This is a genomic window from Grimontia sp. AD028 (assembly GCF_000973155.1).
Lineage (GTDB): Bacteria > Pseudomonadota > Gammaproteobacteria > Enterobacterales > Vibrionaceae > Enterovibrio > Enterovibrio indicus.
Map to the genome: position 1 here is coordinate 1 of NZ_LASY01000113.1, position 49,618 is coordinate 49,618.

A 49,618-nucleotide genomic window follows, 5' to 3' on the forward strand; every position below is an offset into this window, starting at 1 on the left:
TCTGGTTCTGGTTCTGGTTCTGTAGATGATGAAACCACAACCGATTCAAGCGGTGCCTCAGATTTCTTCTCTTCCGGTGCATCTTTCGAAAGCCACTCTATTAGTTTGGCGTGCAATAATTCAAAGTTGATGGGTTTGGCAAGATGCTCGTTCATCCCCGCTTCACGACACGCTGCCACGTCGTGGGCATCCGTGTTTGCCGTCATAGCAAGTATCGGCAAGGTTTTCATGCCTAGCTCCTGACGAATGGTCTTGGTTGCGGACACCCCATCAACCACCGGCATCTGCATATCCATCAAGATCAAATCAACGTGATGTTCTTTAACCATCTCAATGGCTTCTGCACCGTTGTCTGCCACCAGCACACTGATTGGCAAGGTTTCCATCGCTCCCAGTGCCACTTCCTGATTGATCAGGTTATCTTCAACCAACAACACGACCTTATCCCTGATGGCCATTTCATGTTCAGGAACATCTTCCAGCTCCAGCTCTGGCAGGTCTTGGCGACCATTTTTGATCGGTTTGATGGTGCGTACTTCTTCCGTCAACGAACGCATAAATTTCGATGGAAGCACAGGCATGGTGACCCAGTTGAACGCGAAGTTCGGTCTAGCATCAGGAATATCCAAACAGTGTTTCTTTCCGCAAAGCAGAAGGACGGATTGAGCTCGTGACAGGCTATTGAATATGGTTGAAATACTGGATTTCATCTCTGGTGTAATCAGATCCCAGTCCACGACAACATGCTCATAAACCCCGCGCTCGATGTTCTGCTTGCTGTGCTCAATGTCGTCGACATCCCGGCATTGACTGACATTGGCACCAGCAAAAACCAGTGGCTCTTTCATGTTGTTGCGGAGGGTAGAATTTGGCGACACGATGAGTACGCTTTTGGCCGTAAGCGAACGCGCCCAGGCTCCACCGAGTTTTGAGGTTTCACGCAGCCCGGACTGACAAGGCAGCGTGAAGGAAAATACACTGCCTTCCCCCAAGCGGCTATCAGCCTGCAACTCGCCTCCCATCAGCGACACCAATTCACGGGCCAGTGTTAATCCCAGTCCACGACCACCATGCTCCCGCGATGAGGAATTGTCTGACTGCGAAAAAGGCTGGAAAAGGTTATCCAAATCCTTTCTGCGGATCCCAACCCCGGTGTCACGAATCGTAAAGCGTATTTTAACGTCAGAGTCCCGACAGGATTCGAGCGTGACAGAGAGTGTGACTTCTCCGCTGTCGGTAAACTTCACCGCATTATCACCCAACGCCATGAGCACCTGAGTGAGGCGCACAGAGTCCGCATCTATAATCTTTGGAATCGCCATATCGAGGTTGACGCAAAACAGCACATCTTTTTCCTGAGCCCGTTCGCCCAGGGTGTCTGCCACCGGTGTCAGGATAGTTTCGAGGTTACACTCAACCCATTCAATGTGAAGGTTACCTGCTTTGACATTGGTGAAATCCAACACTTCATTGACCGCATCAAGCAATGAGTTAGCCGCACTGATGACGCGCTTGATATACCGTTGCTGTTTCCCTTCAAGGCCACTGTCCATCGCCAACTGAGACATCCCCAATATGGCGTTTAAGGGTGTTCTTAGCTCATGGGACATGTTGGAAAGAAAATCTCGCTTCGCCTGATGTGCCACGCTGGCGGAGCGTTTTGCGATAGAGAGGTCTTTTTCGGTCTGGCGGATCTTCTGGCGCTGATCTTTGACTTGGGCCTGCAGGCCTTTGATGGTGACAGCCCCACGGACCACAATCACTAACAGTATAAGAATGATACCGGTAAGCAGCGGCAGCAGGCTGACCCCCTCCCCCGTCGGCGGAAGCGAAGTGGCAGATAGATAGCCATGATCTTTTTCCGCTCGCACGGATATCGGCAGCAAGGTGAGTACCACCATAACGAAAGCGCGGGCTCGTGCTGTGCTCAACACGCTGCCCGCCCTTGCAATAAGTTCTGAGATAAGCTTTCCAGTGAACGCTGATACGCCCAAAAAACTGTCGTTGTTCATAGGTTTTGATCTGCTCGCCGTTGGCACATTACAAACATTTTTACCGTACGTCTGTGCGCACGCTGTAACTGCATGTCTCAATTAAAATAATGTGACTCACAATTGGAACATTATTAAGAGTAGACCTAGGATTGAAGAAGTGGAAAGTGATTCAGGATCCCGTAAATGGTGTCACCGGAAAACAACGCAAAGAAACGCGCAACCATATTGGTCGTCGATGATACGCCTGAAAATCTTGTGTTCGTGAGCGAGATGCTCAAGAACGATTATGAAGTCAAGGCAGCAACCAACGGCCAAACAGCTCTCGCTATCGTTGAAAAATTTTCCATTGATCTGATTCTTTTGGATGTTGTCATGCCTGGCATGGACGGCTACGAAGTCTGCCGTCAGATCAAAGCCAAAAAAGGCGGTGGCGATATTCCAGTTATCTTCCTGACTTCTAAGTCAAAAGCGGAAGATCAGGAATTTGGTTTTTCTGTGGGTGCAGCTGACTACATCAAAAAGCCTCTCAGTCCGCCTATCACGATGGCGCGCATCCGCATCCATCTAGAGAACAAAGCGTCTAAAGACTTCCTGCATGATCAAAATGAGTTTTTGGAAGCGGAAGTTCAGCGTCGGGTTAAAGAACTCAGTGTTATTCAGGATGTCACTATCAATGCACTCGCAAGCCTGGCGGAAACACGCGATCAGGAAACCGGTAATCACATCGTCCGTACCCAGTACTATGTAAAAATCCTTGCAGACCAACTCTACCTGCGTGGTAAATATCCTGACATAGTGACGCCCGAGTACGTCACCATGGTGTTCAAAACCGCACCGCTTCACGACATCGGCAAAGTCGGTATTCCAGATGCTATCTTGCTAAAACCCGGCAAGCTGACGGCAGAAGAATTCGACATCATGAAAACGCACGCCAAACTTGGCTACGACGCGATAGTGAAAGCGGAGGAAGAAGTAGACGCGCATTATCCATTCCTGAGCGCAGCGAAAGAAATCGCCTACGGTCACCATGAAAAGTGGGATGGCTCTGGCTATCCGCAAGGCTTAGCTGGCGAAGACATTCCGCTCAGTGCGCGGTTAATGGCGGTTGCTGATGTGTTTGATGCGTTGGTCAGTAAGCGTATTTACAAATCTGCAATGACCAACGACGAGGCGTTTGACATTATTCGGGAAGGCAGAGGATCGCATTTCGACCCTCTGTTAGTCGATATCATGTTTGAAATGCAGGCAGACTTTATAAAGATCGCAGAGACTTACAAAGACTGAACGCCGAGGATTAATCAGCCCACAGCCAACCAAACACCTACACCCATCATCAATGAGCCCGCGATGCGGTTCATCATTCGCACATTACCGCTTTTTTGCAGGAAGTGGCGCAGCGTGCGGCCGCCCGAAGCATAAAGTAGTAAACAGCCAAACTCTGTCAGCAGGATGATGCCAATCAGCACGGAAAGCTGAGGTGGCAACGCCAAAGAAGGGTTAATGAACGGTGGCAACAGGGAAATCATAAACGCCCAGCCTTTCGGGTTGGCAATGGCAGTCACGAAGCCTTGCATTGCCAGCGTCAGTCGAGACGTATCTGAATTTGAAGTGAAGTCCTGCGGAATCGCCATTTTCCCTTTAGATAGCCACATCTGGACACCAAGGTAAAACAGGTATGCGCCACCCAGATACTTCAGAATCGCAAACAGCTCTGGGTAATTGAGCATGATCGCCGCTACGCCAGCAACGGATGCCAGCGAAACCAAGCCCACACCAATCAACTCTCCCCACATCATGTGAAGACTACGACGTACACCAATACTCATGCCTAGCGTCATTGCTAGGGTCATGCACATACCCGGCGTGACCGATACAAAAAAGAATGTTGGAATAAACACCGCCAACATGGCGATATCAACTGCAGATGCCACTTCATCTCCGGACATAACAAGCATAAAGAAGCGTAGTAGAAACTGGAGACGTTACAGCGTCAAGAAGGAGTTATCCAATTAAGCCAAAAATCAACATGGCTGAAGGGGCTAGAAGAGATAGACAGCTCCTGAGTTGGTGGCACTATTATCCGTGGGATCACCGTTGATGTCTAAGGCAGAAGAAGATTCAAGGTCGGCACTGATCGCGATACGCGAGCCATCTTCACTCAAGGCGATAGAAGCCCCGAAATTATCTTCATCATCTGAGGTGGTTCCTTTGAGGTAATGGCTGAAAGTCCACACTGAATTATCATAACGATAGACAGCAACTGAGCCAGTATTTGTGTTCGAGTTATCGGTTTGTTCCCCATCTATACCAATAGCGTTTGAGTCATCCCCTGCCGATGCAATAACAAGCGTTCCTCCATCACCGCTTAACGCCACCGACTCTCCAAAACGGTCAAAACTGTCTGCGTTTTCCATTTTAATGAATGCTTCTTGCGTCCAACTTCCGGCACTATATCTAAACACGTAAGCTGCGCCGGAGTTACTTGCTGCATTATTGGACTGGTCGCCATTGACCCCAGAACCATCAGAATCTTCGTAAAACGAAGTCGCAACCAGCACGGTTCCGTCCTGATTAAGATCGACTAAATTACCAAACCTGTCACCATTTCCGGTGTTAGAGGCTTTAATGTAAGATTCCTGCTGCCACCCTAATGCCAAATCGTAACGAAAAACATAAACGGCTCCCGCGTTAACTGCATCGTTATTTGACTGGTCTCCATCTATGCCAGTGGTGTCTGAGTCTTCTGACCATGCGCCCGATGCAATGGTGTTTCCATCACCACTTATCGCTAAACCAAAACAAAAAGTGTCATTTTCCTCAGTATTAGATGCCTTGATGTAAGCGTCTTGAGCCCAATGACTGCCATCAAACCGAAAAACATAAACTGCTCCCGAATTTGAAGCCAAATTGTTGGAGCCATCACCATCGATGCCCATCGCATTTGAGTCTTCATTTCTTGCACATACTGCAAACGTATTACCATCCCCACTCAGTTGGCCAGAATTCCCAAACGCATCCCTCGAACCCGAGTTGGATGGCTTGATGTAAGCTTGCTGGCTCCAAGCACCAGCTGAATACCGAAAGACGTAAGCTGCACCATTGCCATCTCCACTATTGTCAGAAGCATCGCTATTGACGCTATTCGTTGAAGAGTCTTCGCCTGGGGCGGTGACTGACAGAGTGTTTCCATCTGCGCTAAGCGAGACGCTCTTACCAAAGTAGTCCCCACTATCTAGTATCGAGGGTTTGATATATGCTTGCTTCGACCAGACACCACCTTGTCGTCGATAGACATACACTGCACCAGAACTGGCTGATGAATTATCTGCTTCATCTCCATTCACTCCGGTTGCATTTGAGCTTTCATTGGCCGCACCGACCGCTAGCGTGTTGCCATCTTCACTCAGTGCAATTGATGACCCATACTCGTCCAGACTCTCTGCATTTGATGCTTTGATGTATCCAATAAGCTGATTTGCTACTGTGTTTACAATAGAAATTTCGTTTGAATCTTTCTGTAATCCACCTCGGGAGGCTCTTATAAAATAATCACTTTGAACAGCGCTCAGAGCTCCACCAATATCGACTTTCAGTCTCTGTGCATTGGTGACAGACGCGAGTTCCAAACATCCTTGACTCTCAGAGGGATCTTTCTGGCATATGGAGTAGGAAATGGGGGACTCATTATTTTCTCCTGCAGCCTCCCACTCAAATTCCACCCTACCAATATAAGCAGTTGGGGAAGAAGAATTGGCAGGAGAAACCGAGATAATGTTAAAGGCACTTAAAGTCGATGAGCTTGCTTCATCCTTGGGCTTACTTCTCTCTTGCCAGAGCACTAAGTCGGGACAACCCGTCAGCATAAATACTGTCAGCAACACCCCCACACGCAAAAGCATGAAAAGAGAGGAAGCCAGAGTACAGCGAGGGCGAATCAAAATGGTCTGAAGCATTCCCAAAAACTAAAGAGACGATATTCAAGCGTATTACTCTAAATGTAGACCCACCATGAAAACACATGGCTCACATTTGAATCAAAAAGTCTCGAGCTGAGATAGCAGTATGGAATACCCCATAGCAAAATATGGTCTTACTGATACACAGTAAAAAGCCTCCTATGAAGGAGGCTTTCAGTTTTACGCAAACACCAAATCTTAGCCGTAAACCAACTCTGGCAACCAAGTCGCCAATGACGGCCAGTAAGCCAGCATCATCAGCACCAGAATCTGGATAGCAATAAACGGCATCACACCACGATAAATATCCATGGTTGAGATGGAGTTAGGCGCTACCCCACGTAGGTAGAACAGCGAGAAACCAAACGGCGGCGTCAGGAATGACGTTTGCAGGTTCAGCGCGATCATGATACCCAGCCAAACGGGGTCCACACCCATGGTCAGCAGGATTGGCGCAACAATCGGGATCACCACGAAAGTGATTTCGATGAAATCAAGGAAGAAGCCCAACAGGAACAGCACCAGCATGACCAGCAGCATCGCACCAAACACACCACCTGGAAGACCAGTGAGGAAGTCGCGAACAATGTCGTCACCACCAAAGCCACGGAACACCAGCGCAAATAGAGACGCACCAATCAGGATCATAAAGACCATGGCCGTGACTTCTGTGGTAGTGCGCATCACTTCCTTGAGGATAGCGATGTTAAACATGCGCTTACTGGCCGCAAGAATGATGGCCCCCACGGAACCCACAGACGCCGCTTCTGTTGGTGTAGCTACACCTGTCAGGATCGAGCCCAATACGAGCACAATCAGAAGCACTGGCGGGATCAATACGGTCAGTACCTGAACGAAGAGTTCTTTGCTGACCTTACGATCTTCTTCTGGAATAGGTGGCACTCGATGCGGTTGTAAAATCGCAATACCAATCAGGTACACAATGTACAGCCCCACCAGTACAAACCCCGGGATCAGCGCGCCAAGGAACAAATCACCCACAGTCACGCTTTCTGGCGAGAAGATACCCTGATCAAGCTGCGCTTGTTGGTAAGCCGATGAAATCACATCGCCGAGCAGAACCAGCACAATCGATGGCGGGATAATCTGCCCCAATGTTCCAGAGGCACAAATCGTTCCCGTTGCGATACGGGGGCAATAGCCACGTTTCATCATCGAAGGTAATGACAGTAAGCCCATGGTTACCACGGTGGCACCCACGATACCGGTACTCGCCGCCAGCAGCATACCTACGATGGTGACGGATATACCCAAGCCACCAGCTAATCCGCCAAACACCTGCCCCATGGTATCGAGCAAGTCTTCTGCGATTTTAGATTTCTCCAGCATCACACCCATAAAGACGAACAGGGGAATGGCCACTAACAGTTCATTAGAAAGGGTGCCGGAAATACGGTTGGGAATGGCTTCAAGAAACGCAGGATCAAAGGTTCCTGTGATTGCACCGATAAAGGCAAATAACAACGCCGAACCACCCAGCGTAAATGCGACAGGGTAGCCCACCAGCAGTACGCCGAAGGTAAACAGGAAAAGAAACAGTGCGAGGAACTCGGTCATAGTGCGTGCTCCTCATCATGTTCTTCCAACTGCTTCGCCAAGTCCTGATGACCTGTCAGCGTTAGTAGTGCTTTCAGCGCTTCCGCAAAGCCTTGGAGCAGCACAAGCGCTGGCATAATAAGAATGCTGGTTTTAAAGATATAGCGGGCATCTACGCCGCCGGCTTCCTGAGAACCTTCCATGATCGACCATGATGCAGCCACATAATCCCAAGCGATATAGAAAATAAACACACAGGTAGGAAGCAATAAAAGTAAAAAGCCAAACAAGTCCACCCATGCTTTTTTCTTGTCAGACATTGGGCGGTAGAAAATATCCACGCGAACGTGAGCGCCTTTGAGCAACGCATAAGCGGCACCCAGCATAATCACGTAGTTATGAAAATAGAGAACGGACTCCTGCATAAACACTGAGCCCGTGTTAAACACATAACGCATCACCACCACCACGAAGGTGATAAGCACAATTGCCAACACGAACCAGGAAACGAAGCGACCCGTCCAATCACTGAATCGATTGATCCCTTTAATCAGGGAAATCAGAAAAGGAGAAGCGGTTTCCATACTACAACTCTTACTTAAGCCCTTAGGGCTTTTGTTTTTATGAGGATATTGAAAAAGGCAGCACCGGATGATGCTGCCTGTTCAACATTATTGCGGGTTACGGGCGTTCAGCATGGCTTGCTCAGAAATGGCATGCCAGTCAATTGCCTGATCGCGGAATGATTTGTAAGAGTCGTAAACCTTCTTACTGATTTCATCCACTTCTGCCTGCTCAGCAACCACTTCATCAGCCACTGCCTGCAGTTGAGTCAGCACTTCTTGTGGGTATGGACGAAGTTCAACTTTGTGCTCGTTCACCAGGCTTTCCAGCGCTGCGTTGTTGCGTGCAGTGAATTCAGCCAGCATGTCGGCATTCGCTACACGGGTTGCCGCCAGAACAATAGATTGCAGATCTTTTGGCAGCTTCTCAAATGCTTGCTTGTTGATCAGCGCTTCCAGCGTTGTACCTGGCTCGTGCCACCCTGGGTAGTAGTAGTACTTCGCCGCTTTGTGCAGACCAAATGCCAAATCGTTGTATGGACCTACCCACTCAGTCGCGTCAATCGCGCCAGATTGCAGAGATGGGAAGATTTCGCCGCCCGGCAGCAGGACAGGCGTACCGCCTACACGCTTCAACACTTCACCACCCAGACCAGGGATACGCATTTTCAGGCCTTCAAGGTCACTGATTTGGTTGATTTCTTTGTTGAACCAGCCACCCATTTGTACGCCAGTGTTACCCGCTGGCATAGGGATGATGCCGAATGGTTCGTAAGCTTCCGCCCACAGTTCCAGACCACCACCGTTGTAGATCCAGCCGTTCATTTCCTGCGCGGTCAGACCAAATGGTACTGCTGCGAAAAATTGACCTGCCGGCGCTTTACCTTTCCAGTAGTAGCCAGCGCCATGGCCCATTTCGGCAGTACCACGTGATACTGCATCAAACACATCCAGTGCACCCACCAGTTCGCCGGCACCGTACACTTTCACTTCCAGGCGACCGTCACTCATTTCAGTGATCAGCTCAGCCAGGTTGTTTGCGCCCGTTCCCAAACCAGGGAAGTTCTTCGGCCAGGTGGTGACCATTTTCCAGGTTACTTTTTCTTGCGCAGCGGGTGCAGCATCAGCTGCCGCTTCCTGCTTTTGCTCACCACAACCTGCCATGAACACACTGAGTGCTACTGCGGCGGTGGCGAGGAACGAACGACGTTTCAACATGATTTCAGTCTCCTTGCTCGAAATGGCGGTAACAACAGGCAACGCGGAAAGTTGCAAAAGATAGGTGCAGGCTGCCTGTTCAATCCGTGGCTATCTCACTAACTATGCAGTTAACGAGATGTTGCAATAACTTTACTCATTATGCGCCTAGGCAAGTAGCTTCATCACAAGGTAGTTTGAAGTCGGTCAAACAATGATCAGGTTTTATTTAACCTTCTGATAGATAACTCCCTATGTAGCCTCCTAATTGCGTGCTACCACGCACTGTTTTTAGGGATTTCACCTTGTTTAAAATGTACAAAAAAGCCCCTATTCTCAGGGGCTCAATTTTGTTAACTAAAAGCTTGTTTCAAACTCTGCACACGTCGGAAGATAAGCCAATCGATGCATAAAATTGCAACCACTGACAAGCCAGCGAGCGGAAACAACAGACAGATGGCAATCAGGGTTGTCGCTCCGACCACCCAAAAACCACCACCAGCCACGACAGGTGGCGCTCCCAGTTTGCGTGAACCGTTCGGACGGCGCTTCCACCACATAACACCACCGGTGATCGATATGGCGATAAAGGCAAGACAGAAGAATACATTCAGCGCTTTATTGATGATGCTGATATCCCCCTGATGCAATGCAATCCCTGCCGCCATTGCTTTTGCCATCCAGTTGTAATCTGCAAAGGTAATATCTGCCAGCACTTCACCACTGTATTGGTCTATGTGCATGGTTCTGTCTTGCGTTGGGTCGGTGATATCCCCACTCATGGTGTTCGCCGACAAGGTATATACCCCTGTATCCGACTTCGGAAACTTCAGCTTATAGTGGGTAAAACCCACTTCCTTAGCCAAGGTCACAACCTGATCGATGCTCACATCCGCAGAGTACTTACGTTCCACGTTGGGCTCAGGTGCGCCATGACCACCGTGATCAGAGCTCGGTACTGGCGTTTGCTCGAGGTTCCAGGGCATTTCCTCTTCAGAGCCATGATTAAGCATCTTATGGGTGATCACCGATTCAGGCGCGTTTTTAGAGCGTTCAGCTGGGAAGCTGCCCCAAGGCTGAACAATTTTTCCGCCCCAGATACCCGCCCAGGCAAGACCAGACAATACAAACAGCAGTAATACCACGGATAAAGCACCACCAAGATTGGCATGCAAGTCCCGCATGAAAATGCGCGAACCGCTGTCGGTTCGGATCTTAAGAAAACCAGCTCGGCTTGCCGCGTCTTTCGGCCACCAGAGGTAAATCCCTGACACCAAAAGCAGAATCATAAAACTGGCGGCAGTTTCAATCAGTCGATCACCTAAGTCACCAATAAGTAGTGTGCCGTGAATATCGTTCGCCAGCTCATACCAACTGTCGCTGCGGTCGATTGTCCCTGTCACTTCCGCTGTATACGGGTTCACTAAGGCAAAACGGGTTTCACCGCTTGGTAATTGAATGGAAAAACGGCTGACAGTATCTGCGGTTCGCGCTGGAATAAATTGCGTCACCGTGGCTTCTGGAAACGCCTGATTTACCGCATTGAGCTGTTCAGAAGGTTGCATTGGTTGTCCGCTGGCCTGAACCGTGAACATGTCTCCGTAGCGTGCAGATTCAATCTCATCATCAAACAGCATGACAAGACCGGTAATACTCAGCATCAACATAAAGGGAATAACGAAAAGTCCGGCATAGAAGTGCCATCGCCAAGCAGTGAAATATCGCGCTTTTTGGGCAGGCGCAGCCGCTGTGTTGGTTTCACTAACCATGGTTAGTTTTCCTTTCTCATAAGCAAACACACCGCAAAACACGCAGTGCATTTTGATAGATGACTTTACTCAGTGGGCTAAGCGCCCTAATTATTTTTGTTTTAGAACACTCCGGCCCTCAGCAACTACAGCTGTATGTGGGCTTGGAGATTATGAGAGTGAGAAAGGTGGGGCGCGGGCTATGGGAGATTCAAACTTTACCCTTTGAGCCAATAAAGAGTAGTGCTGATTCCCCACGAATTTTACGTGAGTATGAGTGTCTGTGGCGGTGAGTGTAAGGTGATGGCTAAAAGAGAAATGGCTGAACGGACAAGGCTTTCCGTGATGCTTTCCTTCACCGCTGGTTTCTTCCCCTTCAACCTGAACCAGCTTAAAGCCATTAACAGTACAGAGTGTTTCCCAGACGCCAGCATTGCTGCCATGGGCATTTATCACAGGCATCAGTGAGACCAGCACCCAACTTAAGGCGCTTGCCAACAACATCATTCGTTTAAATGACGCCCTCACATACCCATCCTGCTTGTGAATATAAGCCACAAAATATATATCACTAAGTGTATTGATGCAGTGAGTCAGTATGAAAAGAAAGCAATTGATGTGAGGTGAGTTAAAAAACAGGTTACAAGCCCGCAAAGATTGGGTATTCCTACCAGCTCAAGCCATTCCCAAATCCCTTATCAATCACTTATCCCCACAATATACGTTTAGACGTCTAGCCGTAAAAATATCTATTGACTTATTTTGAGACAATAAATAGCATCAAACACCAGATAGCTCCAAAAACCCCATAACAATCGCTATCTTTTTTACCTTTTATTAACACGATTTTTGTCCAGGAAGGCCTATGATCGAAATAAAACAGGTTAACAAGGAGTTCAAACAGGGTGATCAGACGATCCATGCCCTGCTCGATATTGACCTCCATATTCCACAGGGCAGAATTTTTGGTGTTATTGGTGCATCAGGTGCGGGTAAAAGTACGCTGATCCGCATCGTCAACCTGCTGGAACGCCCAACCTCCGGGAAAGTCGTTGTCGATGGCGTTGAACTCACCGCTCTGTCTCAATCGGAACTGACCCGTGAGCGCCAGAAAATCGGTATGATTTTCCAGCACTTCAACCTGCTTTCCTCCCGCACTGTGTTTAACAATGTGGCACTTCCTCTGGAACTAGCAGGCAAAGATAAACAACATATTCAACGCAAAGTGACTGAGCTGCTGGATTTGGTCGGTCTGAGCGATAAACACCAGAGCTATCCCTCGAATCTCAGCGGCGGTCAAAAGCAGCGTGTGGCCATTGCGCGCGCGTTAGCAAGCGACCCAAAAGTACTACTGTGTGACGAAGCCACCAGCGCATTGGATCCGGCGACGACCCACTCCATCCTGAATCTATTGCAGACCATCAACCAGAAGCTGGGTTTGACCATTCTTCTCATCACCCACGAAATGGACGTGGTGAAGCGCATCTGTCACGAAGTGGCAATCATTGGTGGCGGTGAGTTGGTAGAGAAAGGTCCTGTGGGTGATATCTTCGCTCATCCGAAAACAGAACTGGCACGCACCTTTATCCGTGCCACGTTGGATCTTTCCATCCCGCAGGATTACGAAGAGCGGCTACAACCTCAGAGTGATGGTCATTTACCGCCACTGGTTCGCCTTGAGTTCACTGGCGCCAGTGTCGATGCCCCGCTTATCAGCCAGGTATCACGAAAGTTCAATATCGACATCAGCATCCTGAGTTCTGACATGGACTACGCTGGCGGCGTGAAATTTGGCCTGATGCTGGCTGAGTTCTTTGGCGACGAAGAGAACGTCAACCACGCGCTGACTTACCTGAAAGATCACAACATCAACATCGAGGTGCTGGGCTATGTCGCTTAATATTGCTGCTGTTTCAGGTTGGTTTGCTGAAAACGAACGCCTTGTTGGCCTGTTGATTGATGCTTTGGGCCAGACCCTCACCATGGTCTTTGTCTCCGGTGCGATTGGTTTCCTGTTTGGTATTCCTTTGGGAGTGCTGCTGCACCTCACCAAGCCTCGCGGCCTGTTGGAAAACGCGGCATTGAATAAATCCATTGGCATCATCGTCAATATTGGCCGCTCAATCCCTTTCATTATTTTGCTGGTCGCCATCATCCCCTTTACACGCTTCATCATGGGAACGTCTATCGGTACAGGTGCAGCGATTGTTCCCCTCACTGTCGGTGCGATTCCGTTTATCGCCCGTCTGGTTGAGGGTGCATTGCTGGAAGTGCCGTCAGGTTTGGTCGAGGCAGCTCAGGCAATGGGTGCAACACCACTACAAATTATCCGCAAAGTCCTTCTGCCAGAAGCGCTGCCGGGCATATTGAACGGCGCAACCATTACCTTCGTAACGCTGGTGAGCTACTCCGCCATGGCAGGTGCCGTAGGTGGTGGCGGTCTGGGCGATGTGGGTATCCGATACGGCTACCAACGATTTGACGGCACCGTCATGCTGATCACCGTGGTGATGCTGGTGATATTGGTACAAATGATTCAGTCAGCTGGCGACTACTTCGTGAAGCGGGTTGACCACAGATAAAAAACGGATGGGACACCATCCGGATAAATGGAAATTCTGAATTTTAAGGAGATACGTGATGACTTTTACACTCAAGAAAATTGCTGCAGCTGTTGGCCTTGCTTCTACTCTGGTTCTGACCGGCTGTGGTCAGGAAGAGACGGTTGATCTGACGAAAGTAAAAATTGGCGTTATTGCCGGTGCTGAAGAGCAAGTGGCTGAAGTCGCAGCAAAAGTTGCGAAAGAGAAATACGGCCTGGATGTTGAACTGGTGACTTTCTCTGACTACGTCACGCCAAACGCCGCGCTGGATGAAGGCTCAATCGATGCAAACGCATTCCAGCACAAGCCATACCTTGACCAGCAGATTTCTGACCGCGGTTACAAGTTCGAAATCGCGGGTAACACGCTGGTTTACCCAATTGCTGGTTACTCAACCAAAGTGACTTCTGTTGAGCAGCTGGAAGACGGCGCACAGATCGCTGTACCTAACGACCCAACCAACCTTGGCCGTTCACTGCTGCTGCTTGAGCAACAAGGTCTGATTGAAGTGAAAGACGAAGCGGGCCTGAAAGCGACAGTTCTGGATATCACGGCGAACCCTAAAAACCTGAAAATCGTAGAACTGGAAGCCGCTCAACTACCACGCTCTCTGGAAGATGTTTCACTGGCAATCATCAACACCACCTTCGCTAGCGAAATCAACCTGTCACCAGAGAAAGACGGCATCTTCGTTGAAGACAAAGAGTCTCCATACGTCAACCTGATTGTTGCCCGTGCTAACAATGTGACTGCGCAAAACGTGCAACAGTTCGTGCAGTCTTACCAGACTGACGAAGTGTACAACGCAGCCTCTGAAATCTTTGATGGCGGCGCGGTAAAAGGCTGGTAATTTGCCCACCTCTGATCATTAAGTGATGTTAAGAAGCCTGTGAAATTTCACAGGCTTTTTTCTATCTATTGAGGCCTGTTGACGCTAACAACCTGATACACTGCATTTCCACAACGGATGACTTTGAGCGAACATGGACTTTCTCTCTACCATTGGCCTTTTCATTGGCTCCCTGATTGCCAATACCCTCGCCTCTTTGGCTGGCGGCGGTGCGGGGCTTTTACAACTTCCCCTGTTGTTATTTCTCGGTCTCGGCTTTTCTGTTGCACTGGCAACCCACAAAGTGGCCTCTGTGGCGCTTGGACTTGGTGCGGCGCTCAAGCATTGGCGTAGTGGCAACCTCGACCCTAAACTCACTCTTTACGTGACATTGGCTGGCGCTGCCGGGGTGATCGGTGGTGCCAATCTCATTCTTTTTGTTCCGGGTCCTTTAGCCGAAGGGTTGCTGGGTGGGTTCATCATCTTGCTGGGTGTTTACTCACGGATGCGCAAAACACTCGGGCAGGAAGCAGAGCCCAAACACCGCGATACGATGGGCATGGTTCTAGGTTGCTTAGGACTCAGCGCAATCGGCTTGCTGAACGGTTCCCTCACCGCGGGCACAGGTCTGTTCGTCACACTGTTTTTGGTTCGCTGGTTTGGCTTCGATTACAAGCAGGCTGTCGCACTGACTTTGGTGAGCGTAGGGATATTCTGGAACGGATTGGGTGCAGCAACACTGGCAATTGCCGGCGCGGAGATTTACTGGCCGTGGATCCCTGCACTCCTGGTGGGTTCTATTTTAGGTGGTTACCTCGGTGCTTACCTCGCCGACAAATACAGCAACAAGATGATAAAAATTGCGTTTGAGCTGCTGACCTTTGCAGTAGGTATCAAGCTTTTGTGGGGCGTGTTATGAACAAAGTCAATATCGAGATTTATTACTGCCGCCAGTGCAACTGGATGTTGCGCGCGACCTGGATGTCTCAGGAGTTGCTTTCCACCTTTAGCGAGGAAGTGGAGAGTTTAACCCTGCACCCCGACACAGGTGGCAGGTTTGAAATTCACTGCAATGGCGAATTGATTTGGGAGCGCAAGCGAGACGGCGGTTTTCCTGAAGCCAAAGTGCTGAAACAACGCGTTCGCGATGTGTTCGATCCAGACCGAGATCTGGGGCACGTCGACCGTTAACCTGCGCTTCAAACGAGTATGCCAGCTGACATTTTAGTCAGCCAGCATACCGTACATCACAATGCTGTTGTAGCTGACCACGCCCAGCACTTTACCACCGTCAATCACTGGCGCACGGCTGATACCAAATCGTTCAAACAGACGGGCACAGTATTTAACGTTCATGTCCGGTGCCACATGAAGAGCCGGTTTGGTCATGATTTCGTAGACGTTTACCCGCTCCGGCGAGCGATTTTGTGACAGCACTTTCTTGGCGATGTCGTTCATCAATACCAGACCAAATTCATCGTCTTCATCGCGCTTTTTCACGATGAGTGCTTTCACTTCCTTATCACGGGCAATACGGATCGCTTCGGCAACCGTCGTCAGTCCATCAATTAGCGCATAGTCGTCCTTCATAACATCGCAGACTCTTTTGGTCACTTTCATAACTCATCCTCAATCTTGCTGCTCAATTCCTGCACTTGATGCGCTACCCCAACGGCATCTTCTACGTCTAGCTGCACCGCAATACCTGTTCCTGATGACGCATCAAACTCCCCCACCTCATTGATCGTTTCAAGAATGGAGCGAGCTAAATGTTCTTCTACCAAAAACAATAAGACATCCCGCTGAACATCGAGGGTTAATCCGAAGAAGGTTTTCTTTTTCGTTAATCCTTCCCCTCGCGCATTGTTAATCACTGTCGCACCTGTGGCTCCTGCCGTTCTGGCGGCGTCCAAAACCGCATCGGTTTTAGAGTCCTCAATGAAGGCTACAATCAGTTTGAATCGCATTATGATTCCCTCGTATTTTCTTCGGTGGTGCCGCGTTTCGCCGCCCACTCTGTTAACTGCGCGTATCCCATGACAGTGATCATCGGGAACAAACTGGCAAAGGCAATCAAGCCAAAGCCATCAATTAAAGGGCTTCTGCCCGGAACCGTCGAAGCCAGTCCCAGGCCAAGGGCGGTAACCAAAGGCACGGTCACCGTCGACGTCGTCACACCGCCGGAGTCATAAGCCAGCGGCACGATAAATTTCGGGGCATAGAAGGTTTGAATCACCACCACCACGTATCCGGCAATGATGTAGTAATGAATCGGATCGCCAGCCACGATGCGATAGCAGCCAAGGGAAATGCCTATCGCTACCCCAATTGCCACTGAGAAACGTAAACCATTCACACTGATTGCCCCACCAGAAACCTGCTCCGCTTTGATAGCAACCGCAATGAGTGAAGGTTCGGCCACTGTGGTACTGAAACCAATGGCTGCGGCGAAGATGTAAACCCAATAGTAGTGCTGCCAGGAGAAGTTCTCGGGAATGCTCTCTCCTTCGCCAAACAGAAATGCGGGTGCCGTCAGCTGAACGGCCATCGATTCACCTAATGGGAAGAGCGCCATCTCCAACCCCATTAAGAACAATGACAAACCAAGAATGACGTAGATAAAGCCAAAGAGGATTTTCTTCAGATTCACAACCGGTTTTCGCAGCACGGCAAACTGAAAACCGAAAATGATGCAGACAATCGGAATCACATCCCGAATGGTCGAGAGTAAGGTGTCGATAAAGGTCGGAATGAGGGTAGACAATACATTCATGTTGCCACCATCCCGTACACCATGACGAAAATCATTGGCGAGAGCGACGCAAAAGCTATCAAGCCAAAGCCGTCCACCATGGGGTTGCGTCCTTTAATCACAGTGGCAAGTCCAACGCCTAGCGCAGTCACCAAAGGCACAGTGATGGTCGATGTGGTCACGCCACCTGAGTCATAGGCAATACCGATGATGTAGCGCGGCGCGAATGCCGTCATGATCACCACCAGAATGTAGCCGCCGATGATGATGCGGTGAATGGGCCAGCCTTTTAGAATACGCAGCACGCCAAGCACAATGGCAAAGCCTACAGAGAGTGCGACCGTGATACGAAGCCCATTGGCATAGGAAGATTGCGCTTCTTCGGTCATCGCAATCATACCGCCTTCAGCGGCAACTTCTGCTGCTTCAGCAGCTACCGCCGTCAAAGCGGGTTCAGCGATGGTGGTTCCAAACCCCAACAAGAAAGCAAACACCACCAGCCAGAAAACACTGCCTTTTCGCGCCAGTGAGTGAGCCATAGATTCGCCGATGGGAAACAACCCCATTTCCAGACCGAAAACAAAGAAAGTCAGCCCCATCACGACCAACACCAGTCCAATTAAGATGGACAGTGAATCCGGCAAAGGCTGCTGTAAAACAATGATTTGAAAAAAGCCGATCACAAGAATGATAGGAAGTAGATCCTTCAAGCTCCCTAGCATTGAGGTCAGCAATGCGGTAAGTCCCTTCACACTCTCTCCAGAGAAAACGCCCAGACGAAAAGCCCGGCACGATAAATGCGCCAATTGATGAAATTGCGGTGAGGAGTTAGTTAATTTAACCCTGAGTCAGTGTATAGAAATTTGCCAATCCACAATGTCTATAGGGTGATAAAGCTAACAAGGTTTTCGTGAATTTCTTCATTAACTTCACCATCGGGCTGATCAAATAACCGATTGAATGCATACTGTTTAGTAACACCCCAACTAGGATGATCCTCATGCAGATTCTCGTGACAGGCGGAACCGGACTTATCGGACGCGCGTTGATCCCCAAGCTCGAACATCACGAAATCACCGTACTGACCCGTTCGCCAGAGAAAGCACGTCATGTTTTGCCATCGAAGGTGCACTTGATAAAAAACATCGACGAGATTGAAGACTTCAGTCAGTTTGATGCGATCATCAATCTTGCAGGTGAACCTATCGTTGATAAGCGATGGAGCGAGCAGCAGAAAGGGATTATCTGCGCCAGCCGTTGGGGGATTACAGAACAACTGGTGCAGCGCATTTTAGAAGCCGATGCGCCGCCTCATACCTTTATCAGTGGCTCTGCGGTTGGCTACTACAGCGATCAAGGTGACAAGATCATTGACGAATCACTCACGGTTGATGCTACCGATTTCGCGCATTCTGTCTGCTCGAACTGGGAAAAAATCGCCATGCGCGCCGACTCGGATAAGACCCGGGTATGTATCCTACGTACTGGTATTGTGCTTAGTAAAAGCGGCGGTGCATTGAAGAAAATGCTGCTGCCGTATCAATTCGGCATGGGTGGGCCAATCGGTGACGGCAAGCAATACTTCCCGTGGATACACATTGATGACATGGTGGGTGGCATCATTCATTTATTGGAACATGCTGATACCCGTGGCGCCTTCAACCTGACCGCACCTGAGCCTGTCACCAACAAGGTGTTCAGCCAAACTCTTGCTGCAACGCTCAAGCGCCCGCATTTTATGTTTACGCCCAAGCTTGCGATATCACTGATGCTGGGTGAAGCAGGTCAGCTTCTTTTTGACAGCCAGCGCGCAGTGCCCAGAGCTCTGGAAAACAGTGGCTACAGTTTCCAGTACCCGTCTGTGGGTCCTGCACTGGAAAACATTTTGCGCTGATAACTCCCGCTTGAGGAAAAGAAAGGCACGCTGAAATGCGTGCCTTTTTTCATTTGTCTGACTGCTATTTTTTGAGCGGCTCTAACAAGCCCCGAAGCATCCAGGCTACTGTCAGGAAGACCAGTCCAACAGCCAATGTCGGCAAGCTCAACCAGACCTCAGGATGCAAGCGTACCGGTAGCTCAACGCCCCACTTCAACAAACCTGCCATTGCAAGTTCTGCCCCACCAACAGCCATACAGCCGGATACCAGCGCCATAATGCCGTATTCCGCCCAAAGCGTGGTGTTGATGCGCTTTTTGCTCGCCCCCAGCGTTCGGTACAACATGATTTCACGCTGGCGCTCTGCAAGGGTAATCCTGAGAAGGGTTAGGAGAAGCAATAAACCACTGGCCACCGCCAACCCAGCCAATACTGACAGTGACAGGCTCACTTGCTTGAGAATCACCTGAATCCTTCCACTCATGGTGCGCAAGTCCAGCAGTGTGACCGTTTGGTAGTCACGCCCAAGCTGATTGAGGATGTCGCTCTGACTATCTTCAAGTCGGAAACTGACCAACCAGTTTGCAGGTAAGTTCTCCACTAATGCAGGGTCGAAAATGAAGTAGAAGTTGGGCTTCATGTTGCGCCATTCCACATCACGAATCGAGTTCACTTCCGCCGTAAATTCCTGACTGTTGACGTTAAACGTCAGCTCATCACCAAGGCGAAGCCCCAACCTTTCTGCAATGCCGGATTCAACTGAAACCCCTCCTTCGCTTGGCCATGAGCCTTCCAGCACTTCGTTATGGGTTGGCAAGGTGTCGCGCCAGGTGAAGTTGAGCTCGCGACGAAGCGCTTCATCCCGCTCTTCCCTGTCTGGCGTCAAGTCAGCATAACGCTGGCCATTCAGACCAACCAAACGACCTCGGATAATCGGATAGGCTTCCGAACGTTCCAGATTGTTCGCATCCAGCCTGCCGACGTAATCATCCAACTCGCTTTTCGCGATGTTCAGCGCGAACACATTCGGAGCGTTCTGTGGCAGGGTTTGCTGCCAATCGGCAAGTAAGTCGGTACGAAGCAACCAGATAATCGAAAGCAGCATGAATGACGTTGCTAACGCGCCAAGCTGCGCGCCACTTGATGCCGGATTTCGTGTTATTCGGCTGAGCGCCAGTTTGAATGCAGGCTGTTTAACGCGTTTCTGCGCGACTTTCAGTACCATTACGCCAATCGCCGCCAGAAGGCTGAGCATCACCACCAAGGCCGCCAATACCAGCCAAAGCAAACGGTTATCGTATGACCATGCCACCAGCGCAAGAATTGGCACTGCTGCCAGTAACCAACTCCAAGGATTCTTCCGCGCGCGCACGGCACTTTGTTCCTGCAACACACTCATAGCAGGCGCTTCAATCAACCGAATCAGAGGAATACCCAGTGCCGGAAGTGCCACCAGCAAAGCCACCATAGGACCGAGCACCCAAGGCAGATACCCATAACTCGGCAAAGGCGACGGAAGCACATCTGCCAGCGGTAAACGCAGCAAATATTCAAGCGCAGCACCGAAACCCAAGCCAAGCACAGTTGCCATCAGCATCAGCATGAGGAGCTGTCTACCAAGCCAACGTCTCACCCAACTGCGCTGTGCACCAAGGCTTTTCACCATGGCAAGCGTCTGGGTACGGCTATCCACATAATGCTGACAAGTCAGGAGTAAGGTGGCCGCAGCCATAATGATGACCAACACCACAGTCAAAGAGAGGTAACCGCGACTCCTATCCAGCATGTCGCCCGTGCGATCCCCGGTATTTTCATCGATCCAACGTTGTCCGTCGATCGGCGTATAAGCGGTCTTTACTGCTTCAAGGTCACTGCTGTCACCACGGAAGAAATAGCGATAACTCACCCTGCTTCCCGGACGCACGACACCTGCTGCAGAGACATCACTCAAGTGCATCATCGCCGCCGGCATTTGGCTGAACGGATTAAAGGACAGCTCAGGCTCAGAAATGATTTTACCGCTGACTGTGAGGGTTAAATCACCCACATCAACTTTATCGCCCAAACCCACATCAAGTAGCGTGAACAGACGTTCTTCCAGCCAAAGTTCACCGGGTTTGACGCTGTCTTGCATCGCATCCGCACTTTCCAACTCCAAAGCGCCACGAAGCGGATAGTTACTTTCTACCGCTTTCACGCTGATGAGCTGCATTTCATTGTCGCTGAATGCCATGGTGCCAAAACGCGTTTGGTCAGAGCGCTCAACATCAATACTGTCAAAGTTTTGCAGTGTTTGCGGTGCCAGAGGCTGATTACTTCTCAGCACCAAGTCAGCGGCCAGCATGGAACGGCCTTGCTGAGTCAGAACAGATTCAATACGCCCTGCCAATGCAGACAATGCAAACACACAGGCGATAATCAGTGCCAGTGCCGCAACGACAGGCCAAAGCTGTCCGTGGAAGAGTTCGCGCCAAGCCCAGCGCCAGACAAGAGTTTTTCTCATGCAGCCCCCGCCAGTTCGCCTGCGTTAAGGTGCAAGGTACGGTGGCATTTCTCTGCCAGTGCCGGGTCATGCGTCACAAGGATCAAGGTGGTGCCGTGGTCACGGTTGAGCGAGAAAAGCAGGTCGATGACCGTTGCTGCGGTATGCTGGTCGAGATTACCAGTTGGTTCATCGGCGAACAGAACATTCGGGCGTGTCATAAAAGCGCGGGCAATCGCCACACGTTGTTGCTCACCGCCAGAAAGCTGGGAAGGTAAGTGGGTTTCGCGCCCTTTTAGCCCGACCGACGCCAGAAGCTCAAGCGCCCGTTCTTCGTCTTCATCATCACCACGAATGGTACAAGGAAGAAGCACATTCTCCAATGCGGTCAGGGAAGGTACCAGCAGGAAACTTTGGAAAACGAAACCGATAGACTCGGCCCGAAGGGCTGCTCTGGCATCATCATCGAGCTGGCTTAAAGGCTTGCCCAAAAGCTCAATTTCGCCGGCCGACGGTGTATCTAAACCAGCAAGCAATGTCATAAGCGTGGATTTTCCTGCGCCGGAAACCCCAACTAAAGCAATACTTTCGCCCTGCTCGACCTGAAGGGAAACATCCTGCAGAATGGTCAGAGACTGTGCATTCGTCGTCACTGTTTTAGAGACGTTACTGGCCCTGATCACTGGAGTTGTCATGATTCGCATCCTTTCTTTTTGTCTTTTGATTATCAGTCATAGCGCCGCGGCGCAGACGCTTCTTGTACTCGGCGATAGCCTTAGCGCTGGCTACCAGATGGCGATTGAGAAAAGCTGGCCCAGCCTGATTGAGCCTAAGCTGACGGAAACCAGCAAGATCACTTCCGTCGTTAATGCCAGCATTTCCGGCGATACTTCTGGCAACAGTCTCGACAGACTGCCAGCCTTGCTTGAACAGCATTCACCTGACTACGTGCTGATTGAACTGGGTGCTAACGATGGACTGCGAGGATTCCCACCCAAGCAGATACGCAATAACCTGTCCGAATTGATCAGTTTAAGCCAGGAAAATGGCGCGCAGGTGATGTTAATGCAGATCCAGATCCCACCTAACTATGGTCAAAGATACAGCAAGGCTTTTGCTGATATCTATCCGGAATTAAGTAAAGAAATGCAAATTCCACTCATTCCGTTCTTCATGGAGAAGGTGGTTTTAACCGAAGGCTGGATGATGTCAGATGGTCTGCACCCTAAAGACATCGCGCAGCCTTGGATTGCAGAGTTTATGGCAGAACAGATGCTTCCACACATCAAAGAGCAAGGATAAAACAAGAATGAAAAACGCAGTATTGATGACCGGATGTTCGACCGGCATCGGCTATGTCTGTGCCCACGCCCTGGCAAAGCAAGGGTTTGATGTGATTGCATCATGCCGCAAATTAGAAGATGTTGAGCGCCTAAAAGAAGAAGGGCTTACCTGCATTCACCTTGACCTTGCAGACAACGACAGCATTCTCAATGCCGTGGAAGAAGTCAGGGCCATGACTGACGGAAAGGTGATGGGGCTTTTTAACAATGGCGCGTATGGCCAACCTGGCGCGCTGGAAGATTTGCCCACCGACGCATTGAGAAAGCAGTTTGAAACCAACTTCTTTGGCTGGCACACGCTGACCCAAGCTGTGATCCCTATGATGATGGCGAACGGCAAAGGCCGCATTGTTCAAAACAGCTCTGTGCTGGGTTTTGTCGCACTGAAATTCCGCGGCGCATATAACGCCAGTAAATTTGCCGTTGAAGGTTGGACAGATACCCTACGTTTGGAACTCGCAGGCACACCGGTAAAAATCAGCCTGATTGAACCTGGCCCGATTGAAACCCGTTTCCGCGCCAATGCACTGGAAGCGTTTTACAGGTTCATTGATATCGAAAACAGCCGATTCAGAAGCGATTATCTCGCCCAGCAAGATCGTATGGAAAGCGAAAACTCCACCAATAAGTACACTCTGCCTTCGGAGTCGATCATTGCGCCATTGATCCACGCGCTAACCGCGGAAGATCCTAAAGTCCGTTACCGTGTGACCAAGCCAACCCATTACATGGCCTGGTGTAAGCGTCTACTTCCTTCAAAAACGCTCGACAAAATTCTTGCAAAGAGCGGTTAACACCCCAAGTCATACAGATACCACTCACAAAAAGCTGTACACCGGGCAATTTCCGCCCGGTTACTCCCAGAAACGTGACATCAAAACTTTATTTTTGCATTCATCTTTCTGTCATAAATGCACGTTAATCTCTCTCCTGTACCGTGAAACACCTGCCCCCAACTTCCACTTCGATGTGATGCGTGTCGGATCAGGCCGTGAACGGGGATACAAAAAAAGAACAAATACCCCAAAAGGAGCCGGACTATGTCCTTAAGTCAATTGAACTGGCTCTGTTTGAGTGTAACGCTGGCAATATTGCTTGTGTTTTAAGTCAGCGTTTCACATCGACGAGCGCAAAAGAATGAAGGCCACTGGAATTCCAGTGGCCTTTTTCGTTGCCATGTCAGACAACATCCAATCAGTGATTTGATCCAGCAATAATCAATATTTATCGGCGCTTTACCGGATAATGCCTTGAATTTTCATGTTGTCCCCCCCACCTTTACAGCAAAGAACTTCTAACGCTCAGGCGACACTATGCAACCAAATTATATTGTTGAACTTAACGAGCAGAACTTTCAGCAAATCCTGGAAGGCTCCGTTGAAACTCCTGTCCTGATCCACTTCTGGGCACAAATGAGTCCAGAGAGCACCGAGATTGTTCCAGCACTGGAAAAACTGGCACACGAATATGCAGGCGCATTTACGCTGGCATTGCTCAACTGCGAGCAGCAACAAATGCTGGCTTCACAGTTTGGCGTACGTGCTTTGCCAACTATCGCCCTTTTCAGCAACGGCCAGCCTGTTGACGGCATTGCCGGGCCACAGACTGAGGATACCGTGCGTGAAATGCTGGTTCGTCACCTGCCGAGCCAAGACGAAATGACCTTCAAACAGGCACTGGCGTTGATTGCAGAAGGCAATCACGCCGAGGCACTGCCGCTTTTGAAATCTGTGGAAGCCGCGCTGGGTGAAACTGGCGCTCATAAGCTGGCACTGGCAGAGTGTTATGTGGAAGCACAGCAATTCGACGAAGCAGAGGAGCTTCTCGGGAAAGTATTGATGCAAGATCAAGATGCACAATACAAAGCGCTGATGGCCAAAGTGGAACTACATAAGCAAGCAGCAGACACACCAGAGATTCGTGAGCTGCAAGCGGCATTTGAAGCAGATCCGGACAACAAAGATCTGGCCTTTGAACTGGCTATCCAATTTAGTCAGGTTAATCGTCAGGAAGAAGCGCTTGAGCTTTTGCTGGGCATTCTTCGCAAGGACATGAACTTTGGCGACGCTAAGAAGACCATGATGGACATTCTGGCAGCGCTGGGTCAAGGCAACGAAATTGCCAGCCGTTACCGCCGACAGTTATATTCGCTACTCTACTGATTTCCCATTTTAAAAAGCGCTCCGGCGCTTTTTTATTTCCCATCAGCCGAGGACAAAGCTTCGATGATTGGACAACAGGCGCTGTCGTTACCCGGGCAGGTACTCGCCAGTGATTTCAACGACTTTTTCATGGCCTGAAGTTCTTTTATTTTGTCGTCTATCTCTGCGATTTTCTCCAATGCCTTTTGCTTTACATCTGCGCTTCGACGGTTAGGATTTCGCGACATATCCAACAAGGTCTGGCACTCTTCCAAACTAAAGCCCACCAAGCGCGAACGACGGATCATTTGCAACTCATTAATGTGCTTTTGACCATAAGCCCGATAGCCATTCTCCAGACGTGCAGGTTCACTAATGATCCCCTTTTGTTCGTAGAAACGAATCGTCTTTGGTGTCAGCCCTGTCGCCTTGGCAATTTCATTGATTTTCATGCCGCACTCCCCGTCTAAAACTCACGCTTGACCTTACAGTTGATGGAAGGTTTATTCTACGGAATTATGAACAGTCCATACCTGAGACTGCAAGTAAATTTATAGGTATCGAAATGACAGATACAGAACTGAACGCTCATGAGGAAGGCAAAGAAGCCGTCACACTTATCACGCTCCCCTTGTCAGGACTTAACTGCATGGGTTGTGCGCGTAAAGTGAAAAATGCCGTCGAGCCTATCGAAGGTGTGTCTGTAGTGGAAGCCGACAAGACCTCCCTAACGATTAATGCAGATGCGCCTTTAAGTGACGTCATCAATGCGGTTGAATCGCTGGGTTATCAGGCGGGAGAGATCACGGTACTTCCTTTGGCAGGGCTCAGCTGCGGGCGCTGTGTTGCCAAACTGAAAGCCGCTTTTGAAGCTTCACCAAAGGTTTTTCTTGCGGATGTGAGTAAGACCGAAGCTACCATCAACAGCGCACTGACACGGGAAGAATTAACAGCCATCGTCGATGCTACGGGTTATCAGGTTGCAGAAACCCAGAGCGAAATAACACACGTGGCTGAAATCACAGCAGCGCCAGAAGTTGCGCTCGATGATGCTCCGTCCGAACCGACGTTGAGTTCAAATTCAGCTTCCCTGCAATTTATTCTTTCCGGCATGACCTGCGCGAGCTGTGTGTCATCCGTAGAAGGCGCGATAAAAGGCGTAACCGGTGTAATGGCGGTCAACGTAAACTTGGCTGAGCGCACTGCGTTAGTGTCCGGAGAAGCCGACGCCGACGTCATCATCAAAGCGGTAGAAGCCGCAGGCTATGGCGCAGAAGTGAGTGAAAGCGAAGAGACTCGCCGTGAGCGTCAGGCAGCCATGCATGCCGCACAACTTGCAGAACACAAACGCAACACCTGGCTGTCTCTGGGCTTAGGTGCACCACTGATGGTATGGGGACTGCTCGGCGGTTCAATGACCATTGAAAGCACCACCAGCCAAATCGGCTGGGGCATCATTGGCCTTTTAACCTTTGCACTTTTATGTACCGCGGGTAAACATTTCTTCGTAAATGCCATAAAAGCGGCACGCCATCATCGCGCGACCATGGATACCTTAGTCGCTTTGGGTACGGGTTCTGCTTGGCTTTACTCTGTTGCCGTGGTATTTGCGCCAGACCTTTTCCCTGTACAAGCACGTCATGTGTACTTCGAAGCCACAGCCATGATTCTGGGGTTGGTGACACTTGGTCATGCTATTGAAGCCAAAGCACGTGCATCGACATCTAAAGCGCTTGATCGCTTACTCGACCTGCAACCACCAACTGCGCTGCTTGTCGAAAACGGGCTGGAGCGAGAGGTCCCTCTGGCCGTCGTGCAAGCAGGCATGATGCTCAGGGTGAAACCCGGCTCAAAAATTCCGGTTGATGGTGTGGTTCAAGACGGCGAGAGCTTTGTCGATGAATCCATGCTGACTGGCGAGCCGCTTGCCGTTCGCAAAACCGCAGGGGAAAGGCTGCATGCCGGTACCGTGAACCAAAACGGTAGTCTGCTGTTTAAAGCCACCGGTATCGGTAGCGACACCATGCTGTCACGCATTATTCAGTTGGTTCGTCAGGCACAAAGCAGCAAACCGGCGCTGGCACGTATGGCGGATTCTATCTCGGCGATATTTGTTCCAACGGTTATGATCATTGCCATTCTGACAGCGCTTGGGTGGTACAACTTTGGTCCAGATCCGAAGCTCAGCTTTATGCTGGTCACCGCGACAACTGTGCTGATTATCGCCTGTCCTTGTGCGCTTGGTTTGGCAACGCCAATGTCTGTCACAACTGGCGTTGGTCGTGCGGCTGAACTTGGGGTGCTCATTCGTGATGCAGAGGCACTGCAACATGCAGCCTCTGTGGACACTGTGGTATTGGATAAAACCGGCACATTGACCGAAGGCAAGCCGCAAGTGACATCGATAATCAGCCTTGCACTGCCAGAGGAGGAGTTACTACGTATCGCTGCAAGCCTTGAGCAAGGCTCTGAGCACCCACTGGCAAAAGCAGTGCTGGATGCAGCAAAAGGTAAAAACATCGCCCTTGCATCAGTATCGAACTTTGAAGGTATTCCAGGAAAAGGTCTGAGTGCCAACATTGATGGCGACATTTATTTTCTGGGTAACGCCCGCTTGATGGCTGAAAAAGGCATTGCGGTGGAAGACGGCCAAGCTGCCGCCAAGCAACAAGCCGAACGCGGGGAAACCGCTGTGTATCTGGCAACAAGCACTGAGCTTCTTGGTCTTATTGGCATCAGCGACCCATTGCGTTCAGATTCTGCCAGCGCCGTAAAACGTCTGAAAGCTTTGGGCTATCAGGTGGTGATGCTCACCGGTGATCATCCTGATACGGCCAATGCCATTGCCAAACTGGCCGGGATTGAGAATGTGATTGCGGGGGTTTTGCCAGACGGTAAAGCGGATGTCGTCACTCGCCTTCAGAGCGAAGGCAAGAAAGTCGCCATGATTGGTGATGGCATCAATGATGCGCCAGCACTGGCCAAAGCTGAAGTTGGGATTGCCATTGGTAGTGGCAGCGATGTAGCTATTGAAAGTGCACAGATGACATTGATGCGTCACTCAATAGATGCAGCCACTGATGGGCTAACACTTTCCAAAGCAACCCTTCGTAATATGAAGGAAAATCTCTTTGGTGCATTTGTTTACAATTCTCTGGGTATTCCGATTGCTGCGGGTGTGTTATATCCCCTCACCGGCGCACTGCTAAGCCCAGTTGTTGCCGGCGCGGCCATGGCTTTATCGTCGATTACCGTCGTGAGTAATGCCAACCGACTGCGCTGGTTTAAGCCCCCCAAAGGAGGAAACCATGCTGGTTAATTTCATTGGATTGGGACTGATCGGAGCCATCATCTGGTGGTTCTGGCTGGCGGAAAAGAAAAATTAAACGCCGTCTAAATTAACGCTGTTTGCGACTACGCAACAGGCATTCGCCCCGGGTTAGTTTCATCGCCCGGGGATAACATCGAGGAGAAAATGATGAAATCTAAACTTGCTGCACTGTCGTTTGCGCTGCTATCCACCAGCGTGTTTGCTGCTTCTGGTGTGACTTACAAATCTCCATATTGCGGTTGCTGTAAAGAGTGGGTTAAGCACATGGAAGACAACGGCTTTGAGATGAAGTCTGAAGATCATGTGAACATGAACCCAATTAAGATGAAGCTTGGTATCAAGCCTGAGCTCGCTTCGTGCCACACCACTGTTATCGACGGTTACCTGTTTGAAGGGCACATCCCAGCTAGCGACGTAAAAGCCTTCCTAGAGCAAAAACCAAAACTGGCCGGTCTTGCTGTACCTGGCATGCCAGTTGGTTCACCGGGCATGGAATATGGCGACCAAAAAGACCCATATGATGTCGTTGGCTTCTCGAAAAGCGGTATGACTGTCGTCTTTAATAGCCACAACAAAGACTGACAATTGCTGGTGAAGCCTCCATACTGGACTTTCAACAGTATGGAGGCTTCATGTACCGCATTACTACCCTGTTTTTCTCGCTGCTTTTTAGCACGTTATCTATCGCCGACCCTCAAGTCTGGCAGGCGCAAAAAGGCGACCTTTCCTTTACCATCATGGGCTCTGTGCACGCTGGCAAGCCAGAGTTCTATCCTCTTCCCGATGTCATGGTAAGTAGATTCGAATCTGCCGATGGTCTTATCGTAGAAGCCGATATCATTAACGATAAATCTATTTCCATTCCCAAAGGAAAACCTTCTGCCTCGTATCTGACAGACGCCCAGAAAGAGACGCTTGAGCAAATCGCAGCAGAGACGGGTACACCATCAAACGTGCTGCTTAATCTTCCTCCCTGGCAAGCAGCCATGGCACTCCAGCTATACCAAATCAACAAGTTGGAACTCCAACAACTGCTGGGCATTGACCTTTATTTCCTCTCTCGCAGCCAGAAGCATTCTGTACCAGTGATCCCACTGGAAACCGTACAACAGCAAGTCGACCTACTGGCCAATGCAGATAAGGATGGTTTGGAGCTACTGACAGACACTCTGGATTACTGGGAACTCTCCAAAGAGTTTATGCCCTGTCTGATTGATGCCTGGCAGTATGGTGACGGTGCGAAAATGGAAGAAATGGTAACGGTCATGAGCGGCGCAGGAGAGTTCGAACGTCAACTGATTGATGAACGCAACCACAACTGGCTGGAAGCTCTCACTGACAGATCGCGTTTTAAAAAAGGAAGTTACGTGATGGTTGTCGGTGCATTGCACCTTTATGGCAAAGAAGGTGTGCTGACGCTGCTGGAAAAAGCCGGTTTCGACGTAAAACTCTTAACGAAGGGTGAAAAGGTTGATTGCGAAATCCCGGCGATTCCATGAGCGGCTAGATCAGCCGCTCACCAGTACCTGAGTCACAATCATTGAGACCAGAAACAACAGAATAAACCAGATGACAATAGACTTTCTCATACCCTTTTCCTTACTGCGGTAAAGCCAGAATCTCGGGGGGTAGTTTACCGCAAACTGGAGATGGTACAGAGTGCGGATAGGTGTTTGTTACAATTGCCACGTCAACAAAGGGAAAATAGCCTTAGTTGCTACAACATTTCCTGGATGATTCAAAATGGTCAAAACGAAAAAGCCCCGCATTGCTGCGAGGCTTCGAAGAGTGGTCGGTGAAGAGGGATTCGAACCCCCGACCCTCTGGTCCCAAACCAGATGCGCTACCAAACTGCGCTATTCACCGAATATATGTTTTGTATCTTGAGATTCCCTTATTAGAGGGTGACCCTCTGGTCCGCTATTCTCAAGAGCCGGATGCGCTACCAAACTGCGCTATTCACCGACAATATTGCTCAAGCTTATCGCTCAAGTCTTGAAGAGTGGTCGGTGAAGAGGGATTCGAACCCCCGACCCTCTGGTCCCAAACCAGATGCGCTACCAAACTGCGCTATTCACCGAACATGTGTTTTTGCGTCTTGAGATTCCGTTATAAGAGGGTGACCCTCTGGTCCGCTATTCTCAAGAGCCGGATGCGCCATCAAACTGCGCTATTCACCGACGATATTACTCAAGCGTATTGCTCAAGATTTGAAAGAGTGGTCGGTGAAGAGGGATTCGAACCCCCGACCCTCTGGTCCCAAACCAGATGCGCTACCAAACTGCGCTATTCACCGAACATATGTTTTGTATCTTGAGATTACGTTATTAGAGGGTGACCCTCTGGTCAGCTATTCTCAAGAGCCGGATGCGCAATCAAACTGCGCTATTCACCGACAATGCTGATTCGCTATGCGTCTCAGAGGTTGGTTATATTACTCATCCACGCTTAAGACACAAGTGTTTTATCAGGATTTTTGCGTGGTACGAACCGTTCGCTCAAACGATCACCAATCCAGAATAAATTGCGACAACACACACACTTGAATTGTCACGTGCCACTAACACGAGCTTCACTTGATCTGGATCATCGTTGATTCTTTCACCAATTGGCAACCTAGTCTTAACGTTCACAGACATAGGAAATACAAAAATGGAATTCTGGTTAGACCTACTTTTCGGCAACGCAATTGGCCTCTCCTCAATGATCGTCATTTTTGTTGCCTTAGGCATGATTAGCTTCATGGCAGGGTTCTTTGTCTACAAGGCGATGAAAGAGCCAGGAACACAATAATTCCCTTAAACCAGTTAAATGTAGACTTGGTTGCTTACGCCGAAGGCAGCAACGCACTTCGGCTTCTTTTTATTCATAACGCGAAGCAGCACTCGTTGCTTCGCGTTTTTTATTGCTCAATGTTGGTCGACAAACACCAAACTAGCGATTTCATTCATCATAATAATCAGAGCATTAAATGCCACTAACACTTCCTACGAGACCTCCGAATTGTTTGCCGTTATACTCAAACCATGCTCCAACAACCCGTAACGACTATGAACGGCAACAACGAGTTCGACTTATTTCGGGAGATGATGGCAGATGTCGCGCCTATCAAGCACGATACGGTCGATAACTCCCAACAATCACATAAACCGACTGAAGCTCAGCTGGCACGTCAGCTTGCAGCTCAAAGCCTCTCTGAGGGTGATCCTGAGTATCTTTCCATTGATTACGCCAAGATGCTCAAGCCTGACGATATCGTGGCTTTCAAGCGCGCTGGTGTTCAGGATGGCGTATTTCGAAAACTCCGTCTGGGTAAATATGACATTCATGCCCGACTGGACCTGCACAAATACACCCTGAAAGATGCCAGAGATGAAATCCTGCGCTTTCTGAAACAATGCCAACGCATGGACATTCGCTCGGTGATCATTGTGCACGGAAAAGGCGAACGCTCAAACCCTCCCGCCATGATGAAAAGCTATGTCTGCCAGTGGCTGGAACAGATCACTGACGTGCAATGCTTCCACTCCGCCCAGCGTCATCAAGGTGGTACCGGCGCAGTCTATGTGATGATTAAAAAGAGTCAGGAAAAGAAACTGGAGACGCGGGAGCGACACCTTAACCGTCGGAGTTAATATTCTATCTCATCAACGAAAACAGGAGCCGATGGCTCCTGTTTTTTATCTCACCGATACCTATAGGGTGACAACAACCCGAACCGCAAGGCCTATCAACACGATGCCGCACAGGCGATCAATCAGCACGGCTTTTTGCTTCAGTTTTTCCAGCATACGTGGAGAGGAAAGCACCAATGTCACTATGGTGTACCAAAGGCCATCAATCACAAAAGGGGTCAGCACAATCACTGCACGGCTGAACGTATCTGTGCCAATCGCTACAAACTGACTGAACAATGCGAGAAAGAAAAGTGCTAGCTTGGGGTTAAGAACTGAAATCATGGCACCATCGCGCGCTGCTTCCCACAAAGTGGTTTTCTCGCCTTTTTCCAGCTTGGCTGCCACACCACCTTTAGCACGCAGGGATTTAATACCAAGCCAAGCGAGATACGCGGCACCCGCATAGGCGATAGCAGTAAAAAGCGTTGGAGACTCTTTGAGGATAACAGCCAGACCAAGGAGGGTTAACAGGGCGTAGAAGCCAACACCTAATGCATGTGACCACGCAGCAACAATGCCATGTAAACGACCACCAGCCAGGCTGTGTCGCATCATCACCACGAGACTAGGCCCAGGGGAAACTGCCCCCAAAATACACACCAGTGCCAGACCCAGCCATACGGAAATTGTCACTTAGCGCCTCCTTTCACGCCCATCAGGCTATTTAAACGAATGATCTGTTCATTCGTCAGTTCAATCATACAGTTGAGGTATCCCTGCCCACTGCCAGAGCCGGAGGCATAACTTGCCTCTACCATTTTGCACTGGTTTTCGCGCCAGTACTGGAACCCTTCCATTGCGCTCGTGATCATAGGTAGCGCATCAGATGCCGATGATACTTCATCCAGCTTCGTAAAATGTGCTCTGAGCGCAGTTTCGGTTTTATTCAATGCGTCCTGTGCCACCTTCCAGTGATTATCCAGACAGGCCGTGACTTCAACGTGCGTTTCAGAAGCTTTGTAGCATGCCATCAATGCAGAGTGCTCTTTCCCTGCAAAGGCCGTCAGAGGTAAACCCAACAAAATGAATACCCACCAACTCTTGTGCATGAACTACCCCTCCTTGCCGATCGCGGCAAATTTTCCTTGTGTCAGTGAGAGTAAATCTGAGGGAGAAAGTTCAATTTCAAGGCCACGTTTGCCCGCGCTGACGTAAATGGTTTCAAAGGCTTGAGCCGTATCATCCAAAAGGGTCGGTAAACGCCTTTTTTGACCTAGCGGACTGATGCCGCCGACCACATAGCCAGTGGTCTTTTCGGCAATGGCCGGATTCGCCATTTCTGCTTTTTTCGCACCCGCAGCTTTCGCCGCTGCTTTTAAGTCCAACTGGCCGGAAACCGGCACAATGGCTACAGCCAGCTTTTTCGGGTCACCGTTCATTGCAAACAGCAGGGTTTTAAAGACCCGCGCTGGGTCCTGCCCCATCACACTTGCTGCTTCCAACCCGAAGTTGGTGTTGTTCGGATCATGATCGTAACTGTGAACATGAAAATGAATGCCCGATTTTTCCGCCAGTGTAATTGCCGGTGTCATATCCTTTCTCTCTGTGTTTGCTTAGACTGAAAACCTTGCTGAATTCAGGGCTGCTATCCCGCTGATAATGACATAAAAAAAGGCACTGTCACCAGTGCCTTTTTGTCTCTGACGCGAGGTTTCTCGCCCGGAGAGGATGTGTTTACTTGTAAGTAATTTCGCCGTTTGGCGCGTACTTGTTCACATCGATTGGAGAGTTCTTCTCCAGGTAGTCTTTCAGCACTTCTGCATCCACAAAACCGGTGTTCACATTACCTGGGTGGCCAGTCAGTTTCGGATAGCCATCACCGCCAGCTGCGTTGTAGCTAGGCACGGTAAAGCGGTAAGTTTTGTTTGCGTCCAGCGGTTCACCGCCGATCACAACGTCACTCACACCATCAGGTGACACCGTCATTGAGATACCGTAGAACTGCGCGTAAGCACCTGAGTCAACTGGCTTGGTTGCCACTTCGTTCAGGTAATCCAGCACTTCTGCACCGCTCATGTCGGTGTAAGTCACCATGTTCGCAAATGGCTGAACGGTCAGCACATCTTTGTAGGTCACATCACCTTCTTCGATTGACGCACGCACACCACCGGAGTTCATTACCGAGAAGTCTGCTTTCGCACGGTCTTTGTGTGCTGCAGCAATCAGACGGCCAAGATTAGTTTGCTGGAAGCGAACCACGTTACGTTCACCCTGCAGATGACCATTGGTTTCTGCAATTTTCACGTTCAGCTGTTCCTGACCTTTCTCCTGATAAGGTTTCAGGAAGTCATACAACGCTTTATCTTTTGGAATTTCATTCTGGATGAAGACACGTTTCTTCTCACCGTTCACCTTGATTTTCTTCTTCAGGTTCACAGGGATCAGGTCGTAAGACACCAGGTTCAGTTCGCCGTTACGGAATTCAAAGTCCGCTTTACCCACGTACTTGCCCCACTCATGCGCCTGAACAATCCAGGTACCGTTTTGGTTGTCTGGCTTACACTCGTCGCCCGGCTTGAACGACTTGTTGTACATGTTCGGGCCTTCCATACAGACAGGCTCTTGCGAGTGACCACCCACAATCATGTCCAGCGAACCTTCGTTAAGGTAGCGAGCCAGAGCCACATCGCCTGGTGCATTGATGCCACGCTTGCCATCTTCATAGTGGCCCATGTGCGTCGCTGCAATGATGATGTCAGGGTTTTCAGTTTCTTCCAGCTCAGCAATCAGTTTTTTCGCTTCTTCTTTTGGATCGCGGAAGTCCAGCTCACCGATAAACTCAGGGTTACCAATTTTCGCAGTGTCTTCTGTTGTCAGACCGATTACTGCGATACGCAGACCGTTGCGCTCAAAGATTTGGTAAGCCTGATACTTACGCTCGCCAGTGGCTTTGTCGTAGATGTTTGCCGACAGCATTGGGAAGTCAGCCCATTCCATTTGCTGGTCAAGCACTTCAAGTGGATTGTCGAATTCGTGGTTACCCAGTGCCATCGCGTCATAACCGATCATGGTCATGCCTTTGAAGTCTGGTTCTGCATCTTGCAGATCAGACTCTGGAACACCAGTGTTGATGTCACCGCCAGATAGTAGCAGCACAGCTGCACCGTTCGCTTCTGCTTCATCACGCAGGTTATCGATCAGCGTTTTACGTGCCGCCATACCGTATTCGCCGTGGCGGTTATGCCAGAAGCGACCATGGTTGTCGTTAGTGTGGAGAATGGTCACTTTGTAAGTGGTATCTGGTTGCCAACCCGGTACAACTTCCGTTGTTTCGCTCGTGGTTGAACAGCCTGCCAACGTGGCAAGCAGAGCAGCACTGATCGCTGCTTTTAGAGAGAGGCGTTCCTTCATGGTGATACCTATTTTCTATTCGACAGCGCGAAAGTCACGGCTTTGGCTATGTCGAGGGTTTAACCTAAACTACTTTCAATTTCACGAAGTAGTCTAAATAGTTAAACTGGGTATCACATATAACTTTCAAGAAAATGCCGCGGAGATCACTTAAAAACACCTCAACTGCGGCTAAATACACCGCAATTGAAGCGCTTACATCACCTATCTAGACAAGTGTTGTCCTTTACTTCGAGCAATGGCAAAAGCTGCTGATACAGCAAGCAAGAAGCAGTAATACGATTGGCCCACCACGCTGAGAGGTGAGAGTCCGAAGATCGACCCAAGTAATAACGCCTGCGCACCGTAAGGCAAAATGCCCTGAATCACACAAGAGAAGATATCCAGTAAGCTGGCACTGCGTTTTGGTGCCACATCATGCTGGGTAGCCAGCTCTTTTGCTACGCCACCAGCCACGATAATGGCAACAGTGTTGTTGGCAGTACAGAGGTTAGTCATGCTGACCAGCGCAGCAATACCCGCTTCACTTGCACGAGGAGAGCCTTTCTCAGTCTCTTTGTCCGCACGGGACAGGATCAGTTTGCTCAGTTTATCTGTTACGAACGCCAAGCCGCCCTGCTGACGCATCAGCTCGGCCAAACCACCAATCAGCAGCGACAACAGGAAGATCTCCTGCATGTTGCCAAAGCCTTTGTAGATGTCCTGACTGAATGCCATTACGCTGTAATCTGCCGTCTGTGCCATACCGACAATACCCGCAAACAGGATGCCGATGGTCAGTACAACAAACACATTCATGCCATAAACAGCCAACACAAGAATAGTCAGGTAAGGCAACACTGCCAGCCAGTCGATTTCACCGGCAACCGGTGCTTGGGTCACTTCATTGGCAAAGAAGAAAATCACCAGCGCCACCAGAGCTGCAGGTACCGCAATTTTCACGTTCTCACGGAACTTGTCTTTCATGTGACAGCCCTGAGAGCGTGTCGCCGCTATGGTGGTGTCTGAGATAATAGAAAGGTTGTCACCAAACATCGCACCGCTCAGCACTACACCTGCCATCAGAGCCGCATCGATACCTGTCGTGTCAGCAATGCCCAAAGCCACAGGGGCAACCGCAGCGATGGTACCCATTGAGGTCCCCATTGCTGTTGCGATAAATGCAGAAATCAAAAACAGGCCCGGCAGAATAAAGCTGGAAGGAAGAATGGCCAGACCTAAGTTGACGGTAGCATCCACACCGCCAGTTGCTTTTGCTACCGCAGAGAAAGCCCCCGCCAGTAAGTAAATCAGACACATCGCGGTAATGTCGCGATGGGAAACACCTTCAATAAACTGACCAATTGCACCGTTGAGCTTTTCTTTGCTCATTAGCACGGCCAACATGATGGCAGGTAACACCGCTATCGGTGCCGGAAGTTGGTAAAAGGCGAAATCGACATTCTGGGTCGAGAAATAAATGCCCGTGCCTATAAACAGGCACAGGAAAAGCCCAAAGGGCAAAAGTGCTAACGCCGAGGGCGCGATATTGGTTTGCTTCTGTGTCATGTTGTGTTGCATATTTTTTGTGAAGTGAAACGCAGGGTAATCCCAAAGCGATAGGGCGTCAACATATAGACGTCTAAACGTCCAAGCTAATTTGTAACAGGCGAAAATACTCTTCTGTGAGCTACCCATCCAGTGCCGCTTTTCCTGTTTATTTTTCCCTCCAAAATCATCGCTGAAGCAAACTCACATTTTCTTAGCTTAAGACAGTAAAAAACTGCGCATTTCCCCTAAAGCAACCTCTCGTCAGGCCGATACGGAATGTTGTGCGAAAAATAAAAAATCTCAGCACAACCCACCTCTATTTTATAAAGAGTTCGATGCAAGGAATGTAACATGACGCTGACTCTCAAGCAGAAGCTGATAGGCACCTGCCTTGTCGCCGTAGTGGCGATGGCAACAATCCTGTCTTTCTTAGCTGCTAACCAATTATCTACCCAGACTCAACAAGGCTTAGAAAACCGCGTAGAAAGTATGTCTCAAGTCGCCCGTGTCGGCTTTGCCAACTGGCTGGAAGCTCATGATGTGGCAATGGAAGGCTATGTGGAAACCCTACCTCACGACGACGAAATCAATGCACTGGCCATGCTTCAGGTTTCTGGTGACTTTGCGATGACTTTCTTCGCAGAAACCAATGGTTCTTTGGCGCTCGCTAACGGTGCCAGCGTTGATATCGATCCACGTCAGCGTCCTTGGTACATCGAAGCAGTGCGTGAGAACAAAACAATCTGTACCGCCCCGTATCGTGACGCCCTGACTGGCGAAACCATGGTGACGCTGGCAACTCCTGTCTATCAAAACGGGAAACTCAAAGGCGTGCTAGGTGGCGATATTAGCCTTCAAAAGATTGTCGGCGACCTGTCTCAGTTCAATTTTGGAAAAAATGCCTTTGGTATGCTGTTCGCAGCAGATGGCACCCTGATTGCTCATAACAATGCCTCACTGAACGGTAAACCGCTGACTCAGTATAACCCTGCACTAAACCAATCAGCGGTGCGCGAAGCTATGGCTGAGGGAAGCCTGCTGAACAGCTCTCTCAATGGCACGGAAAAGGCTTACTTCTTTACTGAGCTGCCGGAAGCCAACTGGATTATCGGTATTGAGGTGGATATGAGCACTGAGCTCTCCTCTCATAACTCGGCAGTCACAACCCTGGTCCTGACAAGCTTTGCTGTCACACTCTTCGTGCTGGCACTGTCAGCATGGTTGGTGAACGTGCTTTTCCGCGATCTCATCCGCGTATCTAAAGCCATGGAAGAGATTGCCAGCGGCGATGCAGACCTCACCCAGCGCCTGACACCACACAGCAACGATGAAGTCGGCCAACTGGCGCACAACTTCAACACCTTCGTTGCCAACATGCACACCATGGTGACGCACCTGAAGAGTGTCGGTGAATCGCTCTCTGAGCAGGCAACCCACGCCGCCGAGCAAGCAAGTATCCGCAGCACCCGCATCCGCGGTCAGCAGGATGAGATCAATATGGTGGCAACGGCGATTAACCAAATGGCCGCGGCAACCCAAGAGATCGCAGGCAGCGCAGAAAACACCGCTGAGCTTTCCAAGCAAGCTGTAGGCTGCTCAGAGGAAGGCGCCACTCAGGTGAACCAAAGCCAGCAATCCATCGGTAACCTGTCTACGGAAGTGGAATCTGCCACCAGCGTGATAGCGGAGCTGGACTCCCACACTCAGAGCATCAACTCTATTCTTTCCACCATTCAGGATATTGCCGAGCAAACCAACCTGCTGGCGCTGAATGCGGCGATTGAAGCAGCACGTGCCGGTGAACAAGGCCGAGGCTTTGCCGTGGTTGCCGACGAAGTCCGCGTATTGAGCCAACGTACACACAACTCGACCCGCGAAATCCAGGCGACGATTGAAACGCTGCAAAACACCACCCAGTCAGCAGTGAAAATCATGGAAGACAGCCGTCATTTGGCGACCACCAGCGTGGAAGACGCAAACTTTGCGACCAACAGCCTCTCGCAAATCACGACTTCAGTATCGACAATCAGCGACATGGCGACCCAGATTGCCTCTGCCGCTGAAGAGCAGTCTTTGGTGACGGCAGAAATCACCCGCAACACGGAAGCTGTGCGCAATGCATCGGATGAGTTGGCTCACGAAGCCAATCATGCAACAGAGCAAGCGACGGCGCTATCGAGCCTCTCTCGACAGCTCAATGATGAACTGGCCAGATTCAGGTTATAACGTTCGGACACTCAATCGCAGACACGAAAAAGCCGGCGCATGCGCCGGCTTACTTTTGTCTTTCGAACAATCAATCATTAACGGATGTCCAAATCCTCGAGGCTTTTCACCAGATCGTCCAGTGCTTTCATTTGCTTAAGGAATGGCTCCAGCTTGTCCAAAGGCAGCGCTGAAGGGCCATCACAACGTGCGTTGTCTGGATCCGGGTGCGCTTCAATGAACAGGCCCGCAATCTTGGTACCCAGACCAGCGCGCGCCAAATCAACGGTTTGCTCACGACGACCGCCGGATGCAGCGCCCAGTGGATCACGGCATTGCAGCGAGTGAGTCACGTCAAAGATGATTGGGCTGCCATTGCTCGCCTTCTTCATCACGTCGAAGCCCAGCATGTCGACGACCAGATTATCATAACCCATGCATGAGCCGCGCTCACACAGGATGATGTTTTCGTTGCCACACTCAGCGAACTTATCAACGATGTTGCCCACCTGACCTGGACTCATGAACTGAGGCTTCTTCACGTTGATCACTGCGCCGGTTTTCGCCATTGCTTCAACCAAGTCAGTTTGGCGAGCAAGGAACGCTGGAAGCTGGATAACGTCAACCACTTCAGACACTGGCTGCGCCTGCGCTTCCGTATGAACGTCAGTGATGATTTTCACGCCGAAAGTGTCTTTCAGTTCCTGGAAAATCTTCATGCCTTCTTCCAGACCTGGGCCACGGTAAGAATGCACAGAAGAGCGGTTTGCTTTGTCAAAAGACGCCTTAAACACGTATGGAATGCCCAGCTTCTGGGTCACTTCTACATAGTGCTCACAGATCTGCATCGCCAGATCGCGAGATTCCAACACATTCATCCCGGCAAAAAGAACAAATGGCTTGTCGTTAGCAACTTGAATATCGCCAATCTGAACCGTTTTTTGTGTTGTCATGGTGACTTCCTGATTAGTGGAAAATAGGAGCTTCTGCAGTCAACACTTTGACCTGCAGTTTCAGGAGCTCAGCCGCCGGATCATCCGGGCACTGAGCGATAAAGTATTCATAGTCTTCCGCGGCAACCCAGTCACATTTCAATTGCTGGAAAATATAGCCACGGTCGCGGATTTCATAAGGATCATCCGGACTGAATGTCAGCGCAAGTTCGCTGCAGCGAAGTGCCATGGCGTAGTTTTCTTCACGAAGCAGTGCACTTTTGATCACCGCCAGCCAGCGGCCAATCAATGTAGGGTTGTCTGAAACCTCAAGGTGTTCTTCTTCAAGCTGAGCCGTTGGGCCTTCTTTGCCCACCAGCCAGCCTCGTAATACGCGTTCAGACAAAAACTCGCCATCAAACGGGTTGACGTATTGCGACTCGCGGTGGAACCAATCTACTTTCAGAACAAGTTGAGTCGGAAAGCCGACTGGCTCAACCGGTAAATCTAGGCGATCTGCGAAAAACAGGAAGATAGCGCCCAGACTCACAGGAATGCCTTTACGACGCTCCAGCACTTTATCTACAAAAGCATTTTCAGACGAAAAGTACTGTTCGAAATCGCCTTTGAAGCCCCATTCTTTGTAGAACAGACGCAGCAGACCTTCCAATCGCAATTCGTCGTTAGCTTCTCCAGCCAATAAATGTTCAGCGTCCTTTGCCAGCCGTTCGAGCTCTGCCCGAACCCAATGCATGGATGTCGCCGGATCAATAGCAGCATTCAGTGCAAGCGCACCTTCTACCAAGGTCAGCTCATCTAATTCCTGGTCAGTAAAACCGATCATTTTTACCCCAACAGCTGTGGTGTTTTGGTGATAGCCAAATTAGCGGCGGCAAATACCCAACCTAAAGCACCAAAGAAAGCAAAGAGTCGGAACATAGTTCCCTGACTGTATTTCATGGCAACAAAGCCAAGAGCGATGTATGCCAGAACACAGGTTAGTTTTTCAGTCATCCACATCCCTTGAGGTGTGAACGGATAGAAACCGGTGACAAAAATCAGTGCCACACCAGTTCCTAGCAAAATGGTATCAATCACGTGAGGGACGACCTTCACCCATTTCTTCTCAAGCATTTTGCTGTCCATCATGCGCCATGCAAAACGGATGATAAACAGGATCACGCTCAGGGCGATAAACATCAGGTGAGTATGCTTCAATGCAACGTACATAATTCCGTAGGTCTCTCTTTTTGATTTATTGTTTTGGGTTTTAGCGAATAAAACGCCCTAAGGTAACACGATCCAGCCCAGCATAATCGTGCTGCGTCTCAACATCGCTGAATCCTGCATCAGAAAAAATCGTGCGAACCGCCTCGCCCTGATCGTAACCATGCTCGATAAGCAGCCAGCCATTATCTGTCAAATACTCAGGACTATGCTGACAGATGATACGGATATCCGCTAAACCGTGGTCATCCGCAATCAATGCAGACTTTGGCTCAAAGCGAACGTCACCTTGCGAAAGGTGCGGATCTTCCGGATCAATATACGGAGGGTTGCTGACAATCATGGTAAAACGATGTTCAGGTACATTGCCAAACCAGCTGCTTTGCATAAATTGGGCATTGTTGATGCCGTTTTCAAGCTTGTTGCGTTCAGCCAGTGCAACCGCCTCATCACGAAGGTCGACGCCAGTCACAGCCATATCGTTGCGCTCGCTGGCAATCGCCAACGCAATCGCGCCCGTACCTGTGCCCAAATCCAACACAGAGCCCTCACCTTGTGGCAAACGCTCCAATGCCAGCTCTACCAACCTTTCGGTATCCGGTCTTGGGATCAGGGTGCTGGGTTCCACGTTCAGGCGTAGCGACCAGAAATCACGGTACCCGATAATGTAAGCAACGGGCTCGCCGACTTTGCGACGCTCAAGCAGTGCGTTAAACGCGGCTTCCTCTTCGTCGCTCAGCGCTTTGTCTGACCAGGTGTAGATATAGCTGCTTGGCTTATCGAGCACGTGACAAAGCAGCACAGAGGCATCAATGCGCGGAGAGGGGCTTTGATGCTCTGCTAACAAAAGCGCTGCATCACGCAGCGCATTTTCAATGCTGATTGGCATTAGTGTTGCTCAGCCAGCGCCGCCAGTTGGTCTGCCTGGAACTCTTGGATGATTGGCTGGATCAGTGAATCCAGATCGCCTTCCATCACTTCGTCCAAACGGTAAACCGTCAGGTTGATACGGTGGTCAGACACTCGGCCTTGCGGGTAGTTGTAGGTACGGATACGGTCTGAACGGTCACCGGAACCCAGCAGATTACGGCGGGTACTTGCCTGTTCCGCTGCACGTTTTTCTTCTTCTGCTTTGATCAAACGTGCCGCCAGAACAGCCATCGCTTTAGCTTTGTTCTTGTGCTGTGAACGCTCGTCCTGACATTCCACTACGGTGCCCGTTGGCAAGTGGGTAATACGGATTGCCGAGTCAGTGGTGTTAACGTGCTGACCACCCGCTCCTGATGAACGGAAGGTATCAATTTTCAGATCAGCCGGATTAATTTCCGGGATTTCTGCTTCTGGAATTTCCGGCAGGATAGCAACAGTACACGCTGAGGTGTGAACACGGCCTTGAGATTCAGTAGCAGGGACACGCTGAACGCGGTGACCGCCTGACTCAAACTTCATCACACCGTAAGCGCCTTCACCGCTGACTTTGGCAATCATTTCTTTGTAACCGCCATGCTCACCGTGGTTGGCGTTAACCACTTCAACACGCCAGCCTTTCTTCTCAGCAAAGCGGCTGTAGCTACGGAACAAGTCACCGGCAAAAATTGCTGCTTCATCACCGCCCGCACCCGCGCGGATCTCAAGGAAGCAGTTACGCTCATCGTTAGGATCTTTTGGCAGCAACAGTACCTGAAGCTCATCGCTCAGGCGTTCAATTTCCGCCTTTGCTGCTTTCACTTCTTCCTGCGCCATTTCGCGCATTTCAGGATCGTCTTCGTTCGCCATTTCCTGCGCTGCTTCCAGATCTTCTTCCGCTTGTTTGTAGGAAGTGAAGCATTTGGTCACTTCTTCAAGCTGGCTGTATTCTTTCGACAGTGAACGGAAACGGTCCTGATCGGAGATAACACCCGGATCGCCAAGCAGATGTTGCACTTCTTCATAACGCTCACTGAGTGCTTCCAGTTTCGCGATAATCGATGATTTCATAGTGGGTCTTTAAACTATTTTAGGGGATCCAGACCTAAGCTCTGACGTAGCGTTTCCAGTGTACGCTCGTCGCCATTTCTGGCAGCTTCCTGCATGGCCTGAGTAGGGGCATGGATCAGTTTATTGGTTAATTTATTGCTCAGCTCGGCGACCACTTTCTGTGGGTCGGCGCCACTGGCGAGGGCTTGTAAGCTCTTGCTAAGCAATTCATCTTTCAGTGCTTCCGAATGAGCACGGTATTGTTTGATGCTGTCCACCGCTCCGCGGGAACGCATCCATGTCATAAAGCCTTCGCTTTCTTCATCAACAATCGCTTCAGCCTGAATCGCGGCCGCTTTTCGCTGCTCACGGTTGCGCTCAACAATCGAATGTAAATCGTCGACGGTGTACAGGTAAGCATCGTTCAGCTCACCCACTTCTTCTTCAATATCACGCGGCACGGCAATATCAATCAACAGCATTGGCTGATGACGACGCGCTTTGATCGCTTTTTCCACCATGCCTTTACCGATGATTGGCAATGGCGCAGCCGTTGAGCTGATCACGATATCCGCTTTGTGCATGTGCTCTGGAATCTCTTCCAGAGAAATAATTTCCGCACCAAACGCCTCAGCGAACGGTTTAGCGCGCTCACGAGTGCGGTTAGCAACAATAATGTTCTTACAGTCGTGTTCGAAAAGATGCTTGGCAACCAACTCGATGGTTTCACCTGCTCCCACCAGCAATGCGGTAGAGGTTTCGAGCGACTCGAAAATCTGACGCGCTAGCGAACAGGCTGCAAAAGCCACTGATACGGCATTGCCACCGATATCTGTTTCGGTGCGAACGCGTTTAGCCACGGTAAAGGTTTTGTGGAACAAACGCTCCAGCGAACCATTAATTGAGTTTTGCTCAACAGATTCTGCGTAAGCCTGTTTAACCTGCCCCAAAATCTGAGGTTCACCCAATACCAGCGAATCAAGGCCACTCGCTACTCGCATTAAATGCTGCGCCGCTGCTTGGTCATGGTGGGTATAAAGGCAAGGAAGCAGTGCTTCGCTGTCGAGTTGATGGAAGTCCTGAAGCCAGTCCACGACGACACCCGGGCTTGGCTGCTCGACTTCACAATAGATTTCAGTGCGGTTGCAGGTAGACACAATCACCCCACTCTGCACTACCTGCTTTTCTTTCAGCTGGTGCAATGCATCGCGAAGTTGTTGCGGAGAAAAAGCGACTTTCTCACGCAGGTCGACCGCAGCGGTCTTGTGATTGATTCCGAGAACTAACAAGCTCATTAAGCAGGTTTACCGACAGCACCAGATGAAATCCGAGCCGTGGATTTTACTTTATGGGCCCGTCGAATAAAAGATAACATTAGCTCCCTCTCCTCGCTATCAAGCAGAAGTGTGACTTTTCCGCTTTCGTAACAACATATTCGTCCATTTTTTCAACAAGTAACAAATTGCATTATGTGGCTTTGTCCAAGCGGTGTGATATCTACATCGTATTGGAGAGATTTTTACCTCTGCCACAGATATAATCAGACCACTTCTTTCTCGACAGAGAAAACCGAAAACGGAGTTTGCCTATGTTCAGACGTCATCGCGTCTTGGTTGTATTTTTCCTCGCCCTATTGGGATTGACCGGATGTTCCACCCAACCTATTCCACAAACCGAGTGGCAAACTCACCAAAAAGCATTGGCAGACATTACTGACTTCACGGCTAAAGGCAAAGTCGCGCTGATTAGCCCGGAACAACGCGTTTCCGCCAATTTTGTCTGGGAGCAGAAAGATGACGAGCTTTCACTCCGTCTGACCAACTTCCTCGGTACTACGCTATTTAAGCTGGATGCCACCCCCGACATTGCGGTTTTGGTCGATGGCGACGGTGAACGTTATGTCGGTAGAAACGCCGCAAGTCTTTTAAAGCAACTGACTGGCATTGCCCTGCCCGTTGACGAGATGATGCAGTGGGTCAAAGGGCTGCCTGCAGAACAAAACGAATATACGCTTGGCGCAGATAACCGCCTGGCATTCCTGAGTGAAAACAAAGCCGATACCAATCAGGCTGGCTGGCAGTTGGAATACACTGGCTACGATGCTGATACCAACAACCTACTGCCATCAAAAATCAAAATGAATCAGCACCAGCAAAAAGTGAATCTGGTGATTTCTGAATGGGTTTTACCTCAATGACACAAACCACTTCAGTTTGGCCAGCACCGGCCAAACTTAACCTTTTCCTGTACATCACGGGTCAGCGCGATAATGGCTATCACGATCTGCAAACCCTTTTTCAGTTTCTAGATTACGGCGACACACTTTCCATTACCCCCAATAACAGTGGTGAAGTCACCCTATCACCAGAAATTGAAGGCGTCCCAGCCGAAGAAAATCTGATCTACCGCGCAGCGATGGCAATCAAAGAAAAAACCGGATGTACCTTGGGCGCGCACATTCACATCGAAAAAGAGTTGCCAATGGGCGGCGGTTTAGGTGGCGGCTCTTCCAACGCTGCCACCACATTAGTTGCACTCAATCACCTCTGGGAAGCCCAGCTTTCTGTTGATGAATTAGCCGATATGGGGCTGGCACTGGGTGCGGATGTCCCTGTATTTGTGCGCGGTACCACAGCGTTTGCAGAAGGGGTTGGAGAATTGCTCCAACCTGCCGAAGCAAAAGAGAAGTGGTACCTGGTAGCCAAGCCTGAGGTGAGCATTGCCACCGCAAAAATTTTTGGTCACCCCTCACTGACTCGCAATACACCAAAGCGCACACTAAATGCGCTGTTGGCGGCAAATTACGAAAACGATTGCGAAAAGATAGTCAGAGAGTTGTTTCCAGAGGTTGATAAGGCTATTTCGTGGCTGCTAGAATACGCGCCGTCGAGACTGACCGGGACCGGCGCCTGCGTTTTCGCAGAATTCGAAAACGAAGAGGACGCGCGAGCCACCTTAAACAAATTGCCCGACTGGCTCACTGGCTTTGTCGCACGTGGTGTGAATACCTCACCACTGCTATCGACACTGAAAGTACAATGAGACAGACAACACTCAATGGATGCAACCCCGAGGTTTTCCACCGTGCCTGATATGAAGCTGTTTGCTGGTAATGCAACGCCTGTACTCGCCCAACGCATTGCGAATCGCCTATATATGTCACTAGGTGACGCTACTGTTAGTCGTTTTTCTGACGGTGAAGTGTGTGTACAAATCAATGAAAACGTACGGGGTAGCGACGTATTCGTTATCCAGTCGACTTGTGCGCCTACCAATGACAACCTGATGGAATTGGTTGTGATGATCGACGCACTGCGTCGCGCATCAGCTGGCCGAATCACTGCAGTTATCCCTTACTTCGGCTACGCTCGCCAAGACCGCCGTGTGCGTTCTGCGCGTGTGCCTATCACTGCAAAAGTTATCGCAGACTTCCTGTCTAACGTAGGTGTTGACCGCGTTCTGACTGTTGACCTGCACGCAGAGCAAATCCAAGGCTTCTTCGACGTACCAGTAGACAACATCTTCGGTACGCCGGTACTTCTGGAAGACATGCTGGCGAAGAAACTGGAAGATCCAGTCGTTGTTTCTCCAGACATCGGTGGCGTTGTACGTGCACGTGCAACTGCAAAACTACTGGATGACACTGACATCGCGATCATCGACAAACGCCGCCCGCGCGCGAACGTTTCTCAGGTTATGCACCTAATCGGTGACGTTGAAGGCCGTGACTGCATCATCGTTGACGACATGATCGACACCGGTGGCACTCTGTGTAAAGCAGCAGAAGCACTGAAAAACCGTGGCGCGAAGCGTGTATTCGCTTACGCAACTCACGCAGTGTTCTCTGGCAACGCGCCTCAGAACATCAAAGAATCTGTGATTGACGAAGTGATCGTCACTGACTCAATCCCGCTGAGCGCAGAAATGCAAGCGACTGGTAAAGTTTCACAGCTGACTCTGTCAGGCATGTTGGCTGAAGCAATCCGCCGCATCAGCAATGAAGAATCTATCTCTGCAATGTTCGATTCTTAATCGCTCCCTTTTGCAGATGAAACGCCTCGCTTTCGCGGGGCGTTTTTGTTTTGCACAGATAATGGTAGGATAAGCCGCTTTTGGCACAGGGCGGTTTACCGTTGTGCATAAAACTGTCTACACAGAATAATGAGAATCTCACCGTGAGCGATAAAATTCGTCTTTTAGTGGGTCTGGCAAATCCAGGGCCGGAATATGCAAAAACCCGTCATAATGCGGGTGCCTGGGTGGTTGAAGAATTAGCGCGCATTCATAACGTGTCGCTGAAAGAAGACAAAAAATACTTCGGTTTGACTGCCAGAATCAGTGTGGGTGGCGAAGACCTCCGTCTACTCGTCCCAACCACATTTATGAATCTGTCAGGCAAGTCGGTCGCTGCGCTGGCGAAATTCTTCCAAATCAAACCGGAAGAAATCATGGTGGCTCATGACGAGCTGGATTTGCCACCAGGTGTTGCCAAATTTAAAAAAGGTGGCGGTCACGGTGGCCATAATGGTCTTCGCGACATCATCAGCAAAATGGGCAACAACAAAGAATTCTATCGTCTTCGTGTCGGGATCGGACATCCAGGGCACAAAGACAAAGTGGCGGGTTTTGTGCTGACAAAAGCACCTGCCAACGAACAAAGCCAAATCGAGCAAGCCGTTGACGAAGCCGTTCGCTGCATCGACATTTTGCTGAAAGAAGATCTGGCCAAGGCGCAAAATCGCCTGCATACATTTAAGGCTCAGTAGGCGTCAGCTGACTGAGCTTTCACTGTTTATACAACGAAAGGTTACCATCTCATGGGTTTTAAATGCGGTATCGTTGGTCTGCCAAATGTCGGTAAATCAACTCTGTTCAACGCTCTGACCAAAGCAGGTATTGAAGCGGCTAACTTCCCGTTCTGTACCATCGAACCAAACACTGGCGTGGTACCAGTGCCAGATCTGCGCTTGGACGCACTGGCTAAAATCGTAAACCCACAACGTATCCTGCCAACCACGATGGAATTCGTAGACATCGCAGGTCTGGTTGCAGGTGCTTCTAAAGGTGAAGGTCTGGGTAACAAATTCCTGGCTAACATCCGTGAAACTGACGCGATTGGCCACGTTGTTCGTTGTTTTGAAAATGACAACATCATCCACGTTGCGGGTAAAGTGAACCCAGCTGACGATATCGATGTTATCAACACCGAACTGGCACTGTCTGACATGGAAGCGTGTGAACGCGCTATCCAGCGCCAAGCGAAGAAAGCAAAAGGCGGTGACCGCGATGCGAAATTCGAAATCGCGGTACTGGAAAAGCTACTTCCAGTGCTGGAAGAAGGCAAAATGCTGCGTTCTGTTGAACTGACCAAAGAAGAACACGCAGCGGTTGACTACCTGAACTTCCTGACCATGAAGCCAACCATGTACATCGCAAACGTGAATGATGATGGTTTCGAAAACAATCCATACCTGGACATCGTTCGTGAGATCGCTGAAGCAGAAGGCGCAACCGTTGTTGCAGTTTGTGCGGAAATCGAAGGCGAACTGTCTGAGCTGGACGCTGACGAAGCGGCAGTGTTCCTGGAAGAAATGGGTCTTGAAGAACCTGGTCTGAACCGCGTGATCCGCGCAGGTTACGATCTGTTGACGCTACAAACTTACTTCACCGCTGGCGTGAAAGAAGTTCGCGCTTGGACTATCCCTGTCGGTGCAACTGCGCCACAAGCTGCAGGTAAGATCCACACTGACTTCGAAAAAGGCTTTATCCGTGCAGAAATCATCGGTTACGACGATTACATCGAAAACAACGGTGAAGCAGGCGCGAAAGTAGCGGGTAAATGGCGTTTGGAAGGTAAAGATTACATCGTTAAAGACGGCGACGTTATCCACTTCCGCTTTAACGTGTGATAACAAATACGATCTCCTATTGAAAAAGCTGGCTTCTGCCAGCTTTTTTATTTCCCGAAGTTAAGGACTTGCAACGCTTTCAAGCTTGAGTTGTTAGAATTTCAACCTTCCTGCTCACTTTCACACCGAACTCACCAAATGGGTAAAAAAAGCCAAGAAAAAAGGTTGACGTTGTCAGCCCTTCTTCGCATAATGCGCCCCGCACTCAGGGGGAGACCCCAGAAAGTAAAGATGGCTACGTAGCTCAGTTGGTTAGAGCACATCACTCATAATGATGGGGTCACAGGTTCGAATCCCGTCGTAGCCACCATCTTCTTTCCAGTGCAAATATGCGATGGTGGCGGAATTGGTAGACGCGCTAGCTTCAGGTGTTAGTGTCCTTACGGACGTGAGAGTTCAAGTCTCTCCCTTCGCACCAAATCTTTGCTAAGGCAAAGTAACTGTTGGGGTATCGCCAAG

Annotated in this window: 47 protein-coding genes and 5 tRNA genes; 23 read left to right on the top strand and 29 right to left on the bottom strand. The window is 50.0% G+C overall.

Annotated elements, in window-relative coordinates:
• Positions 1-2,012 (bottom strand): ATP-binding protein (locus tag RN22_RS20380; RefSeq protein ID WP_052737577.1); only part of this gene is annotated, 2,012 nt, incomplete at its 3' end.
• Positions 2,013-2,177: 165 nt separating this feature from the next.
• Between RN22_RS20380 and RN22_RS20385 the strand changes: the two genes are divergently transcribed.
• The gene (locus tag RN22_RS20385) at positions 2,178-3,278 is read left to right on the top strand and encodes a two-component system response regulator (protein WP_002541319.1); all 1,101 of its coding nucleotides are present in this window, start codon (positions 2,178-2,180) and stop codon (positions 3,276-3,278) included.
• 14 nt (positions 3,279-3,292) lie between these two features.
• Here RN22_RS20385 and RN22_RS20390 read toward each other — a convergent pair whose 3' ends face one another.
• From RN22_RS20390 to RN22_RS24885, 7 genes are all read right to left on the bottom strand, one after another.
• Positions 3,293-3,940, bottom strand: coding sequence for a LysE family translocator (locus tag RN22_RS20390; RefSeq protein ID WP_197076328.1), 648 nt, complete (start codon positions 3,938-3,940; stop codon positions 3,293-3,295).
• A gap of 93 nt (positions 3,941-4,033) precedes the next feature.
• A complete protein-coding gene (locus RN22_RS20395; RefSeq protein ID WP_231590942.1) occupies positions 4,034-5,875 on the bottom strand; it encodes an FG-GAP repeat protein in 1,842 nt (613 codons plus the stop codon).
• A 273-nt stretch (positions 5,876-6,148) separates the two neighbouring features.
• Positions 6,149-7,528 carry a TRAP transporter large permease subunit gene (locus RN22_RS20400; RefSeq protein WP_046307224.1) on the bottom strand — a complete coding sequence of 460 codons (1,380 nt, stop codon included), beginning with the start codon at positions 7,526-7,528 and terminating at the stop codon, positions 6,149-6,151.
• Complete coding sequence (locus tag RN22_RS20405) at positions 7,525-8,091, bottom strand: TRAP transporter small permease subunit (RefSeq protein WP_002541315.1); 567 nt, start codon at positions 8,089-8,091, stop codon at positions 7,525-7,527. The genes RN22_RS20400 and RN22_RS20405 overlap by 4 nt, the downstream gene beginning before the upstream one ends.
• An 87-nt stretch (positions 8,092-8,178) precedes the next feature.
• Entirely contained in the window at positions 8,179-9,288 is a 1,110-nt protein-coding gene (locus RN22_RS20410) for a TRAP transporter substrate-binding protein (protein WP_046307226.1), read from the bottom strand.
• A 332-nt stretch (positions 9,289-9,620) separates the two neighbouring features.
• On the bottom strand, positions 9,621-11,036 hold the full coding sequence (locus RN22_RS20415; RefSeq protein WP_046307228.1) for a PepSY domain-containing protein: 1,416 nt from the start codon (positions 11,034-11,036) through the stop codon (positions 9,621-9,623).
• A gap of 150 nt (positions 11,037-11,186) precedes the next feature.
• Positions 11,187-11,522, bottom strand: coding sequence for a hypothetical protein (locus tag RN22_RS24885; protein ID WP_082111448.1), 336 nt, complete (start codon positions 11,520-11,522; stop codon positions 11,187-11,189).
• Positions 11,523-11,880: 358 nt separating this feature from the next.
• On the opposite strand from RN22_RS24885, the gene metN reads away from it, so the two are divergent.
• From metN to RN22_RS20445, 5 genes are all read left to right on the top strand, one after another.
• Positions 11,881-12,915, top strand: coding sequence for a methionine ABC transporter ATP-binding protein MetN (gene metN, locus RN22_RS20425; RefSeq protein WP_002541311.1), 1,035 nt, complete (start codon positions 11,881-11,883; stop codon positions 12,913-12,915).
• Positions 12,905-13,597, top strand: coding sequence for a methionine ABC transporter permease (locus RN22_RS20430; RefSeq protein WP_046307232.1), 693 nt, complete (start codon positions 12,905-12,907; stop codon positions 13,595-13,597). Before metN ends, RN22_RS20430 begins: the two co-directional genes overlap by 11 nt.
• A 58-nt stretch (positions 13,598-13,655) precedes the next feature.
• Positions 13,656-14,468, top strand: coding sequence for a MetQ/NlpA family lipoprotein (locus RN22_RS20435; RefSeq protein ID WP_002541309.1), 813 nt, complete (start codon positions 13,656-13,658; stop codon positions 14,466-14,468).
• Positions 14,469-14,601: 133 nt separating this feature from the next.
• Entirely contained in the window at positions 14,602-15,366 is a 765-nt protein-coding gene (locus tag RN22_RS20440) for a sulfite exporter TauE/SafE family protein (RefSeq protein ID WP_002541308.1), read from the top strand.
• Positions 15,363-15,638, top strand: coding sequence for a SelT/SelW/SelH family protein (locus RN22_RS20445; RefSeq protein ID WP_002541307.1), 276 nt, complete (start codon positions 15,363-15,365; stop codon positions 15,636-15,638). Before RN22_RS20440 ends, RN22_RS20445 begins: the two co-directional genes overlap by 4 nt.
• A gap of 33 nt (positions 15,639-15,671) precedes the next feature.
• Here the strand turns inward: RN22_RS20445 and RN22_RS20450 are convergent, their stop codons facing one another.
• The 4 genes from RN22_RS20450 to RN22_RS20465 are packed head-to-tail and all read right to left on the bottom strand — an operon-like array spanning position 15,672 to position 17,951.
• Positions 15,672-16,067 (bottom strand): CBS domain-containing protein, encoded by a 396-nt coding sequence (locus RN22_RS20450; protein ID WP_046307235.1) that lies wholly within the window; start codon positions 16,065-16,067, stop codon positions 15,672-15,674.
• Entirely contained in the window at positions 16,064-16,414 is a 351-nt protein-coding gene (locus RN22_RS20455; protein WP_002541305.1) for a P-II family nitrogen regulator, read from the bottom strand. Before RN22_RS20455 ends, RN22_RS20450 begins: the two co-directional genes overlap by 4 nt.
• Positions 16,414-17,220, bottom strand: coding sequence for a DUF1538 domain-containing protein (locus RN22_RS20460; protein ID WP_002541304.1), 807 nt, complete (start codon positions 17,218-17,220; stop codon positions 16,414-16,416). The genes RN22_RS20455 and RN22_RS20460 overlap by 1 nt, the downstream gene beginning before the upstream one ends.
• Positions 17,217-17,951: a DUF1538 domain-containing protein gene (locus RN22_RS20465; protein ID WP_046307237.1), complete on the bottom strand. Its 735-nt coding sequence runs from the start codon at positions 17,949-17,951 to the stop codon at positions 17,217-17,219. The genes RN22_RS20460 and RN22_RS20465 overlap by 4 nt, the downstream gene beginning before the upstream one ends.
• A 248-nt stretch (positions 17,952-18,199) precedes the next feature.
• Here RN22_RS20465 and RN22_RS20470 point away from each other — a divergent pair, with 248 nt between their 5' ends.
• A complete protein-coding gene (locus RN22_RS20470) occupies positions 18,200-19,093 on the top strand; it encodes a TIGR01777 family oxidoreductase (protein WP_046307239.1) in 894 nt (297 codons plus the stop codon).
• Between the two features lie 64 nt (positions 19,094-19,157).
• Here the strand turns inward: RN22_RS20470 and RN22_RS20475 are convergent, their stop codons facing one another.
• Both RN22_RS20475 and RN22_RS20480 read right to left on the bottom strand, forming a co-directional pair.
• Positions 19,158-21,578: an ABC transporter permease gene (locus RN22_RS20475; protein WP_046307241.1), complete on the bottom strand. Its 2,421-nt coding sequence runs from the start codon at positions 21,576-21,578 to the stop codon at positions 19,158-19,160.
• Positions 21,575-22,252, bottom strand: a complete 678-nt coding sequence (locus RN22_RS20480) for an ABC transporter ATP-binding protein (RefSeq protein WP_002541299.1) — start codon at positions 22,250-22,252, stop codon at positions 21,575-21,577. The genes RN22_RS20475 and RN22_RS20480 overlap by 4 nt, the downstream gene beginning before the upstream one ends.
• On the opposite strand from RN22_RS20480, the gene tesA reads away from it, so the two are divergent.
• The 3 genes from tesA to RN22_RS20495 all read left to right on the top strand — a co-directional run bounded on the left by tesA (position 22,251) and on the right by RN22_RS20495 (position 25,062).
• Complete coding sequence (gene tesA / locus RN22_RS20485; protein WP_046307243.1) at positions 22,251-22,859, top strand: multifunctional acyl-CoA thioesterase I/protease I/lysophospholipase L1; 609 nt, start codon at positions 22,251-22,253, stop codon at positions 22,857-22,859. The genes RN22_RS20480 and tesA overlap by 2 nt on opposite strands.
• Positions 22,860-22,866: 7 nt before the next feature.
• Complete coding sequence (locus RN22_RS20490) at positions 22,867-23,694, top strand: SDR family oxidoreductase (RefSeq protein WP_046307245.1); 828 nt, start codon at positions 22,867-22,869, stop codon at positions 23,692-23,694.
• Between the two features lie 519 nt (positions 23,695-24,213).
• The gene (locus RN22_RS20495) at positions 24,214-25,062 is read left to right on the top strand and encodes a co-chaperone YbbN (protein ID WP_046307247.1); all 849 of its coding nucleotides are present in this window, start codon (positions 24,214-24,216) and stop codon (positions 25,060-25,062) included.
• A gap of 32 nt (positions 25,063-25,094) precedes the next feature.
• Here RN22_RS20495 and cueR read toward each other — a convergent pair whose 3' ends face one another.
• On the bottom strand, positions 25,095-25,493 hold the full coding sequence (cueR, locus tag RN22_RS20500) for a Cu(I)-responsive transcriptional regulator (RefSeq protein ID WP_002541295.1): 399 nt from the start codon (positions 25,491-25,493) through the stop codon (positions 25,095-25,097).
• A gap of 113 nt (positions 25,494-25,606) precedes the next feature.
• Here cueR and RN22_RS20505 point away from each other — a divergent pair, with 113 nt between their 5' ends.
• From RN22_RS20505 to RN22_RS20515, 3 genes are all read left to right on the top strand, one after another.
• Positions 25,607-28,360, top strand: coding sequence for a cation transporter (locus RN22_RS20505; protein WP_046307249.1), 2,754 nt, complete (start codon positions 25,607-25,609; stop codon positions 28,358-28,360).
• A gap of 159 nt (positions 28,361-28,519) precedes the next feature.
• The gene (locus RN22_RS20510; RefSeq protein ID WP_046307252.1) at positions 28,520-28,954 is read left to right on the top strand and encodes a DUF411 domain-containing protein; all 435 of its coding nucleotides are present in this window, start codon (positions 28,520-28,522) and stop codon (positions 28,952-28,954) included.
• Positions 28,955-29,004: 50 nt separating this feature from the next.
• Positions 29,005-29,871: a TraB/GumN family protein gene (locus tag RN22_RS20515; RefSeq protein ID WP_046307254.1), complete on the top strand. Its 867-nt coding sequence runs from the start codon at positions 29,005-29,007 to the stop codon at positions 29,869-29,871.
• 290 nt (positions 29,872-30,161) lie between these two features.
• Here the strand turns inward: RN22_RS20515 and RN22_RS20520 are convergent.
• The 3 genes from RN22_RS20520 to RN22_RS20530 all read right to left on the bottom strand — a co-directional run bounded on the left by RN22_RS20520 (position 30,162) and on the right by RN22_RS20530 (position 30,668).
• Positions 30,162-30,238: transfer RNA gene (locus RN22_RS20520), tRNA-Pro, on the bottom strand.
• A gap of 137 nt (positions 30,239-30,375) precedes the next feature.
• Positions 30,376-30,452: transfer RNA gene (locus RN22_RS20525), tRNA-Pro, on the bottom strand.
• A 139-nt stretch (positions 30,453-30,591) separates the two neighbouring features.
• Positions 30,592-30,668: transfer RNA gene (locus RN22_RS20530), tRNA-Pro, on the bottom strand.
• Between the two features lie 356 nt (positions 30,669-31,024).
• Between RN22_RS20530 and RN22_RS24890 the strand changes: the two genes are divergently transcribed.
• Together RN22_RS24890 and smrA are read left to right on the top strand one after the other, a co-directional pair.
• Positions 31,025-31,165, top strand: a complete 141-nt coding sequence (locus tag RN22_RS24890; RefSeq protein ID WP_002541291.1) for a DUF3149 domain-containing protein — start codon at positions 31,025-31,027, stop codon at positions 31,163-31,165.
• Between the two features lie 257 nt (positions 31,166-31,422).
• Positions 31,423-32,007, top strand: a complete 585-nt coding sequence (gene smrA, locus RN22_RS20540) for a DNA endonuclease SmrA (RefSeq protein WP_082111449.1) — start codon at positions 31,423-31,425, stop codon at positions 32,005-32,007.
• Positions 32,008-32,067: 60 nt separating this feature from the next.
• Here the strand turns inward: smrA and RN22_RS20545 are convergent, their stop codons facing one another.
• The 5 genes from RN22_RS20545 to RN22_RS20565 all read right to left on the bottom strand — a co-directional run bounded on the left by RN22_RS20545 (position 32,068) and on the right by RN22_RS20565 (position 36,948).
• Complete coding sequence (locus tag RN22_RS20545; RefSeq protein ID WP_002542392.1) at positions 32,068-32,682, bottom strand: LysE family translocator; 615 nt, start codon at positions 32,680-32,682, stop codon at positions 32,068-32,070.
• Entirely contained in the window at positions 32,679-33,098 is a 420-nt protein-coding gene (locus tag RN22_RS20550; protein WP_046307257.1) for a lysozyme inhibitor LprI family protein, read from the bottom strand. Before RN22_RS20550 ends, RN22_RS20545 begins: the two co-directional genes overlap by 4 nt.
• Positions 33,099-33,101: 3 nt before the next feature.
• Positions 33,102-33,581 (bottom strand): Cys-tRNA(Pro) deacylase, encoded by a 480-nt coding sequence (gene ybaK / locus RN22_RS20555; protein ID WP_046307259.1) that lies wholly within the window; start codon positions 33,579-33,581, stop codon positions 33,102-33,104.
• A gap of 142 nt (positions 33,582-33,723) precedes the next feature.
• A complete protein-coding gene (gene ushA / locus RN22_RS20560) occupies positions 33,724-35,400 on the bottom strand; it encodes a bifunctional UDP-sugar hydrolase/5'-nucleotidase UshA (RefSeq protein WP_046307261.1) in 1,677 nt (558 codons plus the stop codon).
• Between the two features lie 204 nt (positions 35,401-35,604).
• A complete protein-coding gene (locus tag RN22_RS20565) occupies positions 35,605-36,948 on the bottom strand; it encodes a Na+/H+ antiporter NhaC family protein (RefSeq protein WP_039850624.1) in 1,344 nt (447 codons plus the stop codon).
• Positions 36,949-37,281: 333 nt separating this feature from the next.
• Between RN22_RS20565 and RN22_RS20570 the strand changes: the two genes are divergently transcribed.
• Positions 37,282-39,156, top strand: coding sequence for a methyl-accepting chemotaxis protein (locus RN22_RS20570; RefSeq protein ID WP_046307263.1), 1,875 nt, complete (start codon positions 37,282-37,284; stop codon positions 39,154-39,156).
• Between the two features lie 77 nt (positions 39,157-39,233).
• On the opposite strand, the gene kdsA is transcribed toward RN22_RS20570, so the two are convergent.
• Genes kdsA through hemA form a run of 6 tightly spaced genes read right to left on the bottom strand, consistent with a single transcriptional unit; the run spans position 39,234 to position 44,545 of the window.
• Positions 39,234-40,088: a 3-deoxy-8-phosphooctulonate synthase gene (gene kdsA, locus RN22_RS20575; RefSeq protein ID WP_046307265.1), complete on the bottom strand. Its 855-nt coding sequence runs from the start codon at positions 40,086-40,088 to the stop codon at positions 39,234-39,236.
• 13 nt (positions 40,089-40,101) lie between these two features.
• Positions 40,102-40,911, bottom strand: coding sequence for a SirB1 family protein (locus tag RN22_RS20580; protein ID WP_046307266.1), 810 nt, complete (start codon positions 40,909-40,911; stop codon positions 40,102-40,104).
• Positions 40,912-40,913: 2 nt separating this feature from the next.
• Positions 40,914-41,297: a SirB2 family protein gene (locus RN22_RS20585; RefSeq protein ID WP_002542401.1), complete on the bottom strand. Its 384-nt coding sequence runs from the start codon at positions 41,295-41,297 to the stop codon at positions 40,914-40,916.
• Between the two features lie 40 nt (positions 41,298-41,337).
• On the bottom strand, positions 41,338-42,183 hold the full coding sequence (gene prmC, locus RN22_RS20590) for a peptide chain release factor N(5)-glutamine methyltransferase (RefSeq protein ID WP_046307268.1): 846 nt from the start codon (positions 42,181-42,183) through the stop codon (positions 41,338-41,340).
• Entirely contained in the window at positions 42,183-43,271 is a 1,089-nt protein-coding gene (prfA, locus tag RN22_RS20595) for a peptide chain release factor 1 (protein ID WP_046307270.1), read from the bottom strand. Before prfA ends, prmC begins: the two co-directional genes overlap by 1 nt.
• Positions 43,272-43,285: 14 nt before the next feature.
• Complete coding sequence (hemA, locus tag RN22_RS20600; protein WP_046307272.1) at positions 43,286-44,545, bottom strand: glutamyl-tRNA reductase; 1,260 nt, start codon at positions 44,543-44,545, stop codon at positions 43,286-43,288.
• A 293-nt stretch (positions 44,546-44,838) separates the two neighbouring features.
• Between hemA and lolB the strand changes: the two genes are divergently transcribed.
• The 7 genes from lolB to RN22_RS20635 all read left to right on the top strand — a co-directional run bounded on the left by lolB (position 44,839) and on the right by RN22_RS20635 (position 49,577).
• The gene (lolB, locus tag RN22_RS20605) at positions 44,839-45,447 is read left to right on the top strand and encodes a lipoprotein insertase outer membrane protein LolB (protein ID WP_046307273.1); all 609 of its coding nucleotides are present in this window, start codon (positions 44,839-44,841) and stop codon (positions 45,445-45,447) included.
• A complete protein-coding gene (ispE, locus tag RN22_RS20610) occupies positions 45,444-46,292 on the top strand; it encodes a 4-(cytidine 5'-diphospho)-2-C-methyl-D-erythritol kinase (protein WP_046307275.1) in 849 nt (282 codons plus the stop codon). Before lolB ends, ispE begins: the two co-directional genes overlap by 4 nt.
• Positions 46,293-46,334: 42 nt before the next feature.
• Positions 46,335-47,282 (top strand): ribose-phosphate pyrophosphokinase, encoded by a 948-nt coding sequence (locus RN22_RS20615; protein WP_002542407.1) that lies wholly within the window; start codon positions 46,335-46,337, stop codon positions 47,280-47,282.
• A gap of 143 nt (positions 47,283-47,425) precedes the next feature.
• Positions 47,426-48,016, top strand: a complete 591-nt coding sequence (gene pth / locus RN22_RS20620; RefSeq protein ID WP_002542408.1) for an aminoacyl-tRNA hydrolase — start codon at positions 47,426-47,428, stop codon at positions 48,014-48,016.
• Positions 48,017-48,067: 51 nt separating this feature from the next.
• On the top strand, positions 48,068-49,159 hold the full coding sequence (gene ychF / locus RN22_RS20625) for a redox-regulated ATPase YchF (RefSeq protein WP_002542409.1): 1,092 nt from the start codon (positions 48,068-48,070) through the stop codon (positions 49,157-49,159).
• A 233-nt stretch (positions 49,160-49,392) separates the two neighbouring features.
• Positions 49,393-49,469, top strand: a tRNA-Met gene (locus tag RN22_RS20630).
• Positions 49,470-49,490: 21 nt separating this feature from the next.
• Positions 49,491-49,577, top strand: a tRNA-Leu gene (locus RN22_RS20635).
• The last annotated feature ends 41 nt before the right edge of the window (positions 49,578-49,618 follow it).

What these genes read in the sequence shown, in the direction of transcription:
- RN22_RS20385 (WP_002541319.1), top strand. Translation starts at nt 2,178, where the DNA reads ATGGTGTCACCGGAAAACAACGCAAAGAAACGCGCAACCATATTGGTC.
- RN22_RS20390 (WP_197076328.1), bottom strand. Translation starts at nt 3,940, where the DNA reads ATGTCCGGAGATGAAGTGGCATCTGCAGTTGATATCGCCATGTTGGCG.
- RN22_RS20400 (WP_046307224.1), bottom strand. Translation starts at nt 7,528, where the DNA reads ATGACCGAGTTCCTCGCACTGTTTCTTTTCCTGTTTACCTTCGGCGTA.
- RN22_RS20405 (WP_002541315.1), bottom strand. Translation starts at nt 8,091, where the DNA reads ATGGAAACCGCTTCTCCTTTTCTGATTTCCCTGATTAAAGGGATCAAT.
- RN22_RS20410 (WP_046307226.1), bottom strand. Translation starts at nt 9,288, where the DNA reads ATGTTGAAACGTCGTTCGTTCCTCGCCACCGCCGCAGTAGCACTCAGT.
- RN22_RS20415 (WP_046307228.1), bottom strand. Translation starts at nt 11,036, where the DNA reads ATGGTTAGTGAAACCAACACAGCGGCTGCGCCTGCCCAAAAAGCGCGA.
- RN22_RS24885 (WP_082111448.1), bottom strand. Translation starts at nt 11,522, where the DNA reads ATGATGTTGTTGGCAAGCGCCTTAAGTTGGGTGCTGGTCTCACTGATG.
- metN (WP_002541311.1), top strand. Translation starts at nt 11,881, where the DNA reads ATGATCGAAATAAAACAGGTTAACAAGGAGTTCAAACAGGGTGATCAG.
- RN22_RS20430 (WP_046307232.1), top strand. Translation starts at nt 12,905, where the DNA reads ATGTCGCTTAATATTGCTGCTGTTTCAGGTTGGTTTGCTGAAAACGAA.
- RN22_RS20435 (WP_002541309.1), top strand. Translation starts at nt 13,656, where the DNA reads ATGACTTTTACACTCAAGAAAATTGCTGCAGCTGTTGGCCTTGCTTCT.
- RN22_RS20440 (WP_002541308.1), top strand. Translation starts at nt 14,602, where the DNA reads ATGGACTTTCTCTCTACCATTGGCCTTTTCATTGGCTCCCTGATTGCC.
- RN22_RS20445 (WP_002541307.1), top strand. Translation starts at nt 15,363, where the DNA reads ATGAACAAAGTCAATATCGAGATTTATTACTGCCGCCAGTGCAACTGG.
- RN22_RS20450 (WP_046307235.1), bottom strand. Translation starts at nt 16,067, where the DNA reads ATGAAAGTGACCAAAAGAGTCTGCGATGTTATGAAGGACGACTATGCG.
- RN22_RS20455 (WP_002541305.1), bottom strand. Translation starts at nt 16,414, where the DNA reads ATGCGATTCAAACTGATTGTAGCCTTCATTGAGGACTCTAAAACCGAT.
- RN22_RS20460 (WP_002541304.1), bottom strand. Translation starts at nt 17,220, where the DNA reads ATGAATGTATTGTCTACCCTCATTCCGACCTTTATCGACACCTTACTC.
- RN22_RS20470 (WP_046307239.1), top strand. Translation starts at nt 18,200, where the DNA reads ATGCAGATTCTCGTGACAGGCGGAACCGGACTTATCGGACGCGCGTTG.
- RN22_RS20475 (WP_046307241.1), bottom strand. Translation starts at nt 21,578, where the DNA reads ATGAGAAAAACTCTTGTCTGGCGCTGGGCTTGGCGCGAACTCTTCCAC.
- tesA (WP_046307243.1), top strand. Translation starts at nt 22,251, where the DNA reads ATGATTCGCATCCTTTCTTTTTGTCTTTTGATTATCAGTCATAGCGCC.
- RN22_RS20480 (WP_002541299.1), bottom strand. Translation starts at nt 22,252, where the DNA reads ATGACAACTCCAGTGATCAGGGCCAGTAACGTCTCTAAAACAGTGACG.
- RN22_RS20490 (WP_046307245.1), top strand. Translation starts at nt 22,867, where the DNA reads ATGAAAAACGCAGTATTGATGACCGGATGTTCGACCGGCATCGGCTAT.
- RN22_RS20495 (WP_046307247.1), top strand. Translation starts at nt 24,214, where the DNA reads ATGCAACCAAATTATATTGTTGAACTTAACGAGCAGAACTTTCAGCAA.
- cueR (WP_002541295.1), bottom strand. Translation starts at nt 25,493, where the DNA reads ATGAAAATCAATGAAATTGCCAAGGCGACAGGGCTGACACCAAAGACG.
- RN22_RS20505 (WP_046307249.1), top strand. Translation starts at nt 25,607, where the DNA reads ATGACAGATACAGAACTGAACGCTCATGAGGAAGGCAAAGAAGCCGTC.
- RN22_RS20510 (WP_046307252.1), top strand. Translation starts at nt 28,520, where the DNA reads ATGAAATCTAAACTTGCTGCACTGTCGTTTGCGCTGCTATCCACCAGC.
- RN22_RS20515 (WP_046307254.1), top strand. Translation starts at nt 29,005, where the DNA reads ATGTACCGCATTACTACCCTGTTTTTCTCGCTGCTTTTTAGCACGTTA.
- RN22_RS24890 (WP_002541291.1), top strand. Translation starts at nt 31,025, where the DNA reads ATGGAATTCTGGTTAGACCTACTTTTCGGCAACGCAATTGGCCTCTCC.
- smrA (WP_082111449.1), top strand. Translation starts at nt 31,423, where the DNA reads ATGAACGGCAACAACGAGTTCGACTTATTTCGGGAGATGATGGCAGAT.
- RN22_RS20550 (WP_046307257.1), bottom strand. Translation starts at nt 33,098, where the DNA reads ATGCACAAGAGTTGGTGGGTATTCATTTTGTTGGGTTTACCTCTGACG.
- ybaK (WP_046307259.1), bottom strand. Translation starts at nt 33,581, where the DNA reads ATGACACCGGCAATTACACTGGCGGAAAAATCGGGCATTCATTTTCAT.
- ushA (WP_046307261.1), bottom strand. Translation starts at nt 35,400, where the DNA reads ATGAAGGAACGCCTCTCTCTAAAAGCAGCGATCAGTGCTGCTCTGCTT.
- RN22_RS20565 (WP_039850624.1), bottom strand. Translation starts at nt 36,948, where the DNA reads ATGACACAGAAGCAAACCAATATCGCGCCCTCGGCGTTAGCACTTTTG.
- RN22_RS20570 (WP_046307263.1), top strand. Translation starts at nt 37,282, where the DNA reads ATGACGCTGACTCTCAAGCAGAAGCTGATAGGCACCTGCCTTGTCGCC.
- kdsA (WP_046307265.1), bottom strand. Translation starts at nt 40,088, where the DNA reads ATGACAACACAAAAAACGGTTCAGATTGGCGATATTCAAGTTGCTAAC.
- RN22_RS20580 (WP_046307266.1), bottom strand. Translation starts at nt 40,911, where the DNA reads ATGATCGGTTTTACTGACCAGGAATTAGATGAGCTGACCTTGGTAGAA.
- RN22_RS20585 (WP_002542401.1), bottom strand. Translation starts at nt 41,297, where the DNA reads ATGTACGTTGCATTGAAGCATACTCACCTGATGTTTATCGCCCTGAGC.
- prmC (WP_046307268.1), bottom strand. Translation starts at nt 42,183, where the DNA reads ATGCCAATCAGCATTGAAAATGCGCTGCGTGATGCAGCGCTTTTGTTA.
- prfA (WP_046307270.1), bottom strand. Translation starts at nt 43,271, where the DNA reads ATGAAATCATCGATTATCGCGAAACTGGAAGCACTCAGTGAGCGTTAT.
- hemA (WP_046307272.1), bottom strand. Translation starts at nt 44,545, where the DNA reads ATGAGCTTGTTAGTTCTCGGAATCAATCACAAGACCGCTGCGGTCGAC.
- lolB (WP_046307273.1), top strand. Translation starts at nt 44,839, where the DNA reads ATGTTCAGACGTCATCGCGTCTTGGTTGTATTTTTCCTCGCCCTATTG.
- ispE (WP_046307275.1), top strand. Translation starts at nt 45,444, where the DNA reads ATGACACAAACCACTTCAGTTTGGCCAGCACCGGCCAAACTTAACCTT.
- ychF (WP_002542409.1), top strand. Translation starts at nt 48,068, where the DNA reads ATGGGTTTTAAATGCGGTATCGTTGGTCTGCCAAATGTCGGTAAATCA.